We start from the raw sequence: 57671 nt of genomic DNA, 5'->3' as shown, positions 1-57671 counted from the left end.
CTGAAAAAACTTCATCCATCCCTGATACAATGCGGCTAGAAGTATCTGTACTGATTTTTGGTAAAATGACGCCGATAACTTTTGTTTGCTTCGTTCTCAATGATTTTGCTTGGTGGCTGGGAATGTAGCCGGTTTCTTTAATCACTTTTAAAACTCTTGTTCTGGCTTCATCGCTTACATAACCAGAATTATTTAACACTCGGGAAACAGTGGTTCGGGAAACATTGGCTAATTTAGCAATTTCATTGATCGTAATCAATTTGTTCATCCTTTTCTTCATTTTATTTTCAATACAAACTACCACATCGATATAAACCAGTCGTTTTGCCAATTCATTGATTGGCAAACACCTTACTATCATTCCATTTTTTTATTTTATCACATTATCTATAACATGAGAAAACAACATTTGATATGCTTCTGTATCCATTATCAGCTACATTTACTCTCCTTGTTTCTGATCCTTATTAGGCTTTGTTTTGGTACGCAAGCTCACCCACAAGGATCAGGCTCAAACGTAGTTCGTGTATCTTAAGGCACTACAAGCTCCCGTATCGGTCTTACACCTACTACTTTGCGCCCTGCGCACCCCATTAAAAAGACCATTAGCTGATATCAGTTAATGGTCTTACGTAAAAATTTTTACGTGTTATGCGGCTCCAGACCATTTTTCATTTTTATATAAATCTATCTGATTACTATTGATGATTATTGTTGTAGTCGCTTTTTTAAATACAATATTCATTTCTTTTGCAATACTTTTAAGTTCACTGGTATCTTTTGTTATAAAATTAATTCCGTTAATAGAATTATTAAATTCAGGAAAAAAACTTTTAAATTTGTGATGTTCTATAATATTATTCACATATACCTCAACACCAGGATTAGTATTATCAAAAGACACACTTAGACCATATTCGCGAGCTAAATTCAATGCCTTTTGCCTATTAATTTGTGAACTCATTTAATTATTCCTCCTTTCATAAGTACCTCGGTTTTTTCCTGTACGGTTTATTTATTTCTAATTTAACTTCATGAGCTTGAATACTATTTTGTTCAATAACTGTATTGTTACGTACACAAATTTGAGTACCTAGAAGACTTAATTCCATTTCCTTTAATCTTAAATTTTTATCGAAATGTTTTGATTCAACTTGAAATGTTCTTTGAATCACCCAAATATTTTCAGGTAATAAAGACAGAATATAACTTCTTACTTTTTTAGGTACATTATGTTCCTGATTCTCCAAATATATATTTAGTCCTTCTTTTTCAAGTTGGTCTAAGTGTTTTTCTAACCTTTCTAATCCATTTCGAGTATCTAAATTTAAAAAATTACTTTCGTTAACTTTTATATATACTTCTATTACATATGGCTTTTCACCTTTAAATCAGAAAGTGTAAATTGTCTAAATTTCCGTTCTGAATAATTCTCAAAAAAGGTTTCCTCAATTCCAAGTATCTTAGTTAAAAATTTAGTATCGACCATAAGAGTATCTAATAGTGTATTTAACGACAGATGGTCCTTCTCAAATAAAAGTTGCAAAATACTTTTAATTTTTCCTGGTTTAATAATCTTGATTTCACTATCTAACGGTTCATTAACTTTATATCCGTTTTTATTAATCATTATGTTGAAATACCTATATTGTTGATAATTTATTAATCCTAAAGAATATGCTCGATGAGCAAGTGCTTGTATAGAAACAAGCCACTTTTTTTTCAGATCTAAATAAGAATCGGGATTAGATTTCTTTGCTAAACAATTAAAATCGTTAATGAATTCCTCTTCAGGTAATAAGAATATTGAAGCAAACAAATTTGCTTCATTTTCATATTCACGATATGACATTTTATCTAGTACCCCAAACTCAACCTTATAATGTAACAATAAATGTCCTAATTCATGTGCAAGGTCAAAATTACGTCTTACAGCAGATTTTTTTATATTGCCAAGAATAATATATGGCTTTCCGTTGTCTGACCAAACACTGTATGCATCTATCTTTTCACCTATTGCTTTTTCATATACGAAAGCGCCTTTCTTTTCAAGCATAAATAGTAAACTACCATTCCCCTTATTGTTTAAATCTAGAAACTCTCTAGCATAGTTAGCTATACGTTTAATATTTTCTTTCCTTTCGAAACCATCATCATTCATTATTTCTATTGCTTTTTCTCTAAGTTGAACTATTTCATTTTTGGGATAATGTATCTTTTTTTCAACTAATCTCAAAAATGCATCAACAAATTCAACATGTTTAGCTTCAAATTGTGTTTTTTGAACACTGTTAATTGTAGTGGCTCTGTATGCAATATGGTTTTGATTAATTTTTATATCATTATTCTTACTCAATAAATCTTCGTTATAAAAATATCTACTTTTTACACTAAAAATTTTCTTTAATTCATTCACAATTTCCATTTTAGGAGACATATATCCGTTTTCATATTGCCAAACGGCCTGCTCAGTAATATTAAGTAACTCAGCAAGCTGTTTCCTTGTATAACCATGAAGAATTCGAATGTTGGATAAGGTATTACCAACAAACATATAATCTACCTCCTAAATATTGAGACAACAACATTTGTTATTTTTTATCTTCTTTAGAAAGATCATCCTCGTGGAATATATCATAATCAATTGCGTTTGTAGCTTCATTGTTAAACTCTAATTGATCATTCTCAAGTACAGATGTATCCAAATCTGTAAGGTCTACAGAACTAGTGTTAATTAAATCAGTTAAGTCTTCTACCAAGTAGGCCTTATCATTTTCAGGATTAGGGAGCCAAACCTTAATACTAGCAATCATATTAGCTTGGTCAATTTCATACGTAATAATATAAAATTTATTAAATTCCTGTTGTAATTTAGCCACATCCGAATCTAGAAGAGATTTCATAACTGCATCATCGAAGAGAGTCATGCTTTTATGAACGTCAGTTTCATCCATAAACAGAGTTGGTTCAGTTGGAAATTGTATATTTTGATTGATTTTTGATAACTTTTTTAAATAGTTCTCATTTTCCTGGTCTCTATTTCTCTCACCAGTAACTTTTCTTCCCTTTGAGAAATTTTCTTCATCAAAATACCTACTATTTCTAATGATGTACATAGAACTCTCATTTTCATCAATAAATTGTAGGTATCCCCATGTATATCCAGCTCTAGCCTTATTGAATTTAATACCAATTTCCTCACATTTAATCGCTGTTTGATCATCTATATGATTTCCCTTTACCCATGCATAAGCGCTACTTATTTTCATTTGTTGACTTTTCTCAATTCGTTCTTGAATGTAATTTTTATATCCCTGCAATATTCCATCGACAATTCTTTGGCTAACTTGCTTGCCTAATTGATATTCTTTCATTTTATCCCTCATTTCTATTTTTACTCTTCCATTTGTATTTTATACTAACTCAAATAATTTTTAAATAAAAAATGATAATTATTGATAAAAATTAAAGTGGAATTGGTTATCGGACAAACAGATGCAAATCCGTTTTTTCATTAAATGTTTTGATAGAATCGGGTAGGAGGCTGGCCATTATTTGACCAGCCGACCTCCCACAGCACCGCGTCTTTGGCTGTACGTTTTCCACTATCAGAGTATGTTAGGGACTTTCACCCATTAGATTATGCCCATGCAGGGCGAACTAAAAAAAGACGAACTGCCACCCATAGCATCGGTATGGAATAAGAAATACTGGTTGTAATCATCATCACCTGTCATATTTGACCAGCCAAGAATCATCGTTCCTTTTTACATTCGTTTTTTTCTTTACCATCGGTATTTTTTTGTCCACATTTTTAATTCAGGTGGAAGGGATTGTTCATTTATTTACTTCTAAAGAAAAGACCAATGCCATTATTGGTAACCATCCCATTTTTCTATGGGGGTCTATAATTCCAATTTTCTTTATCCTAACTTATTACTTTCAACCAACGATTCTTCCTCTTTATTTATTTTTCGGAATTATTTACGCATCTTCCCTTTTTCCTTTTTTGTGGGTAATATATACTAAAAGAACAGAAAATCAAATCATTCCTATTATTTGGATCATTAGTCTAGTCTGTGGTTATATCGCCAATATTTATTATCATGCCATTACTAGTATACTCATCAGTGTAATGGTTTCGGCAATTTTACTCATGCTTACTTACATGTTTCGAAATTTAGTTAAAAGGGCTGATAATTGTGAAAATAGATGATATTGATAAGAAAATTTTACAGCTTTTGATCGAAAATGGACGGATGTCTTACGCTGAAATTGGTAAGCTCACATTAGAAGAGGTTTTACAATCAGCCACAGATTATGCAGAACATGGCTATCCTGTTTCCCCTACTCTTGGAAAGTATTGGGCTTCGGCTTTTCAGCGCTACCAAGAATTATTCAATGGTGATAGATTTAAATCATGGTTTGATACCTTTGCCCCCAATGGCAGAGCACCAAAAATCGGTGAAATCTGGAAGTCTCCAGGGCAGTGTATAAAGCAGAATGGGTAACTCCTATTAATGTCAATTACCGTGGCTATGATGTTTGGGAAATCCCACCTAATGGTCAAGGTATTGTGACATTGATACCTACCATCACCAATTTGAAGCCATTAAGCTGGCTTTTGCTAATGGCAAGCACTATGTTACTGACCCTAAGAAAATGTCTGTTTCAGTGGATTGAAGTGAGCTTGGATTCAGGTGGCTTTGGTCGTGGTCAAGTCATTGTAACGAACCAACAAACAGGGGTACTGATGGGTGGAACTGAAGCAAGAACTGATGGATCAGTCGCTTCATGGTAGTTTTCCCAGATTTTTTTCGTAATAGTGCTGTATAGGATTTACAGATCATGATATCAGAAAGAAGTGGAATGAGATGTTACATTCAGATATATTTATCGCATTTTTTCGTGTAGGAATGTTAGGATTTGGCGGGGGACCTTCTTCAATCCCTCTCGTCCATAAAGAAGTGGTGGAGAGATTTAAATGGATGGATGATGATGAATTTGCTGACGTCTTGGCGTTAGGAAATACCTTACCAGGGCCAATTGCCACCAAAATGGCCGGCTATATCGGTTATCGAATGGCGGGGATTCCTGGGATGTTTAATGCACTATTGGCCTCTATTTTACCAACGATTCTTCTCATGATTGTATTTCTTACATCACTAAATACTTTTAAAGATCAAGCGTGGGTAAAAGGAATGACAAGAGGGGTTGTCCCCGTTGTTGCCATGATGATGATTACCTTAACATGGGACTTTGTAAAAAAGTCAAAGCAACATCTTGGGTGGTTTGCTTCTATCCTTATGATTATCGCAAGTTATCTTTTACTTGAAATACTTAACGTTCATCCCGCAATCCTTATCGTTATTTTATTATTGGCAGCTGTACTGAAACGGGATCCTAAATCTGTGAAAGAGGGAGGATCGGCTAAATGATATATTTGCAAATTTTCTTAGCTTTATTTATCCCCGGAATTCTTGGCTATGGTGGTGGTCCATCCTCGATTCCATTGATTGAAAATGAGGTCGTTGGTCGATATGGCTGGTTTACCGTAAGTGAATTTAGTGAAATCTTAGCCTTAGGCAATGCTTTACCAGGGCCTATCGCCACCAAAATGGCTGGTTACATTGGCTATTCACAAGGTGGCATTTTAGGTGCGATCATAGCTGAATTAGCTGTCGTTGCCCCTTCATTAGTTCTAATGATTCTTTTGCTGAAATTGCTTTTAAAGTATAAAGACTCACCAAGAGTGAAGCGGATGAGCCAGTATGTTCGCCCAACAATTGCTGTGTTATTAGGAGTGATTGCCTATAAATTCATTGATACCTCTATAGGTCATGTAGGTGCTATCCAAACCATGGTCCTCATTGGTATCAGTTATTTATTGATGGAGCGTTGGAAGATTCATCCTTCTTTTGTGATTTTAGGCGCATTGGTGTATGGCTCGATCTTCTTAGCATAGAAATAAAAAAGCAGTGAATCATTCATTAGTTGATTCACTGCTTTTTTCTAGTTTTAAGTTTAACAAATCAATCTTAAAGCCTGCTTCCATTAATACATCTAATCCAAGCAATCCATTTATATCTTTATAGCCAAAATCATTAAAATCTATGTCCAAGTTCTTAATAGAAAAATCACCAATTGTGATTTCATCTACCTTCTTCCTAAATGCATGTTCTTTTCCGCCAATACCATAATAAGTAACGATTCGATCATTTACCTCTACTTGTACCCCAATATCATCAACCGCATTTTGTGAAATTAAGGTTTTAGATGCTCCAGTATCAACGACTAAATTTTTAATTGTTTTTGATTTTCCATTAGTCGTTATTCTAATATCCACTAACAATAAACCATATTGATATTTTATTTTCATAAAAATCTCCTTAGTCCAATATCTTCTCTGATTTCAAGAACGATATTTTCATGAGCAGTATGATATACAAATTCATCGCCTTTGGACTTTAAAAGTTCACCTGTAGCATTTTTATCATCAATCACTTCGATTAGAGCCACTTCTTCTATCACTTCCTGCCCATCTGCAACTCTTGATGATAAAGCTTTTAATTTTACAAATTGGTTAGGATACATTTTACGAATGGAAGACCATTTCATTCCATTTTCCCCCTCTATACTAAGTATAGTATTTAAAATGATCGAAAAGATTTATATTCACTTAATCGCAAACATGATTTCGCCTTCGGCCACTAGCTTGTCTCCTACATGGGCTGTTGCTTTTCCTTTTCCCATTGGTCCTTTTACTTTAATGACTTCTACGGTTAAAGTTAATGTATCTCCAGGGACCACTTGATCACGAAAACGGAAGTTGTCAATTCCAGTAAAAAAAGCTAACTTTCCCTTATTTTCTTCCTTCACAAGCATGGCCACTGCGCCAACTTGGGCTAAAGCTTCTACAATCAAAACCCCTGGCATCACTGGATACTCCGGAAAATGGCCTTGGAAAAATGGTTCGTTTATCGTTACATTCTTAATCCCAACTGCCTTTTTGCCTTCCTCTAATTCAATCACCTTGTCCACTAAAAGAAATGGATAGCGGTGGGGTATAATTTTTTGTATATCTTTGATATCTAACATCGCTTAGTTCCCTCCAACCAAAATTTCACAGCATAATTTTCAGCTTTGCCGCTTAGAATAAATAGTGTCCCCTCTTCCGGCCCTGGTTGGATGAGGGTTCACATAAAGGAGCATGGCGCACTTGGTGCGTTGTGCTCTCTTTTAGTCATTGATTTTTTTAAACTGAAACATGTAAACAATTGAAGTTAAGAATGAAAATGCAACTACAAAGGTAAAGAATTCAACATTATAGGGTAAATCAAAAGTGATGAGCAATACAGCAAGGTAATACATAAAAGTAGTCATCTTGCCTAGGGCATTGGCTGGCACCGTTTTCTTCCCTCTAAAATGAAAAAAAGCGGAACCGATAATCATACTTGCATCTCTAAAAAAGAAGATGGCTGCTACTAACCAAGGGATTTCACCAGCAACTAACAAAGAAATAATGACTGTAATCATCATCAGCTTATCTGCCAATGGGTCTAACATGCTTCCCAATTCTGTGACTAAATGATGCTTTCTTGCCAAATACCCATCTATCACATCCGTAATCCCTGCTAGTAATAGAATTCCATAGGCGTGAATTTCGTATCCATTAAAAAATACAAGAAGGAAAACAGGAATTAAGAGAAATCGACTTACAGTAAGAATGTTTGGCACATTCACGAATTTTCCCCCTCTTCATCTGAGGTTGTAAGATTCCATTAAGCGCGTTGCAATCAAAGAAAGACATGGGTGACGGAGCCGCTTGCATATAATGATCTGTTGCAACGTCGAAATTAGCACATCCTGTGCGTCAAAAAAGCCACCTTCATAGTAACGAAGATGACTGAAAGGAAGTCTAGCCGAAAATAAGTTGGTACATATGAACCCATGTAGTCGGGTTTAATATTTCAAGAGGATTGCCTTTACCAAGCACCCCGTACCCAATGATTGAACCTACAAAAAATGAAATGATTGCAAATGCCATCAATAAGAAAGCTAAACGATTAAGGCTTTGTTTTGAACCCACTGTTTTTTTCTTTTTCTTCTCAGTGGTATGTCTTTCTGATCTTGATCTTACTTTTGCTTGTTGTGATTCCATTCTGTCTCATCCTTTTATCCTCTAAGGTTATTTACCATTCCTGCCATTTGATCAGCGATGGAAATCCCCCTTGATTGAAATTGATAAGCTCTTTGCGCTTCTGTTAATTGAACCATTTCTTTGGCTAACTCTACATTAGAGGCTTCTAAACTCCCTTGAATCACAGCGTAGAGGTTGGCATATCTAGGCTCTGCTAAATCAAAGTTCTGGTCTCTTACCTCGATTCCCTGATCAATCAGTTCAGCAGGAATCCGATATTGGCTTGCCCCATCTTGTGCTAATGCTTGAGGGGATATGATTCTTGTAAGTTTTAACGTTGCTATTTCTTCTTTCGTTCCATCCGCATATTCAATTATCACATTTCCTTGTTTATCTACCTGAAAGGTTGCTTGCTCAGGAATTTCGATTGGAAAATCATAAGTATCTAAAACATAATCGCCTTGATCTGTAACTAAATAGCCTTCTGCATCGATTTGAAAATGGCCATCTCTGGTATATCTAAGTTCTTTAGGGTCTAGTGAATTCCCATCTGCAGGGATCACTGTAAAGAAAATGTCATTACCCATCAACATCAAGTCTGTTGAAACCCCTGTTTCAATAGGTTGCCCTTGATTAAAATTGCCTAAGGTTAATGAAACTCTTGAACCGGTTGCTTGGTCCAATCCCATTGGGGTCATTCTTCCTTGTAATCGAAAGGAATCGGGTTGTTCGATTCTTGATGACAAGATGTCCTGAAAAAATATTTCCCTTCCTTTATATCCAGTTGTCTCAATATTGGCTATATTATTGGATATGGTATCTATTTTTTGTTGGGTGGCTTGCATTCCTACCAAACCATTGATCATGGAAACATTCATCTCATAACCTCTTCCTTTCCATTATACATCTATACCCTACCAATTTCATTCGCAGCTTTTTCCAAGGTGCGATCTAAAGATTGAATCACTTTTTGATTGGCTTCATATAATCTTAAAGCTGTCAGCATATCGACCATGGTTTGACTCGGGTCTACGTTTGCTCGCTCTATTTTCCCTTGTTGTATCTGATAATTGCCATTGGGATCGACCATAGGGGGATTGTTATTATCATTTAAACGATACATATTATTCCCTTGTTTCAATAGCTGTTTTGGGTCATTGATGACAGATAAACCAATTCTGATTTGTTCTCCGTCAGAGAAGGTCATCAATCCCTTTTCATCCACTTTAAAGGTACGGCCATTTACTTGGATAGGAAATCCAAGATCATCTAAAATCAGGTAGCCTTCAGGAGTGACTAATTGCCCGGCAGCATCTTCTGTAAAAACGCCACTTCTAGTATAAAATCGATTTCCTTTTCCATCAACTGCAGTAAAAAAAAGAGAGGGTTTCAGGCCTGTTGTTGGATCGATCGGTAAATCTTGATCAATAATAGCAAGATGATAGGGGTCATTTGTTTCGATTAAATCCCCTTGCGTAAAAATAGGTACACTTTCCTCAATAAAGACACCTTGATGAATCGAACCGATTTGTTTATTTGCAGCAAATGGTTCTTGAATCGCTTGAAGAAATACCTCAGGAAAAGAACGCATCATCGCTTGATCCTGTTTATATCCAGGTGTATTGATATTGGCTAAATTATTCGTTAAGATATCTTGACGTTTTTGTTGAGTTAACATTCCTGCTGCAGCAGTATACAATCCGCGGATCATTTTCCTTCACCTTCATTTATGGAATTGGATAGATACACTTATCACTTTTTTCTTTTTTTGACCTTATCTAAGTTGTCCAACATAATTCCTGTTCCCCGTACAACACAAGACATTGGATCATCTGCAATAAGAACAGGTACTTTTAATTGTTCTGTTAATAATGCATCAATTCCGTGCAGATAAGCTCCACCACCAGTTAAAATAATCCCTTTGTCAATAATATCTGCAGAAAGTTCAGGTGGAGTCTTTTCTAAAACAGATTTTGCAGCGGCAATGATCGCTGAAATCGGTTCTTGTAATGCTTTTCTAATCTCATCAGAATGGATCGTCACAGAAATCGGTAATCCAGTGACTAAATCTCTTCCTCGGATATCCATTTCTTCATTTCGACTTCCGGCAAATACTGTACCAATTTGTTTTTTTAAGTCTTCAGCTGTCCGTTCACCTATGAGTAAGTTATACTTTCTTTTTATGTACGCCATAATGGCATGATCAAACTTGTCCCCTGCAATCTTAATAGAAGAGGCGGTGACGACATCTCCCATCGATAAAACAGCTACATCTGTCGTTCCTCCGCCAATATCTACAACCATATTCCCACTAGGTTGAAAAATATCCAATCCAGCGCCTATGGCAGCAGCCTTGGGTTCATATTCTAGAAAGACTTCTCCTCCACCGCTTTTCTCTGCAGCTTCCCGTATCGCTTTTTCTTCTACTGATGTAATGTTTGTTGGTGCACAGATTAAGATTCGAGGTTTTTTAAAAAAACTTTTAACTCCAGCTTTGCTGATAAAATGTTTAAGCATTGCTTCTGTAATATCAAAATCTGCAATAACCCCATCTTTTAACGGCCTTGTTGCAATGATATTCCCTGGGGTCCTTCCAACCATTTGCCTTGCTTCTTCTCCTACTTTTAATACTTTTTTCGTTCTAGTATCGATCGCAACGACGGATGGCTCATCGATGACTACTCCGCGACCCTTTACATGAATCAATACATTGGCTGTACCAAGGTCTATTCCGATATCCTTACTCAACATGATCCATATTTCCTCCCTGCCGCATACTCTACTTTAAAAAACTTAAATTCGTGCATAATTTTCCCTTAAAAAATATTTCGATACAGATTCGGAAATCCCTTTTTATTTTTATAAAATTTTATCCTTTTTTGTCGATTTTCTTAGAATTTTTTTCCGCCACTTTTCGTTTTAGATTTGTATAGTGCGTTGGAATATACAAACTTACTTTTATTCTGCTTTTTTATATTTAATTTTTGTTGCCTCCCCTCCTCTAATGTGCCGAATAGATTTGTGATATTCTAGGATACTTTTCACTTCATTAGCTAAGTCTGGGTTTATTTCGGGTAACCGTTCTGTTAGATCTTTGTGCACCGTACTTTTTGATACACCGAATTCTTTAGCAATAGTACGAACCGTATTTCTAGTCTCTACTATGTATCGACCAATTTTCAAGGTTCGCTCTTTGATGTAATCGTGCACTACCCTCGCCTCCCCGCATTCAAATCGTCTGTACATTATATGAGGAGGTTTGGCATATATTCTTTTGTTACAAGCCTTGACAAGCTATTTTACATAAATTTTTTTCAATTTCCATTTATTAAGGTTTGTATATTCCAACACGCTCCGTTGCTCGCGGTTTTCCATGATTAAAGAAGAATGAGGGAAAAGTCGCTCACAAAAGTCGCTGCTTATGGAATATACAAACCAATAAAAAGCTACTAGGCAATCTGATATGCTTAATTTATGCAAGCAAATCTTGAATTCTCTTGAATCGTTCCAAATGCTCTCAAAGCAAGTCAAATTGTTTTTTGAAGTTTATAGTTCTTATACTTATTTTAAAGAAAATGATGTTTTGCTTGCACGGGTAACTCCCTGTTTTGAAAATGGAAAGTCCGGTATAGCAAGAGGTTTAACAAACAATATTGGATTTGGCTCAAGTGAATTTTTTGTATTAAGAGCTATAGAGAGTAAAATTTTACCCGAGTGGTTATATTATAATATTTCAAGTTTTAGCTTTATAAATAATGGAAGAAATCATATGATAGGTACTGGAGGACTACAAAGACTAACTAAGGATTATGTAATAAATTACAGAATTCCTCTCCCGCCCCTTGAAGTGCAGCAGCAAATTGTTGAACAAATAAACGAAGAACAGGCTATAGTAAACCAAAACAAGCGTCTTATTGAGATTTTTAAGCAAAAAATCAAGGACAAAATCGCAGAGGTATGGGGAGAAGAAAAAGACTCGAAAGAAAATGATGACATTGTAAAACTGTCTCAAAGCAGCGATAAGCTTACCATGAAATATGCAGCCCGCAACAGTACCGATAAGTTTATGGATGCGGTCAAAAGGCATAAAAAAGGTGATAATGGTGAACCGGAACTGGAAGAGTATCGTTAAGCTTACTGCAAGGCGAAGGTATTACACTAATCGAGCTTGATATAAACGATGATTCCTGTGGATTATATTGTGAAGAAGCTGGCGAGAAAAAGATATATATAAGAGGTTGAAGCAAACTATTTTGCAGCTTGCCTGTTGATGCCGTCAGATTTGGTTTTGAAGGTATTCAATTCATTTGCAGCGATTGTTAACCGCCGTTTGGATACTGCAATATATATAGAAGATAACCCTGTTGATATTTTGGACTTGAGATTGCTTATTCATAGCTGCCAGGAAAACTTTAAGGTATCCAGACGAGCGGCTTTTTACCGGCTTATAAACCTTAAGTTATTAAAAGTCGGTGTTAATTTTAAAATTGATTTTTTATATTAGAGTTGAGGTGATTAATCTGCCAAGGAGAATTTGTCCACGCTGTGGCTCAAAAAATACGGCAACAATACTATGGGGTATGCCTGCAATGACGCAGGAATTGCAGGATAAACTTGATAAAAAGGAAATTGTGCTTGGAGGCTGTTGCATTGAAATCCCTACCCCCTCCCACCACTGCAACACCTGCAGAAAAGACTTTAGCGGGAGTTATTTTGCCGAACCCACTTTTATTAAAGAACTATATTTCTATGTGGGCGGTTTTTTCGGTACATCCCACTGGATATATTTAAATACTGAAAAGCATGGCAAAGCACTAAAATATGCATTTTCAGGTGGATGTGGTATTGATATTAAATCCGAATCTGTCGATTGCAAAAATATTACCCTTATTCCTATAGAAGAAAAGTGGATTGAATTCAATAATGACCTGCTTCGATGCTATTTCATTGACTGGAAAAGCCGTTACATTGACAGAAATATACTGGATGGAACCCAATGGGAGCTTAATGTCACATTTGACAATGGTACTACAATTAAGCGTTATGGCAGCAACGCTTATCCGCCTCATTGGAAAAAGTTGATTACGATGTTTCATAAATATGACTTACCTATAATTAGATAGATCCGAGGTGTGAGGATAATGGAGTCAAATATTCAATCGAAAAATCAATTTGCCTGGACTTCATTTTACATAGATATAAATATTTAAGGTAAACAATCAGGGAACAGTAGTTATCCACCCTTGTGTTCAAGCCGAAAAACTCGTCTTGCCTGTCTGGACAGCTGCCAATGCATTTATTGCGTTTGAAGTTATAACAGTTAAGACAGCTGGATACCAGGCTGATGGCTTTGGCTGCACCCGCCATAAACCTGCTTTATCTTCGACCAGGTTAAACAGCTCATTATAAATAAACGGCGATATGTGTTTGATAATGCCTTGACTCAGATTTTGGCCTTTTAAATATAACCTGGCATTATTCGTGTTTTTGCTGGCATAACTTGTTGCTCTGCTTAATTGAGTTTTATTTCTGATCTTTCCGATGAATACACCGCCTAAGCCCCAAATTTGCTTTAGCTCATTAAAAGCAATATATCCGAGGTTACATACTATATGATAATGCCAGTTGCCGTTATCCTGCCTGCTCATAACCGCAACATACTTAAAGTTTTCGTATCTATTCTTCATTCTCTGTATGAACTTTTTAAATTCTCTGTTGCAGGTTTTTAAAGATGTTATCACCCTGGGTATTATCCTCATTATTTTGTTTATTCTCTTAGTGCTTTTTGGTTATATGGAGACTTACATGCAAGGATTGAATTCATTTCGAGTGCTTTTGACGGGCATGTATGGGCATATAAACATGACGCCTGCATCGCAAATAAAAAAAAGCACTACAGCTTTTTACCCATGTAGTGCCCTAAAAATTGGTTATTATCTTTTCAAATCAATCAAATATTCAATAGCCTCATGCACTGTAGTGAATGTGTGCGTTCCCTGATACAGCCAGCAGTTGCGCTCATCGCTGTCTTCAAGAGTCGGTAGGCCGTCCTCCACCAATGAAATAAGTGTCCATTTCCCGTTATCTATGGCTTTCTCATAGTGTTTGGCAATCTCGTATGTGGCCTCGTAGTCGCCCTTTTCATAATATGGCACATACCTCTTCACACGGTCTTTTATCCGCTCTTTATCAGCAGGCGATGCAATTGCAGGTGCTGTGCGCTCATAATGTAACAGCATCCAATACTCCAGGCACGCTGTAGTCATGAGAAGGCGAATCTTAATCCGGCCAGGCTTACGGAGCTTCCTCAAGTTCTTGATAATTTTATAATTTCTCTCCCAGTGGGATGCCTTCTCAAGCTCGGTGTCAAAGAAAAACCAAATCTCATCCGTCACCTCAGCTGTATTTCGATACTTCGGGTTATTTTTGAACATATTGGCTGCCTCTGCAAACAGCCCTGAATTAGACGGAAACCGTATGACAGCCACATCCTCAAAAACCAACTTAAGATATTTAGTATAAGCTTGTTCGCTTTCCCCTTCCCAAAATACATAGATCAAGGGTTTAACTTTTCGAGCCAACAGCTACACCTCCTCTGTCTCAAGTTTAGGCGTAGCGCCGTACTTGCCGACCAGGTATCCCTTGCGGATATTTTCATCAGGATGAGGTGAGAACTCGGTGATATTGTAAAGCTCGGATACGCCGGTTTTATTATCTTTATCCACAAAATAAACCTGATCCCGTCGCAGCACCTCCATGTTCAAAAGTTCTGTATTATGGGTGGTAAAAACAATTTGGGCGCCGGTCTTGTTGCTCTTTTTGCTTTGATAGCGCGCTACAATGTACTCCACAAGCAACGGGTGCATTTCTTTTTCTATCTCGTCCACGATTAAAATACCACCGGTGGACAGCGTTTTTTCTATAGCCGGAGCCAGCGCCATTAAATGCTTTGTTCCGTCCGATTCATCCGCAAGCTCTAGAGGATAGTATTTTATTTCCCCCGATTTGGAAATACCATAATGCAGCGAAGTAGCTTTTAGCTCACTGCCCCTAAGCTTGGTTTCAGCCTCATTAGGAGCACTGGCTAAGGCCTTCATAAGATTTTGCAAAGCGACTTTGATATCCTCCGGCATATTATCGGGTAACTCCTCATACTTGGAGAGCTCTTTATTGCTGATCTCAAAGGTCATATCCTGAATACCAAGGTCTGCCTTTTGAGCAGCCGTAACAATAGCCTTCAGCATACCGGGGTCTTCTGCATGCTCAATGATTTGATTGGGAATATCTGTATAGTCCCTGGAAAAGATGACGCTCTCACGAAACCATTTCATCGCAGCAATACATGGCTGATAATTCATTGTGCAGGATACTGCAAAGTAAAGCTGGTTTGGAGCAACAGCCTCGCTAATCAGCTCTTTTTTCTTCTTCTCAGTATCCACAGGGAATGAAAACTTCTGTTCCTTGCGCTCAAAAATGGTTGCTTTCTGTCCCTTAGGACTGTGATAAAGATATTCTGTCACAATCTTTGTTCTAGTAGCAGAAAAACCGTAGATATACTTTATACCGTCCTGCATGTAGGTATATTCAAATGCTGTGGGCTCATTTTGTGAGTAATCATTGAGAGAAAACGGCTGCACAGGTATAGACGCCTTTTCATGCTGTGTCCGCTGGGCATTGCGCACAAACTGTACACCTAGCCAAAAGGCACGCAGCAGGTTGCTCTTGCCGCCGCCATTCTTTCCATAAATGGCAGCCGCAGGCAGCACCTTTTTTGACCCATATGGAATCAAACTTTCTTTGTGTTCCTTGAGGCCTTTTGCCATCATGGATAAAACAGCTTCATCCCGAAACGAGCGATAGTTCGATACTTTAAATGTTATAAGCATAAAATCACCTCTTTATAATTCTAGTATACCCGTTTTTTAAATAAATACAATCAATATTTTAGAAAAATAAAAAAATTTTTTACTGATTTATTTTATTTTTCGACAAACTAAAACCTGCACCTCTTTTTTTAAGGCAGGGCAGGTTTGCTATGAACAAGAATTAATTCTCCTACTGCTTCAATGCCATCCCAATCAGTTTATCTGCATAATCGGCCATGAACATCGGGATATTCAACAGATCATCGTCCAACCGCAGATTGTTCAATGAAAAGCGGACACGCAGCTTGACCTTGTCGCCGTATTTTTCTTTAAACTTCTTCAGGCTTCTGCTTTCCACATTGGTTTCCGATTTAACTTCAACGGGCAAAATGTCGTTTTCCCTCTGGATCAGAAAATCCACTTCATACCGGGGATTGTCCATCGTCCAATACCGGGGCATGGCTTCAAACTGGTTTCTCAGCGCCTGGAGCACATAATTCTCACTAAGAGCCCCCTTAAACTCAACGAACAGGCGGTTGCCTTCGCTAAAAGCGGAAGGCGCCAAAAGCGATAAACGGCGTAATAGTCCTACATCCACCAGATAAAGCTTGAAGGCAGACAAGTCATCATAGGCAGAAATGGGCAGTCCCGGCGCGCTGCTGCGGTATATCTTATAAGTCAGGTTGGCATCGCAAAGCCACTGCAAAGCATCCTCATATTCTCTGGCCCGAGCCCCTTCCTTAACAACCTTATAAATAAATTTTTTGTTCTCCCTAGCAAGCTGGGACGGAATGGATTTCCAAATTAATGATATCTTAGGGAAGTCCTTGGGATCAGGATGCTTGGCAAAATCCCTCTCGTATGCCCCCAGGATATTGGAAAGTACCTGCTGCATCAGCTCGACGTCCCGATCTTCCGTCCAGGACCTGACAGACTCAGGCATCCCGCCGGTCACAAAATACATTTTGAGCTTTTCATAAAGTGGATTGAAGAATGCATCCGGAACAGTCTCAATCCTGTCCAAGCTGTCCATATAGGCAGCAAGATTGCCGTCGCCGTTGGCCATTAAAAATTCGGTAAAGGTCATAGGCCCTATTTCCAAAAAGTCCACCTTGCCGACAGGAAAAGAGGCCGGCTTTGACAAAGCAATGCCCAAAAGTGAACCGGCGCAGGCCACATGATAGTGCGGCGTGTTTTCACAGAAGTATTTGAGCGTATTCAAAGCATTGGGACATTCCTGAATCTCATCGAAAACAATGAGCGTATCCTCAGGCTTATCCGGCTTGATGGTTTGGCCGCTTGCCATCATCAGGTTTTGCAGGATGCGTTCTACATCCTTTGTGTTTTCAAAAAACTGCTTGTATTCCGGGTGTTCGTCAAAGTTAAAATACGCAATATTATTATAATAACGCCTGGCAAACTCCTTGAGCGCCCATGTCTTGCCCACTTGGCGCACGCCTTTCAAAATCAGTGGCTTGCGGTGCCTAGAGTTTTTCCACTTCAGCAAATCCTGCATGATCAGCCTTTCCACAGTATCACCTCCAAAATATCACATTTTTATACATATTTTGTGTCAATTAATCACATTTTTATAATTTATTATAACCATAGGCTCAGTTTTAAGTCAATAGATCACATAATTTTATGATCTTTTGTTTGTTCAATCACATTTTTATGTATAATAGTGAGCCTAATTTAAAACAAAGGAAAGAAAGGCATTCCTGAAAGCACACAAAGTGTACAAGTCACACTACACAGCTAAAGCTGCTAGTCGTGCTATGTCGCTTCTTTTGTAATATACAAACCAATAAAAAGCTACTAGGCAATCATCCTAGTAGCTTTCATTTCTTTACTCACTTTGTTCTTTTGTTTTATTTAGTTCTTCGTTTTGTTTTACATCAGGTTGTTTTGAATCTTGTGATTGAACATCCTTCGCTTCATTTGGCTTCGACTCTGGACCCTTTTCATCTTCAGTTTGGGTTGGTCGATTTTCCCCTTGAGAAAGTTGTTCTAATACTTGATTTACATCTTGTCCAAAAAAGGCATTGGGATTTAAAGGAATATCGTCTTTACGTACTTCAAAATGTAGATGTATACCATGATCTTTTTCAAAGACATTGCGATCTGCTGTACCTAAAGGAGTTCCTTGAGAGATTTTATCTCCTTTTTTCACAGTGACATCTTTTAAGCTAGAATAAGTTGTAATCAGCCCATTCTCATGTTTGAGTTCGACGACATACCCCATTACTGGATCCTTATCTGCCCGAACTACTTCCCCACTTAATGCTGCAACAGCAGTAAAGGCTTTTTTATCCTTTGCAACGATATCAATTCCATTATGTGGCCAATATTCACCTTGGAATGTAATCAGAGATTCAGCCATTGCATCTTCAGTAGATGTATCATCGAAAAATTCCATTTTAACTTGAACATTGATTGGATCCTCTGCTGGCCAAACCATTTGCTCTACTGTTTGTGTTGCAACTGCAACGGCCTCTTCCCCCATCTCATCTTGTGCTGACCCATCAACTACTTCTGGGGTAATTTCTTGAAGTCCTAATTCTTCTTGAGTTAATGGATACTCATTTGGATCTTGATACCACCACATTAATGTAAGAATAAGTGCTGCGGCAATCATATAAATGGCGGGGAAGGTCCACTTTTTACCTAAAAATTTTTTCCACTTTGAGTTTTTACTCATTTTTTGCATCACCTCAGCAACCATTTTGTCCATTATTTACCTGTTTATACCTGAGGGATACAAAATTTTATACTTGCTCTATTGTTTTTTGATCCAGATTTTATCGTCTTTCACTTCGACTCCTGTGTAATAGTATTTGACAATCTCCTCTGCTTTTTTTCCTTCTTTGGCCATTCCATTTGCTCCGTACTGGCTCATACCTACACCGTGTCCATATCCTGTTGTATTGAACACTACCTGATCGCCAATAATTTCAAAGGTGAAGCTGGAGGAGTCAAGCCCTAAGAGTTCTCTCACTTCTCTACCTGTTAATAATTTATCTCCAATCTTCAACTTCTTTACTCTTTTACTTGGCGTCCATTCTAAAACCTTGATCCATTCTTGCCCTGTTGAAGTGAATACGGCTGGGTCTACCTTCAACTTAGCTTGAATTGTTGAAAAGGGGATGGAGATTGTTCCCTGAAATCTTGGCGATTCTGTATCCCAAGGACTTGGAACACTTCTTAGGTAAGGGATCTTTTTTACATAGTAGTCTTCTGAATTGACAGTATAACCGTTACTAGTTGAAAAGAAAAGTGCTGTAATCGGTTGACCTTCATAGGTGATGACTTGTCCCATCGTTTCATTCACTGCACGGTTCAGCTTGGCGATCTTTTCAGCATATTGAAGCCCAAACTTTTTTCTTAATTCTGATTCAGAACGAAAGACTTGATGTTGGATTGTATCCGTCACCATCGCCCCACCTGGTACATCAGAGAAATCATTGGTTAAGATTCTTTTAACGATATAAGTTCTTGCTGCCATGGCTTGTGCTTTTAAGGCCTCTAATTCAAAATCGACTGGCATCTCAGCAGCAACGACTCCGCGTACATATTCTTCGATTGGATAGGTTTCTACCGTTTTGCTTGCTGTTCGATAGACGGTGATCGGAATCGAATGATCAGGATCGATTCTTAAATCTACTTTTTCTGGTATTGTCATTTCTGTAGAATGAGAGTTTCCAAAAAATGCTACAAATAGTGTAGGAATTAGGATCATGGATACTCCTAGGATAAATAAGAAGATGAAAATCATTGGTCTCATAAAAATAGCTCCTCCATTCTTGTTTGTCAGTTTGACCCTGTCCATACAAGATATGAAGGAGCGATGGAAATAGAACTTTTTCCTATTAAAATTCATTAGAAATACTAGATTTTCATCATCCCGTTTGCCAATGTCTTAATCATCTCTTCAACTGATGCTTCATCTAAACAACCTGTTTCAAATTGAATGGAAACCATGCTCCCTAGAATAATTCTAGCCGCTACTTCTGTTCTCATTGGTTTCAATTCTCCTGAAGTGATTCCTTCTTGGATTATATCTTTCAACATTTCGATAAAAACTTGGCGCTGGGATATTAAAAACTGATGAAACTCTTCAGTGACAATACCAAAGTTATGAAAAATCAATTGGGAAATGTTTTGATTTTCTCTTAAAATTTCGGCATGTCTTCTAATCATCTTTTTGATCTTTTCCCAAGGAAGAATTGGACCCTTTATACTTTCCGTTAATTCCTTCATATAGTATTTGATCCCTTCTTCAATAACCCCTCTTAGTAGATCTTCCTTGCTTGAGAAATATTCATAAACGGTTCCTTTGCCTACTTTGGCTAATTCAGCGACATCACTCACTTTGGCGGCATGATAACCTTTTTCCGTAAAGATGATAAAAGCACTTCTTAAGATTGCTTCCCGTTTGGTTAATTCAACTTGTTCTGACATGCTTTTTACTCCTTCCCCCAAACCATTTCTGTTTTACCCAGTTTTCAAAATCATCAATATATAGGTACATCACAGGTACAAGTAGTAACGTAACTAATGTGGAGAAGGATAAACCAAAGACCATTACTGTTGCTAAAGGAGCCTGGGTCTCTGCTCCTTCGCCAATCCCCAACATTAATGGAATCAAACCTAAAATGGTTGTTAAGGTTGTCATTAAAATGGGGCGGAGTCGGTTTGGACCAGCTTTAAGAATTGCTTCTTTTCTTTCCATTCCCCGCTTTCTGAGAATGTTAATATAGTCAACAAGAACGATTGCGTTGTTAACCACGATACCCGCTAACATGATTACCCCGATAAAGGCTGGAATACTTAGTGGCCATCCTGTAATAACGAGTCCGACTACAATCCCTATAAAGGTTGCAGGCATGGAAAACATAATGATAAATGGATAGGTAATTGCTTCAAACTGGACTGCCATCACCATGTAGACTAAGAAGATCGCCAAAATCAAGGCGTATTGTAAATCACCAAAGGCGTCTGCCATATCCTTCACTTGACCACCCATTTCATACATATAACCATCTGGTAGATGAAGTTGGTCTAATTTGGCTTGAATATCTTTAGTTACACTACCTAGGTCTCGGCCTACCAAGTCGCTTGTAATCGTGACTTTTCGCTTCTGATCTTCACGCTCAATCTGAGTCGGACCTTTGACTTGAACGATGCTTGCTACTTCTTTTAAAGGAATCTGTGTACCAAATGGGGTTTGCAGCAACATTTCTCCTACCTGGTTCATGTCTTTTTTATATTCCTCCGGCAATGTAACCCTTACATCGATTTCTCGTCCTTCATTGCGGAAACGAGTAGCAACTTGCCCATTAAATCCGGTCTTGACTGAGGACATGATTTGCGCAAAATTTAAACCATATAAGGAAGCCTTATCTCGATCAACAAGAATTTGCATTTCGGGACGACCTTCGTCAACGGAGCTCTCCACGTTTCTTGTTCCTTCTACTTGCATCACTTCATTCTTTACTTGTTCAGCAAGTTGTTCTAAAACGGTTAAATCATCTCCAGATATCATAATGGAGATTGGAGACCCACTACCAAACCCACCACTTTGGATTTGTGAGACTTTCACTTCGGCTCCAGGAATCTTTTTGGTTAACTGGCGAATTTCTTCCATCACTTCATCTGTACTTCGATCCCGATCAGATAGTGGGATCAATTTGACATAAAGATTACCAATATTTGAATTGCCAATTCCCATGGCGAATGCGCCACCATTTCCTGCACTGGTAAATACGGTCTTCACTTCAGGAATTCCTGACAATTTTGCTTCAATATTTGCTAGTGTTTGGTCTGTTTCTTCTAGTAATGTCCCTTGAGGTAAGGTCACATCAATATTAATTTCCCCTTGGTCCATCGTCGGAATAAACTCTGTACCTACCAATGGAACAAGTGCAAAAGTGGCCACAACGAGAGCTAAAGTTCCAAAAACAACCGTCTTTCGGTGCCCAAGTGACCATTTTAGTGCAGACTGATATTTGTCATAGACTTTATTCATCAAACGTTCAAAAGTAAATAAGACTTTGTATAACACTCCTTTAAAACCTTGAGCTATATTTGGTTCTTTTTCTCCCTTTTTTAACAAACGAGCAGAGAGCATCGGTACGATCGTTAATGAGGCGATTAAAGAAGCCAATAAGGAAAAGCTAACGGTTAAGGCTAATGGTCTAAAGAGTTCTGCTGCTAATCCTTTTACAAAGACAATCGGAATAAATACAGCAACCGTTGTTAAAGCAGAAGCGATTACTGCTGGAGCGACTTCTTTTGATCCCTGTTGGGCTGCTTCCATCATTTCATAACCTTGTTCGCGATAACGAAAGATATTTTCTAAGATAACAATCGCACTATCTACCATCATTCCAATACCAAGTGCCAAACCACCAAGGGTTAATAGGTTTAAGCTTTCACCTGTAAAATAGATGAGGTTGAAGGTTGAGATGACTGCGATTGGCATCGCTAAACCTATTACTAAGGTAGAACGTAGATTTCTTAAGAAAAGATATAAAATGATGATGGCTAATAGTCCACCCACAATTAGATTTTGTAAAACATTATCCACTGACTGGCGGATAAAGACAGATAAATCATAAACGGTGTCAAGGTGAATCCCTTGAGGAAGAACCTTTTCTATTCCTTCCATCGATTTATATAGTTCGTCACTTACTTTAATCGTGTTACCATCTGATTTTTTGGAAATATCAAAGGTTAAACTCGGTTTTCCAGAGACCTTGGTAATCTCTGTGATTTTTTTATCTACCTCTGTGATTTTTGCAATTTCCTGTAGTTTAACTGTTCCTCCTTTTGGTAAAGGAATCAGCACATTTTTGATCTGATCTATATTTTCAAATTCTCCGCTAATCCGAAGCTGTAGCTCTTGATCCCCTTTTTGCAGGGTTCCCGCTGTTGCGGAAAGGTTTTCCGATCCGAGAACCTGAATGATTTGGTTGATAGAGATCCCATAGCCATTTAAATAGACAGGTGAAACTTCAACCTTCACTTCTTTCTGTTTACTACCAAGAAGGGAAACATTGGCCACACCTGGAGTACGTTCTAATCTTGGCTTGATTACATCTTCTGCAATTTGCGTTAAACGGTTTTGATCTAAATCCCCGGATACAGATAGCCTCATAATTGGAATCGCTGTTGGGTCTAATTTTAATACAAGCGGTTTTCCTGCCTCTTCTGGCAAGAAGTTTGTTACAAGGTCTAACTTATCTCTCATGCTATTTATCTTTTCGTCCATGTTCGAACCCCAGTCAAACTGGAGGATAATCAGGGATTGGCCTGGTGCTGAAGTAGATTGTAGTTTCTTAATCCCTTCAATCGTACCTAAGCTTCCTTCAAGGGGTTTGGTTACTAACTTTTCCACCTCTTGGGGAGCAGCTCCTTCATATTCAGTCACAACAACTGAAATAGGGAGATTCAGTTTTGGATATAGGTCAATCGCTAGGTTACGAAGAGAAATCGTCCCCATCAAGATAATGGCTAGGACGATCATGATGACGCCGATTGGACGTTTGACAGAAACATCAACTAGTTTCACGATGACTTCCCTTCTTCCTTCACAATCTCAATCGGAGTACCCTCTGTTAACGCATATTGGCCTTTAATCACAACTGTATCCTTTTCAGAAACGCCTTCTGCAATTGTCGTTTCTTCTGTAGCCATTTCAATCACTTTTACTGGCCTTTTTACAGCTTTTCCATTCTGAATGATATAAACATAGGTTTGGTTCCCATTTCCTAAGATGGCTTGGGTAGGAACGATGATTTGCTGTTTTGTATCTTTAATCAATGTTACTTCTGCAAGCATTCCTGGTTTGATCTGTTGTTGTTCATTCTTGATGACAACTTCTATGGCAAATGTTAGGGTTTGGGCATTCGCCGATGGTGCAATAAAGGTTACTTCCCCAGCGAAGTCCTGATTGAGAGCTGAGACATTTACTTTGACCTGTTGTCCTAGCTTAAAGCTTTGAAGTGATGTTTCAGAAACGTTTAACTGTACAGTGACTTGATTGGCATTGACGATCTGCGCTACTGGAGATTGAGGCCCTGCCATCTCTCCCTTTTCAGTATTGATGGCAACCACCTGTCCTGCGATTGGCGCCGTAATTTTTGAATCAGCGATCGCATGTTGAGCCTGTTCTACCCCTACTTTTGCTTGCTGTACGGCAGATTCTGAAGATGCAATCCCGACATTGGAATTGGCTTTTTCAGCTGCATCCTGAGCCACTTTTAGGTTTGTTTCAGCTTGAAGATAGGTAGCCTCCGCTTGTTCTAATTGGCTTTTAGAAACTGCTTGGGTTTCATAAAGTGTCTTTATCCGTTCTAGATTTTTTTTTGCTTGTTGAAAAGCGTCTTCTGCTTGTTTTAACCTTGATTCTGCTTGAACAAGGTTAGATCCTTTTCCTTCTTTTGCTTGAGTAAGTCCATTTAGTGCTTGTTGGTAGGCCGCTTCTGCTTGGTGCAAGCGATCCTGTAAATCACGGTCATCTAATTTAATAAGAACCTGCCCTTCTTTTACTGTATCTCCTTGCTTGACGTAAACTTCTTGAACTTTTCCTGATACCTTTGGTAAAACAAGAACATCTTGGTTCGCTTTGATGGTACCTACATATCGTTCGGTATGTTCAACCGTTTTTCGCTCTACTTGTTGTACCATGACAGGTACAGGTTGGTTTTCTTTGGATTGTTCCTCTTGTTGCGATGAACATCCGATACTAACTAGCATGATAGCAAGTATGACAAACCATACTCCTATGCGACGGCTTTGCCTCATGACATGTTCCTCCTTATCCTCAGAACCGACTAGTCAGTTCTCAATCCAAATTCTATCATATTGGTTTTTACGAAAAAAATAAAGAGGAAAAATAAAAAACAGAAGGAAAAAATCCTCCTGTTTTCATCTTAGTATATCTAATTTTTTAATTCATTAAGATATCCAAAGGGGTTGCAAGCTTTGGGCTGACTTTACTTCATCGGCTACTCGCTCAATATCTGCACCTAGTGCTTGAAGCTTGCCAACAAAGTTTACATACCCACGGTCAATATGGTGTAGTTCGGTTACTTCTGTTTCACCAGTTGCAACGAGCCCCGCAATGACAAGGGCTGCTCCAGCACGTAAATCTGTGGCTTGAACCCTTGTACCAATTAGTTTAGCATTACCCTCGACCACTGCTGTTCGACCTTGGATTTTGATATTGGCATTCATTCTTTTGAATTCTTCAACATGCATAAAACGATTTTCAAAAACAGTTTCCGTGATCACACTTGTTCCGTTTGCAATTAATAATAATGCCATCATTTGCGATTGCATATCAGTAGGGAATCCAGGATGAGGTAACGTTTTTAAGTCAACTGCCTTCAATGGATGTGTTGCTTTTACACGAACACCTTGTTCCTCTTCTAGTATCTGAACGCCCATTTCTTCCAGTTTAGCAATCACGGGTTTTAGATGGTCAATGATTGCATTTTCAATGAGTACATTGCCACCAGTAATCGCAGCAGCCACCAAGAAGGTTCCTGCTTCAATTCTGTCAGGAATAACAGAATGCTGTGTCGCGGTTAGTCGTTCTACTCCTTCAATACGAATGGTTCCTGTACCTGCACCGCGAATTTTCGCTCCCATTCCATTCAAATAATTGGCTAGATCGACGATTTCTGGTTCTTGCGCAGCATTTTCAATGGTTGTAACTCCATTCGCTAATGTAGCTGCCATCATAATATTTTCCGTTGCACCTACACTTGCATAATCTAGGTAGATTCGTGCACCTGTTAATTTGCCATCAATAGAGGCGTCAATATAGCCTTGACCAATACTTATTTTTGCACCCATTGCTTCAAAACCTTTTAAGTGCTGATCTACAGGGCGGCTGCCAATGGCACATCCTCCAGGCAAAGCTATACGAGCATGCCCTTTTCTCGCAAGTAATGGTCCCATGACTAAAAAGGATGCTCTCATTTTTCTGACTAGGTCGTATGGTGCTTCTGTTCGCACAATCTTTGTCGCATTGATTCTAACGACTTCATTTTTGTAATGAACATCTAAGCCAATAAAAGATAATACATCTATAATGGTGTAGACATCATCTAAGGACGGAACATCATTAATGATGCTTTCTCCTTCTTCCCCTAGAATTGATGCAGCAAGGATCGGCAGTACTGCGTTTTTCGCACCATGTATTTTGACGCTGCCGGATAATTGCCTTCCACCGCGGACGATGATTTTTTCCAAAGTTGTTCCCTCCGCGCTCATTTTTCATTTCACATTTTCTCATACTATTAATATTCAACAATGATGATCGGCGTTCCCACTGTAAGCACTGTTCTTTGTTTTAAAACATCTAAATGGGTCGCCACTTGAATATTCATTTTCTGATTCCCTGTCCAAATCGATTGTTTAATTAAAGTTGAAAAGGCTGAGACGCTTTTGACTAGATCTGTGTCTAATTGCTCTACTTTCTTTGCCTTTAGATTATGTAGGATTTGATCAATCAGGACAAGCTGAGTACCATTATTTAGTTTATCATCGATACTTCCTTGGATACAAGAGTTAATTTTAGGAGAAATTTGGTTTTCTTGTAATGTTTGATACAATTTTTGATAATACATCGACATCTCTTCTAGCGATTGGTTCCCTTTTAGCTGGAAGATGAGATACATCTCTTTTGTTTGCGCATTTTGACGTTTTAGTTGTAATTCAACTTCTGTTTCTTTTCCCCATGTTCCTTGGCTACGATAAAACTTTTGCAATCCAATCGTTTGTAGCTGATTTTGTTCGGCTAGTTCTAAAGCTTTACTTAATTGATTCCCAAGATCTAACCATTGGTGATCATCCTGATAGATGCCATATGGAATCCCAACATGTAGCCAATATTGGTCTAATGCTGCATTTGTCTTTTTAAATGAGTTAATCACAAATTCTATATCCTCTTGCGATTCTCCTTGAACCGTAAGACCTAAAATGAAGGTCATTGACAATATAAAGATAAGGACTATTTTCCCCTTTTGATTCATTTTTTCTCCTCCCACACCATTTTCGTCTTCAAGATTGGATATTCCATAATTGGAATATACAAACTTTTTTATTTGTTAACCATTGTTCACACTTATGGGAGAAGATATACTTTTGTGGGGTTCCAAAAGGTAAGAAATGCATTCCTGAACGTCGCTTCTTTTGTAATATACATTCTCATTCATCTTAAATAAAATTTAAAACATACTCTTTACATTAAATGACCATTGTAAATAATTGATGAAAAATTGAGCCATTTGGTATCCGATGACGATGGACAAAATAATTTGCAGTGCTTTGGTTTGTGGGCTTTTGGGATTGTAGGTAAAAAGGTCAAAACGGATACTCTGTAATGCCCACCAAGATATACCGATGCTTACAAGTGTTAAAATAATCCCCATTAAACTGATATAGCCAAAATAGGTTGTCATCTTACTCACCTCGCACTTCTATTTGGTAATTCTTTGATATGATCTCTTAAATAAAATTGATACGGGTTATGGGAAAACTCTCCTTTTATTCGAAGTCGATAAGTTCCTTTTTTTAATTCTAATTGCTCTTTCCAAGATGTTTGTTTTTGATTCCAAATGATTTCGTAGTTATCATCATAAAGCGTTACATCTGCCTCTTGTTCTGCTAAAAAGTCGAAATCGAGTTGGTTAGACATTTGTTTGATTTCAAAAATGAACCAATCTACATCTTGATCATTGGATAGGATGCCTTCCATTTTTCTGTTAGAGGGAGTGGTCCTTGTCGCGTTACTAGATAAGTTATTCGGTTCATGAATATCTCCATCCATATCTTTAAATTGTAGCTGTAAGGTATATTCTCCATTCACACCATAGCCATTATAATCAGAGATTTGAATATAGTAAGTACCTGGTCTTGCAAAAATAGTTCCTTCTTCTGCTTTTCCTGAACCATGGCTGTCGATTTCAATCGCTTTTTTCCCTTCTGGTTGAATACGAATCACAGGATCCAATCTTAAGGTGTCAACAGATACTTTTGCCTTTAGCTCTCCATTACTTGGTATGTAAAGTTTATACCAATCTAAATCTTGATCCTTTTCCAATGTTCCTTTAATCGGCTCAGATAAGTGTTGAATCTGATAAGATTGCCATGGTTTATCATTGTTTTCATAATTATCCTTATAAATGGTATATTTCGTAGAAACGGAGTAAGATATCGCTTCATTCCTAAGTTGCTCATTGATCGTTTCCCTATCAGGTGTCATTTCTTTAACAGTTGTTGAAAGACTGATTTTTAAATAAGTCGTTCCCTTTGGTAGATCGATATCAATGGTTAAATTTTTGTTGATTGGATAAACCAACGGTTGTTGATTTTCTAAATTCGCTGGTTCTAAATCTAATTGAAGAGGGACGTTAGGTTCCTGCTTTAATTGAATTTTCAATTGAACTTTCCCTCGATAAGGCAATAATAACTGATACCAATCATGATCATTGACTCCAGCAATTTGGGCGTTAATTGTATCTTGCAATGGAATAGGGGTTGCTTTGTCTTTTGTTTGGTTTGGTTCATATCCGTCCTTTATGGTCGATAACGGACTTGTTAATGCTTTTGCGACATTAATTCTTCCATAACCTGTTAGGATATCCCACCCTGGCCTTCCTACATCATCAGCAGTAAATTTAATCAAATCTCTAACCTCTGCTGGAGTTAAAATAGGATATTTTTGATAAATTAAAGCAGCTAACCCCGCTACTTGTGGTGCTGCCATCGAGGTTCCCACATTCGAAGTATACCCTCCACCTAATTTGGTTGTATATATCCCTTCACCAGGCGCAACAACATCTAGCTGTTGACCGTAATTGGAATAGGTTTCGTAATCGTCCTCTAAATCTACCGCACCCACAGATAGTACATTGGCAAATGCTGATGGGTAATTTAATCGATTTCCTTCGTTTCCAGATGCTGCAACGACTAGTACATCTTTAGATTCTGCATAATCTACGGCTTCCTTCATAAAAGGTGTATAGATGGGTTCGCCTAAAGATAGAAGAACAATCTTTGCCCCATGGTCGACCGCATAACGGATCCCTTGTCCAACTAAGAAAGAGTCTCCTTCCCCTTGTTCATCTAATACTTTAATTGGCATGATTTTGGCATTCCATACTAATCCTGCTATCCCTTCATCATTATTACCAATCGCTCCAACAATTCCTGCCACATTGGTTCCATGGCCATTGTCATCTTGAGGTGGCATCTTTTTATCAATCAGATTTATCCCTTCAACCAAGTTAGCCTTTAAGTCAGGATGGTACAGATCTACCCCTGTATCAAGGATGGCAATGGTCACCTCGCTGGTGTTTATTTCCTCCCATCCTAAAGGTGCTTTAATTTGTTGTAAATAAAGTTGTTGATCAATATTTTTATCATTTGGAACATTCCCTATTAGCACTGCATTTGCTCTTAAGAATGTCATATTTACGATAAGTCCTATGATTAGAATTGCTAGCAACCGTTTCTGTTTTTTTAAAAGCTCCATTTTGCTCCACTCCATCTTTTCCGAACCTATATGAAAAGAAAGTTATGCTTTCTTGTCCCCAAAAAGAAAACGTATCACACGGAAAATTGTGAACGTGCAATACGCTATATGACTTTGTATTTCATTTTAACATATTATGGGAGATAAATCGTTAATATTTCTTGCTTTTTGTTTATTTTTAATTCTGGTAAGTGTTTGGTTAATTCTGCTAATGTAAGAAAACTCTGACCGTCCTTGATCATGAAACCAGCACTTTTACCCTTGGTTAGTACCATTTTCGTTTTACCAATGACAACGTCTAAACTTGAGGATTTGGAATTCCAAAAAATTTTACCGCCTAAGGCATGAACGAGTGGCCTTAAGGCAACATAATCTTTATTATTCTCCTGAATCCAGTTGCTACCGATTGCTGATACAAAAATATTTTTTTCACCTAAGGTTGATATGGCTGTTGAAAGTTGTTGATCGACTTCTTCTACCATGATATCTGGCTTGATTCCTATTTTATTCATTTTGTTCTTTTTCGGTGTGAAATATTCATTGGTCGTTAGCTTGAGATAGCCTCCGTTTTCTAACCGAATTAAACTTTGGACAACCCCTTTACCAAAGGAATTGGTTCCAACAATAGTTGCTTTATTATAATCTTTTAAAGCACCTGTTAAAATTTCTGAAGCACTTGCCGTCCCTTCATTGATCAGTACGACCATCGGTGAATTCCAATCTGTTCCTCCTTGAATAGCTAATTCCTCTTCTTGTTGTATATTGTCCTTGACATAAACGATTGGGCCTTCTTTAATGAAGTTTTTAGATATTTTAAGTGCAGCATCTAAATATCCACCTGGATTATCCCGCAAGTCGAGGATTAGCTTCTTCATTCCTTTTTCCTTTAATTGTTCTAAGTGTTGTTTGAATTCATCTGCTGCTCGTTCACCAAAGGCGTATAGTCGGAGATACCCAATTTCTTTGGTTAGCATTTCCGATTCTACAGAAGGTAGATATACGTCCCCACGAGTGATGGTTTTAGTCATGGTTTCTTCATCTCTTTGAATTACCATGGTAACGGAAGTTCCTTCTTCTCCTTTAATCTGGTTTGTAACCTGTTCAAGTGTTTTTCCTTCAGTTGAAATACCTTCTACTGATTTGATCAGATCGCCAACTTGAAGTCCTGCTTCTTCGGCAGGTGAGCCAGGAATGATCGTTTGAACCGTGATTCCCTCTTCATTCTTCTCTACAACAACGCCAATACCGACAAAAGAACCATTTAAACTATCTGTAAAGGATTGATACTCTTCATCTGTAAAATAGGCTGTATATGGATCCCCAAGGGTGTCAATCATTCCCCAAATCGCCCCTTGCATCAATTCATCTGGGTCTACACCTTGTAAATGATAATATTCGATCAGTTCATAGATTTCATTCATAATCGCTTTCTGTTTTTCTAGCGGATCTGGATCTTCTGCTTGTGCCACATTAGGTATAAAGCTAAACAGGGATAAGACAAGAATGATTGCGATTATTTTTTGTTGGATAGGTAACCATTTCTTTGACATTGTTTTGCCTCCTCTTTTTCTCTTGTTTATCTAATTCGGCAACAAAAGGTCAACTCCTTCATTCGATCATGACCAAATACTACATAGTTTGTATATTCCAACGCGTTCCGTTGCTCGCGGTTTTCTATGATTAAAAAATAATGAGGGAAAACTCGCTCCCAAAAGTCGCTGCTTATGGAATATACAAACCCTATGTTAATGAATGAAGGTGAGTATATTCCAACGCGCTCCGTCAAAAAAATACCCACTAAAGAGGGGGTCTCCTTAGTGGGTATTGTGTACATTAGAATCTTATTGACCAAGAGTAAGCATATTGAAAAGGTCAAAGTTTTTTGTTATAAAGTCTAGCATTACGTTTGGTACAAGACCGATGACGAAAGTTCCAATGAAGGTCAAGAGAATCACGAATTGCATGCTAAATGGAATACTAAGCTTTGCTTCGGTGTGACCCGGTCTCATGTACATTTGACGTACAATATTAAAGTAGTAGAAGTATGAGATTACACTTGTTGCTACCATGATACCAGCTAACCAGTAAGATTTAGTAGTTAAGGCACTGATGAAAATGTTGAACTTACCAATGAATCCAGCCGATATTGGAAGCCCTGCGAGTGACATCAAGAAGAAGGTCATCGCGATGGCCACAAATGGACTACGATGATATAATCCAGCAAAGGATTTCAGATCCTCTGTACCTGCATCTTTATTTACAATCGTGATGACTGTAAATACACCTAGATTCATAAACAAGTATGCCATCAAGTAGAAAATGATATTGCGAATATCAACAGAAATCAGTTGCTCACTTGCCATCGTCATGGTTGCAAGAGGAACTAAAAGATAACCAGCTTGTGCCACACTAGAATAGGCCATCATTCGTTTGACGTTGGTTTGGCGAAGTGCCAATGTATTACCAATGATCATCGTTAGTCCAGAAATGACTGCTAAGAAAAGAGTCATTTTATTGAAGAAGAAGAAAACTGGATTATTGTTTACTACTTCTACTACGATTGGTGTGAAGACGGTAATAAATAAGCGAATGATAATCGCAAAACCAGCTGCTTTAGAAATGACGGATAAGAATGCAGTAACTGGTGTTGCTGCTCCTTCATATACGTCTGGTGACCACATGTAGGAAGGAACTGCAGAAATCTTGTAGCTCAGTCCCACAAGCATCATAAAGAAGCCAAGATAAATATAGAAGTCAAATCCACCATTAAAAGCTTCCTGAATTCGTTCAGCGATGACAAAGATATTCGTACTTCCGGTTACACCATAGATAAAAGATGTTCCGTAGAGGAAGATCGCTGAGGAAACTCCACCAATAATCACATATTTATATGCCGCTTCGTTTGATTTTAGATTAAATTTGCGAATACCTGCCATAATGTAAGATGAGATACTTAATAATTCTAAGCCAATATATAGTGTAATGATATCTGCCGATGAAGCCATAAACATTGCTCCAAGTAAGGCAGTTAAAAACAAGTAGTAAAATTCACCATCATGTTTGATTTCTTTTTTCTCTACATAATTGATTGACATCACTAACACAAACAATGTTCCGACTAAGAAAATCAATTTGAAGAGACTTGCGAAACTATCCACACGATAAGAACCCTCTAGCAATTCTTGTGCTGGCTGACCGAGATCTTGGATCACAAAGTAAAGGGATAGAATGATACCAATGATGCTTAACCATCCAAATACCTTACGATCTCCTTTACGCATCACTAAGTCAGCAAAGGTTAAGATTACTGCAACAATAGCAATGGTTAGTTCAGGAGCGAGTAGCCCCCAGTTTAACTCTAATAGATTCATAGGTCTACCCTCCTATCCTAGTCAATAAGGATTGCAACGTCGTTTGTAGAGGCTCACTTAGTATGGCTGGGTATACCCCAATCAAAATGATTAGTCCAATGAGTACTACCATCGGGATCACTTCAAGAGAGCGTGCATCAGTTAATCCAACTAATTTCTCTGCCGTTGGCCCATAAGTAACCTTTAAAGTAGCTCGTAGTAAATAAGCAGAGGTTAATACGATACCAATCGTACCAAACGCAGCGATCACTGGTTTTTCACCAAATAAACCTAAGAAGGTTAGGAATTCACTGACAAATCCAGACATCCCAGGTAGACCTAATGAAGCGAGAGTTGCCGTTAATAAAATTCCACTCGTGAATGGCATCGTTTTAGCTAAACCACCCAGTTCATCCATCTTTGCGGTATGAACACGACTGTAAATCACCCCAACAAGATAGAACATCGATGCTGAGATAAATCCGTGGGATACGATTTGGAAGACAGCGCCTTGAAAACCAAATGTATTCATTGCTGCTAATCCCATCAAGATAATTCCCATGTGGCTTATACTTGAGTAAACAACAACCATTTTGTAGTCATCTTGTACGAAGGCGATAATTGCTCCATAGAAGAGGTTAATGATACCCAAGATCGCTAAAAAGGTTGAATACTTACCAATGAGGTCTGGGAAGAAGGAATACTCCATTCGAAACAGACCGTATGCACCAATCTTTAAGAGCACCCCAGAAAGAATCATACTCATTGCTGGTGGTGCTTGATAGTGTACCTTTAGGATCCATGAATGCAATGGGAACACAGGTAGTTTAATTCCAAAGGCAACTAATAAAGCAAAGAATACACCATAACGGAACCAATCGCTAAATGCTACATTTCCAGTTTGTTTTGCCATTTCAAAATATGGTGATGTTGGATCCGTTAAATTATAGATAATGGTTGGAATATCCGTCGTAAAGGTTGGTGTTTGCGTGCCTGAAACATAACCCGCATTAAGCATCAAGGCAATAAACGCAATCAGCATAATCGCTGAACCTAAACCATTGTAAAGCAAGAAGGTAAAGGCTGCATTTTCCCTTTTATCTTGACCCCAAATCCCTACTAAGAAGAACATAGTGACTAAACTGATTTCAAAGTAAATAAAGAACAAGAAGAGGTTTTGTGCCATAAATACGCCATATAATCCAATTTGCATGAGGAAGAAAATCGTAAAATATTCCTTCCAACGCTTGCTAATCATATTGGCTGCTGCAATGGCTGACATTAATGCAACGATTGACGCCAAGACAACAAGAGGCATCGATAAACCATCTACACCCATACTATAGTTAAATTCTAAAACACTTGCTCCTACATTGATGTGAATCCATGGAATATTTTCAAGAAATTGCACACCAGAATCTGCACGATCAAAACCAATAAATAAGCCAATAGCCAATACTAATGGAATCAATGTGACAAGGATACCAATCATTTTGATTGTTCCTACTCTATCTTTTGGAACAATTAATAAGAGTAGGATTCCTAGTAATGGCGAGAAGGTGATCAGTGAAAGTAAACCGAATGAGCTCATTATCCTAACAACCTCCCTGCCGTCAAGCTAATGAATAGCAATACTAATCCAATAATGGTAATTAGACCGTATGCCTGTACTTGACCATTTTGTAATCTTGCTCCAAGTTTTCCAATCGCAACGGAAATATATGCTGTTAATTGGACGAGTCCACCTACAACATAGTGATCGAAGAATTTTAAAATATACCCAAAAATAGTGTAAGGACGAATAACCCCTGCTTGATATGCCTCATCCACATAATACTTATTGTAAAGAAGCTTGTGTAATCCAACAGGTTCATCGGTTTTCACCTTATTATTACGGCCATACATTACCCATGCTAAGGCAATACCAAAGAAAGCTGCAATAATGGATAAGGCCATAATCCAACCAGGTCCATGAACTTCTTCAGCGATAGTACCCTCTGCGCCTAAATATTCACCAAATCCAGCATATACAAAGTAACCAGAAACGATCGCTAACCCAGCAAGAATCATCATTGGGAATGTCATATTAAATGGTGATTCATGGACATGATGATTATTATGACGTGGTTTACCTGTAAATGTTAAGAAATAAAGTCTAAACATATAGAATGCGGTCATTATCGCTGCAATTAAGGCTAACCAGAATAAAATTCCATTTCCGCTTTCCCAAGCAGCCATTAAAATTTCATCCTTGGAGAAGAATCCGGATAATCCAGGTACCCCAGCAATTGCTAGAGCGCCGATTAAAAATACTGCTCTTGTAATCTTCATATCCTTGCCTACTCCGCCCATTTCTTTAATATCTTGTGTTCCTACTGAATGGATTACACTACCTGCTGCTAGGAACAAAAGTGCTTTAAAGAAGGCATGTGTAAATAAGTGGAATACTCCTGCAATATATCCGAATGAGCCAAGTGCAAGCATCATGTAGCCTAATTGGCTGACAGTTGAATAAGCTAATACGCGTTTAATATCATTTTGCACCAAACCAATTGACGCAGCAAAGATGGATGTAAAGCCACCGATAATCGCTACAGTCATCATAGCAGTTTGAGAAGCTTCAAATAATGGATAAGTCCGTGCAACTAAGTATACACCGGCAGCAACCATCGTTGCCGCATGGATTAACGCTGAAACAGGTGTAGGACCTTCCATCGCATCTGGTAACCATATATGTAATGGGAATTGACCAGATTTACCTACTGCACCAAAGAATAGTAAAATCGCTACTAAAGTGATGAAGCCAGGAGCTAATGCACCAGATTCCGCAGCTTCAAACACTCCTGCATAGTCAAAGGTTCCTGTCTTCCAGAAGATTAAGGAAATCCCAATGAATATACCTAAATCCCCTATTCTTGTTGTGATAAACGCTTTCTTTGCTGCTGCTCTAGCTGATGGTTTAAAGTAATAGAATCCGATTAGTAGGAATGAGGTTGCCCCTACTAATTCCCAAAAGATATACGCTTGTAATAGATTAGGCGAAATAACAAGGCTTAACATGGAAAAGGTAAATAGCGCTAGATAGGAATAAAAGACTGGAAAACGCTCATCTCCATGCATATAACCTTTTGAATAAATATGAACCATTAAACTTACAAGGGTAACGACGAATAACATCATCGCGTTTAATTCATTGATTTCAAACCCCATGGTAAAAGTTTTGTCTCCAACTTTAAGCCAATCTATGTTGTAGAGATAGTTCTCTGCTCCACCTAACTTTTGGATAAAGACACCTAATGCCAAAGCAAATGAGGCTAATAATGAGACAATACCTACGTAGGCTGCACCTTCCTTGAGCTGACGACCAAAAGCGACTAACAGCACGAAGGAGATGAGCGGAAAAAGTGGAATTAACCATGCAATTTCAAACATTTGATCACCATTCCTTCATATTTTATCGCTTCATAATATTCATTTCGTTTACATTGATGGTCGCCTTATTACGGAAGACTGCCATCAAAATCGCAAGTCCAACCGCTGCTTCTGCAGCAGCAACTGTGATTGTAAATACGGTAAAAATTTGACCTGTAATATTCGCATATAAACCAAACCTAGAGAATGCGATTAAATTTACATTGACTGCATTAAGCATCAATTCAACTGATAATAGAACAATAATCGCATTCTTCTTTGATAATAATCCATATATACCGAGAGAGAATAATATCGCTCCAACTGCTAGATAAGCCCCCAATGGTACCATCTATTCTTCACTCTCCTTTTTTGCCAACACGATTGCCCCTACCAGTGCAACAAGTAGAAGAACGGAAGCAAGCTCGAATGGAATGACATATTTAGTGAAAACTGTTTCACCAATAGCCATCACATTGTTTGCTCCAAGATCTGAGGTTTCAGTTGGCCAATACTTATTCGTGATAAAGATTCCATATAGGAAGAACCCGCCAACCATGATCGTACTTAAAATAGAAAGGGCAGTATGCCATTTTCTCTTGATTTTAACCCCTTCATCTTTATGTTGGGTCATCATCGTACCCATTACCATCATGATTGTAATTGCGCCTGCATAAATAAGCACCTGTACAAAAGCAAGATATTCCGCTTTTAACAAGATGAATAACCCTGCTACACCCATGAAAGATAAACCGATTGAGAGGACCATATGAACAACCTTATTCAGGTTCAACATAAAGACTCCCCCGCTGATAGCCATCAGTGCGAACAGGAAGAAAGCAATATATTGACCGGTCATCAATGATTCTCCTCCCTCACATTTTGATTATTGTTGTCTAACCATTTAAGGTCTTTAAGCAAGTTATCACGGCTATACGTTGCTAATTCATAGTTATTAGACATGACAATTGCTTCAGTTGGACAAACCTCAGTACATAAATCACATAAGATACAAATTTCGAAGTTAATATCATATGTGTCAATCACTTTACCTTTTTTCTCAGGATCTGGATTTGGTTTTCCTACTAAGGTAATACAACCGGTTGGGCATATTCTTGCACATTGGTTACAGACGATACATTTATCAGGTTCAAAATGTTGGATGCCACGAAAGCGCTTGGGCATAATAACTGGCTCATCTGGATACTTATATGTTACTTTTGGCTCTTTTAGCTGCTTCAAAGTAAATCCTAATCCTTTAAAAAATCCTGTACCCCACACGTGAATTTCACCCCGCTTTAAAATATCGTTTTAAACAATGCTGTAACCATCACGTTTAATAGTGCTAATGGAATTAACACTTTCCAGGCAAACCCCATCAATTGGTCTGTCTTGACACGTGGGAAGGTTGATCGAGCCCAGAATAGATAGAAAACGAGCATTAAGAACTTAAGAATAAACCATACAATTCCAGGTATAAAATCTAAACCAAATGGAGCATCCCAGCCTCCAAAGAATAGAACGGTCATTAAGCTGGATAAAGCAAATATATAAACATACTCAGATAACATAAAGAATGCGAAACGGAAACCACTATATTCAACATGGTATCCAGCAACTAATTCGTTTTCTGCTTCTGGTAAGTCAAATGGTGTACGGTTTAATTCAGCATTCCCCGCAATCAAGAAGATAATAAATCCTAAGAATTGTGGGAAAATGAACCAAACGCCATTTTCTTGTTGTGCTTTTACGATATCTATTAAGTTTAGACTACCTGTCATTAAAACAATGCCTAAAAAGGACATAATCAATGGAACTTCATAACTAATCATTTGTGCGACAGAACGCATTCCACCCATGATTGAGTACTTATTGTTAGAAGCCCAACCACCTAGTAAAATACCCGTAATCGTTAAGCTAGATAAAGCTCCATAATATAGGAGTCCGACATTTACATCGGCAAAATATAATTTCTCAGTATATGGAATGACAGCGATAATGGCAAATGCTGGTGTATAAGCAATAATTGGTGCGATCAAGAAAAGGATTCGATCTGCTTTTGCAGGAACAACGTCCTCTTTAATCATAAGCTTTAACACGTCCGCCACCGTCTGAAATAATCCATATGGTCCTACACGGTTAGGGCCTTTACGTAGTTGCATCCAACCGATTATTTTACGTTCAAAGTAAATCGCATACATAACAAATAATAGAACGACTAATAGAACAGCAACTGCTAGTAAAATCATCAGGAATAAATTAAGCCATGAAAAAGGTTGAGATAAAAGAGCCTCCATTAAGCGTCAACCTCCCCTAATACAATATCGATCGCCCCTAGAACGGCAGGAATATCGGCCATCGTCCTGCCAATCAATAACTTAGGCAAGAGCTGTAGATTTACAAAGGAAGGTCTTCTAAGTTTTAAACGGTATGGTTTGTCTTTTCCTTTGCTCACAAGATATACACCTAATTCTCCTTTAGAGGATTCCATTCTTGTGTAAACTTCTCCTTCAGGTGCTCTGAGTACCTTTGGCACTTTACCCATAATTTCGCCGGATTCTGGAAATTGCTCTACTGCTTGTTCAAGAATTCGCAAAGACTGAATCATTTCTTCCATACGTACCATATAACGATCATAAACATCACCTGTTGTACCTACAGGTACGTCAAACTCAAATCGATCATAGATTGAGTAAGTTTGGTTTTTACGAATATCAAATTTTACATTGGAACCACGTAACACTGGGCCTGATAAACCATAGTTAATCGCAGTTTCTCCATCATATACCGCAATATTTTTAACACGTGCTAAGAAAATTTCATTCCCTGTTACAAGTGTGTGATATTCTTTGATCTTTTCTCTCATATATGGCACGAATTTGCCAACCTTTTCAATCCATCCTTCAGGCGCATCCCATTTTACCCCGCCAACTCTCATATAGTTGAAGGTTAGGCGTGCACCGGAAAGTTCATTTAGCATATCAATAATCATTTCGCGATCACGGAATGCAAATAAGAATGGAGAAATCGCTCCTAAATCTAAAAGGTTAGTTCCCCACCATACCAAGTGACTTGCAATCCGACTTAATTCCATCGCAATAACCCTTAAGTATTCGGCACGCTCTGGGACTTGAACTCCCATCAGGGTTTCAACGGCCTGTACTAGAGCATAGTTATTAGTCATGGAGGATAAGTAGTCTAAGCGGTCTGTATAGGGAATAATTTGAGTATAGTTAAGATCTTCTGCTAATTTTTCTGTTCCTCGATGTAAGTAACCGATAACCGGAATGGCTTCTTTTATGATTTCACCATCTACTTTAACCACAAGACGGAATACTCCGTGTGTACTAGGATGTTGTGGTCCAACGTTAAGTAGCATTTCTTCAGTACGAAGTTCTGCCATTTCTTTTACACCTCCTCATCGTATGGCTTGTAATCTTTCCTTAATGGGTGTCCTACCCAATCATCTGGAAGTAAGATACGAGAGATTTGGCGTCCGGTAAATCCTATTCCTAACAAGTCATAGGCTTCTCTTTCATGCCAATCTGCTGTTGCCCAAATATCCATTACTGTCGGCACACTCCCACCATCGCGCTCTGTTTGTACTTTTACTGTTAAGTATTCATCGCGAGAATAAGAATAAAAGTGATAGACTACTTCCATATATTTTTCATAGTCAACACCTGCTAGATTCATAAGATAGTCAAACTTCATCTGGTCATGACTATGTAGAAGCTTTGCAACATCATGCCAGTATTCTTTATCGATCACCAATACAGGCATATGAGCGTTTGGCTCATTGATAAATGATTCTTTTATCGCTTCCTCGCCTACTTGCTCTGTAATGATGTTTATATACGCATCAAGCTTTGGCTGATTAGGTGAAGGTACTTTAACTTCATCAGACATTTTCGATTGGCACCTTCTTTCCAGTCTTCGCTTCATAACGAATTTTTTCTTGTAATTTGTTTACACCATAGATAATGGCTGCAGGACTTGGAGGACAACCAGGAATGTATACATCAACTGGGACAATTTGGTCAACCCCTTTGACCACTGAATATGAGTTGACATATGGACCACCTGCTGTTGCACATACCCCAATTGCTACGACCCACTTTGGTTCTGGCATTTGTTCATATAAGCGGCGGACAAGTGGAGCCATTTTCTTTGTTACTGTTCCAGCTACCATCATGACATCTGATTGACGTGGTGATGCACGGAAAATAACACCAAAACGGTCAAAATCATAGTGTGAACCACCTGTTCCCATCATTTCAATCGCGCAACAAGCAAGACCGAATGTTAATGGCCATAGTGAATTACTACGCGCCCATCCTTTTACTTGTTCTAATGTGGTTAATAACACATTACGCTCTAATTCTTGTTGTTCTTCTGGTGTGATACCTTCAAGATTTATTCCCATGTTAACACCTTCTTCTTCCAAGCGTATGCAAGGCCAACCACAAGCATAAAGATAAAGATCGTCATTTCAATCAATGAAAATAGACCTAGTTTATCAAATGCGACGGCCCAAGGATAAAGGAATACGGTTTCAACATCAAACACTACGAACAATAATGCAAAAAGATAGTATCTGACATTGAACTGGACCATGGCGTCTCCTGTAGGGATAATACCACTTTCATACGTTGATGTCTTTCCTTTAGTAGGATTATGTGGTCTTAAAAACGGACCAATGACCCAAATCGTAGCAAATGGCAAGAAGATCCCTAAAAGAAGGAAGATAGCCATCATTAGATAACTGTTGCCATAAATCTGCTCCATCTACACTTCCCCTCCACAAAAAATTTTAATATCTTAACCTTTGTCCACCATGACAAATTAGTGAACAAATTGCTTTTCCATCTTCTATAATACTAAATTCCACTATTTTTTCATAGAAATTTTTCTAATTTATTTGTGTATTGCCTCACAATGTGCTTAACTTAACGTTACATACTTATGTTGTACAAAAAAAAATTATGATCGGTATTGTATATTCCAACGCGCTCCGTTGTCCGTGCATTTCTTTAAATAAAATATGCGGTGAAAAAGCAGTCCTCGAACGAGAACTGCTTTTGATGTTTATTTTCTTTCTGATACACGGATACGGTTTAACGCACGCTGTAAAGCGGCTTGAGCACGTTTAAAGTCCCAGTCCTCTTTTCCTGTTGTGGCTAAACGACTCTCCGCTCTTTCCTTTGCAGCGATTGCCCGATTCACGTCAATTTCCTCAGGAAGCTCCGCTGTTTCTGCGAGAATAATTACTTTGTTCTCATTTACTTCCAAAAATCCTCCACTGATCGCTATGAGCTGTTCTTTGCCATCTTTCTTAATGCGAACAGGAGAAATGACAAGAGGTGTTACAAAAGGAGCATGTTTCGGAAGAATTCCTAGTTCACCCATTTCCCCTCTTACAATCACCATGTTGACATCATCACTATACACCTTACGCTCAGGCGTCACGATTTCTAATCGAATCGTACTCATTTATTCATCCTTCCCTTCATCAGGGGTCCTGTTACATTTTCTTCGCTTTTTCCACAGCTTCTTCAATGGTTCCCACATAAAGAAAAGCTGCTTCTGGAAGATCATCGTGTTTGCCTTCTAAGATTTCCTTGAATCCACGAACCGTTTCTTTTACAGGTACATATTTCCCAGAGATTCCTGTAAATTGTTCAGCTACGTGGAATGGCTGTGATAAGAAACGTTGAATTTTACGAGCACGAGCTACGGTTAGTTTATCTTCATCGGATAATTCATCCATACCTAAAATCGCAATGATATCTTGAAGTTCTTTATAACGTGCTAAGATCTTTTGCACGCCACGAGCCACTTCATAATGTTCTTGTCCAACGATTGCAGGTGAAAGCATACGTGATGTAGAAGCTAATGGATCCACCGCGGGATAAATTCCAAGCTCAGCAATTTTACGATCCAAGTTGGTGGTCGCATCTAAGTGAGCGAACGTGGTCGCTGGCGCTGGGTCAGTATAATCGTCCGCAGGCACATAAATCGCTTGAATCGATGTAACAGATCCTTTCTTTGTGGACGTAATTCTTTCTTGTAATTGACCCATCTCTGTTGCTAATGTGGGTTGATAACCAACGGCAGATGGCATACGCCCCAATAGTGCTGACACTTCAGAACCTGCTTGGGTAAAGCGGAAGATATTATCAATGAATAATAAAACGTCCTGACCTTCATAATCACGGAAATATTCAGCCATGGTAAGACCAGTTAATGCTACACGCAAACGTGCCCCAGGTGGCTCATTCATCTGACCGAATACCATCGATGTTTTACTGATAACGCCAGAGTCCTTCATTTCATGGTATAAGTCGTTCCCTTCACGAGTCCGTTCACCAACCCCTGCGAAGACGGATAGACCACCATGTTCTTGAGCGATATTGTTAATTAACTCCTGAATTAAAACGGTTTTTCCTACTCCTGCACCACCAAAGAGTCCAATCTTACCTCCCTTTGCATAAGGTGCAAGTAGGTCAACCACTTTAATCCCTGTTTCAAGGATTTCTTCTTGTGTAGATAATTCTTCAAATGCGGGTGCCTTGCGATGAATTGGATGATATACTTCAGCGTTGACTTCGCCAGCTTCATCTACAGGCTGCCCTAACACATTAAATACACGCCCTAATGTTGCCCGTCCAACAGGAACATTGACAGGTTTTCCTGTATCTACCGCTTCCAATCCACGGACTAGTCCATCCGTGGATGCCATAGCAACGCAACGAACCACATTATCTCCTAAGTGAAGAGCTGCTTCAACGACAAGGTCAATGTCTTTTTCACCAGAAGATTGCGCTTTATGTTTAATAGTAATCGCATTATAAATTTCAGGTAATGAGCCACGTTCAAATTCTATGTCTACAACTGGACCCATTACTGCTACGATGCGCCCTGTGTTCATCGATGTACCTCCTTACGATTATAAAAATTAGGATAAAGCGTTGGCACCACCAACGATCTCAGAGATCTCTTGTGTAATCGATGCCTGTCTAGCACGGTTATAGTTCAGTGTTAAGGTTTGAATCATTTCTTCTGCGTTATCTGTTGCATTGCCCATTGCTGTCATCCTTGCACCATGTTCACTTGCTTTTGCATTCAAATAGGCACTATAGATTAGTGTTTCAGCATAACGTGGCAATAAACTTCCTAGCACTTGTTTGGCAGAAGGCTCAAAATCATATTGAGTCGCTGATCCTTCCTTTGTTTCCTCTAAATCCACCAAAGGAAGTAATTTCTTTTCCGTAGGAACCTGTTGAATCGCACTTATAAACTCGTTATAAACGAGGTATAATTCATCAAATAAACCCTCCGCATACATATTCACTGCTGTTCTAGCAATGTTTTTGATGTCAGCAAAAGTTGGCGAGTCAGAAAGTCCTACGATTTCACCAATTATTGGATAGTTACGCTTCTTAAAGAAGTCTCGTCCTTTACGACCAATTACGAAGATAACATATTCATCTACGGATTTGTGTCTTTCTTTGATCGCCATGGTTACTTTACGTAAAATATTTGCATTATAACCACCTGCTAATCCACGATCAGAAGTAATGACTAAATAGCCTGTTTTCTTTACTTCGCGAACTTCTAGTAAAGGGTGGTCAACTTGATCTGTTCCTGCGGCAAGTGCAGCGATTACTTCTTTCATTTTCTCTGCATAAGGGCGTGAACTTTCTGCCCTTTCTTGCGCACGGCGTAATTTCGCCGCATCGACCATCTTCATCGCCTTAGTAATCTGTTTCGTACTTTGGACACTTCTGATTCTACGCTTTATTTCACGAATTCCTTGCATTTTTTAGTTCACCACCTTAACAAACAATTTTGCCGATGCAAAGTTGTTCAGGAAGTCGAAATTGGAATTATGATTTTGAAGGAACAAAAGTCTTTTTAAACTCATCAATGGCACGAGAAAGCTTTTCTTCTGTATCACTTGCTAAGTCTTTTGTTTCACGGATCGTTGCTAAAATTTCTGGATGCGAAGTATCCATAAAGGTTAACAATTCTTTTTCAAAACGTTTTACATCTTCTAAAAGAACGTCATCTAAAAATCCTTTAATGGCTGAGAAAATAGAAACAACTTGTTTTTCAACAGGCATTGGTTGATATTGGTCTTGCTTCAAGATTTCCATTGTACGCTCGCCTCGTGTCAAACGAGCTTGTGTTGCTTTATCTAAATCTGACCCAAATTGAGCAAATGCTGCTAATTCGCGGTATTGTGCAAGGTCAAGACGCAATGTACCTGCTACCTTTTTCATCGCCTTAATCTGAGCGCTTCCTCCTACACGAGATACAGATAAACCAACACTAACTGCTGGTCGCATACCTGCATAGAAAAGATCAGACTCAAGGAAAATTTGGCCATCTGTGATCGAAATCACGTTTGTTGGAATATAAGCAGAAACATCTCCTGCTTGTGTTTCGATAAATGGAAGGGCTGTTAATGATCCTCCACCTAATGCATCACTTAATTTTGCAGCACGTTCAAGTAAGCGTGAATGAAGATAGAATACGTCTCCAGGATAAGCTTCACGACCTGGTGGACGGCGTAATAATAGTGATAGCTCACGATAAGCGGCTGCTTGTTTTGATAAGTCATCATATACAACGAGTACATGTTGCCCCTTATACATAAAGTATTCTCCCATTGAGACTCCTGCATAAGGTGCCAAGTACAAGAGTGGTGCTGGTTCAGAGGCATTAGCAGTAACTACAATCGTATAATCCATTGCACCGTGTTTACGTAGTGTTTCCACTACGCCTGCCACAGTAGATTGCTTTTGACCAATTGCAACATAGATACAAATCATATTTTGGCCTTTTTGGTTGATAATCGTATCAATCGCAATGGCTGTTTTACCTGTTTGGCGGTCTCCGATGATTAACTCCCGCTGTCCACGACCAATTGGTACCATGGAATCAATCGCCTTAATTCCTGTTTGCATTGGCTCATGAACAGATTTACGATGAATAACACCAGGTGCTGGTGATTCAATTGGACGATACTCTGTTGTTTGGATTGGGCCAAGTCCATCTACTGGCTGTCCAAGTGGATTCACAACGCGGCCAAGTAATGCCTCTCCAACAGGCACTTCCATAATACGTCCTGTACGTTTTACTTGATCTCCTTCGCGGATCTCTGTATATGGACCGAGGATAATGACACCCACGTTATGTTCTTCAAGGTTAAGAGCCATTCCCATGACACCATTAGCAAACTCTAATAGTTCACCGGCCATTACCTGTTCAAGACCATGAATACGGGCGATTCCATCCCCTACCTGAATCACAGTACCAACGTCTGCAACTTCAATTTCTGATCGGTATGATTCAATCTGCTGTCTAATAAGCGAGCTGATTTCTTCAGGTCTGATACTCATTTTTCCACCCCTATCTTTAAACTCGCGATGCCACAAGGCTTCTTTTTATCTCATGTAATTTCTTTTTAAGGCTTCCATCATATAGACGGTCTCCTATTCGGATGATCATTCCGCCTACAATCGTTGGATCAACGATATTATGTAAGCGAATAGTTTTCCCAAATTTTCTCTGAAGTGAGTGTTCGATTTCTTCTCTTTCAGTTCTCGCAAGTTGTACGGCGGTGATTGCAGTGACGTCTGCTATCCCGCGTACCTCATTTGCTAGTTTAATATATTCTTGTAAGACGCCTTCAAGATATTCTTCTCGTCCACTGTCTACAAGCTGAAAAAGGAAATTTTTTGTAATCAGATCAATCGATTCACCAAAAGCATTGTCGATGATCTGTTTTTTCTTTTCTCCTTCAACTAAAGGATGGCGCAAAAAGGAGAGAAAACCCTCTGTCTCATTGAATACTTTTGAAATGAGTTTTAAATTTTCTTCTACTTGATCTAATAACCCCTTTGAATTTGCTACTTCAAATAACGCTTTCGCATAACGTTTTGCAACAAGGCTATTCATCATAGGCTTTCCCCTACTTGTTTCATAAACTCATCAATCAATTTAGATTGTTCTTTTGTGTCAAGTTCTTTTTCAATAATTTTGGATGCTAGCAATACGGATAAGGAGCCTACTTGCTCACGTAAAGCTGCTACGGCCTTTTCTTGTTCAAGTTGAATCTCTTGAATCGCTTGATCTTTCATCCGCTCTGCTTCGCGTTTTGCAGTTTCCATAATTTCATCTGCTTGTTTTATACTAGAAACTCGAGCACGCTCAATTATTTCTTGAGCTTCAATTCTTGCCTTTTGGATGGCTTCGTTTTGCTCTTTAATCAATTGTTCAGCTTCTTGGCGATTTTTTTCTGCCATTTTGATTTCATTTTGGATGCGTTCTTGTCGTTGGACCATCACTTTAACCAATGGACCAAATGCATATCTCTTTAACAGGAGATATAATAAGGCAAAGGCTATAATCTGGATGAAAAAACTGCCTAAAGCAATTTCCACAAAAGTCACTCCCTTCACAAATAAGTAAAAACGGGATACGAAAAAGGAAGGCGGGGACTTATCCCCCCCTACCAACTTATCTAAATGTCACATTATCTTGTGAATAGAATAATAAATGCAAATACAGCTACGATAATAGGTAATGCCTCGATTAGACCTACACCGATAAACATTGTGGTTTGTAAGAAACCTCTAGATTCAGGCTGACGAGCAATCCCTTCTACTGTACGTTGAATAACCCATGCGTTTCCAAGACTTGCTCCTAAAGCCGCCAAACCAATAGCTATTGCTGCTGCTAATATTTCCATGAAAAATTTCCTCCTTAAAAATTAATTTTTATTTTTATAAATTTTTTAAAACTTTTTTTATTAAAGAAACGTTGTTAATAGTAACCTTTGTGAGCATCTGTTGAATTAATGGTGAATTTTTTGGGAAATATACACCATGCTTAAGATCGTAAAGACGTAGGCTTGGATCGCACCAACAAAGACACTAAATCCTTGCCATATCACCAAAGGAACAACTCCAGCAAAACCCATCATGAGAATAACCCCAATTAGAACTTCACCAGCAAAAATGTTTCCAAATAGACGGAAACCTAAGGTTAGTGTTTTTGCAAACTCTTCAATGATATGAAGTGGGAAAAATAAAAAATGGGGCTCAAAATAATGTTTGATGTAATTTTTGATTCCAACAAATTTTACACTGATAATGTGAGTTAAAATAATGATTGAGAGTGACATCGCTAAGGTGACACTTGCATCCGCAGTAGGGGATTTCCACCATGCTAGTTCAACCTCGTGATGCGCTGATTCTTTGATCATCTCTTCAGTTACGATATCCATACCAAAGAGACTAAATGGTTGATCATGAATTGTAATGAAATTTAGCGGCAAACCTAGCAAGTTTCCTATAAAAATAAATAGGATTAGTGTAAGCCCTAAATAAATAAAGCCTGCACCTTTTTTCAGGTCCATCGTACTTCCAATGATGCCATGTACAAAGTCTACGATCCATTCAAGAACATTTTGTAGTCCTGAAGGCGTATCAGACGTTAAACGTCTTGTCCCTGCAATGGCAAGTACCAGAACAATAATAAAGGTCACAATGGTCATCAATGATGTCGATAGATTAAATGTTAACCAAGGTAGCGACTCAGGCGCCCACAATGGTTGTTCATGACCCATATTCTCACCCCTTTCCTGTGGATATTTTGTTTTTCTCTCTTATGCTATTTATTATTCCATCCACGATTGTGACGATTTGTATAAGGAACAAACCGATGACCGTGGAAACTAGATGCAACTGTTCAGGATATTGAAAAACTAGCATGATCGCTAAAATCGAGGTTGCAAATCTTGTAAACATCCCTACAAACATTGGTCTTTTTCTTGTTTGTGCTTTTACTTTAATTGCAATTTCGCCAATTCGATTCACTTTCCAAGCAGTATGTAACAGATTTAATAAGCCTACTGCTAATCCTAGCGCTAATCCTAAGAAAATAGCTGAATAAGGCGTAATCACACCAATCATAAATAAACTTAGTAGAATGAGAGTATAGCGAACAATTCTAATGATTCTTGCCTTAAAATCACTCATAGAAGGATGTCCCATTGCTAGTCTCCTAAAAAGGGCTTAATTAAACCAATGACAGACCAGATTCCAAATATGATCCCCACAATCATACCAATGATTAAAAAAACCGGAGATGTATGTAAATATAGGTCAACTTTTTTACCAATCCATAGTCCGACAAGAAGAAATATGGCAGCGTTAACACCAATCACACTAACAACGGCTAATGCCCGCCAAGGATTTTGATTTTTTGGATCTTGGTTCTGTGTCATTGTGCTACCACTCACAAACCTTTCAAAAAAAAAGAGATTTTTGTATGTATCCATTGTTAAAATCATTCGCCTTAAACAGTATACCAAAGACTTTTTTAAATGTTCAAGAAATTTTTACAATGAATAATAATCTCTAAATTTTGTGAAGTTTTATTTAAAGATCTAAATGGATATTAACAAGGTTATCGTACAATATGGCCCTTTCTTTGTCAATCATAACAATGATAGGGAAATCTTGGATCGATGTATATTTGTTGGAATGGGATGGGACGGTCTTTTTGTTGACCAAAGTGGTATAGAATCGCTTCAGCTATCCTTTCTGAAGCTTGTCCATCACCATATGGATTTGCTGCCCTTGACATTTGCTCATATGCCTCTTTGTTAGATAATAGCTGATGGGCTTGAGCATAAATCTCCTCTTCTTCTGTCCCTACTAATTTTAACGTTCCTGCTTCAATTCCTTCAGGCCGTTCTGTGGTATCACGCAAAACCAATACGGGTACACCGAAAGAGGGTGCCTCTTCTTGAACTCCCCCTGAATCTGAAAGGATGAGGTGTGCTCGCGCCTCAAAATTATGAAAGTCGATGACATCAAGTGGATCGATTAAATGAATTCGATCGTGATGCCCTAATATCTTGATTGCCAACTCTTTTACAACAGGATTAAGGTGTACAGGGTAAACAACCGCTATCTCTGGATGGGTATCAACCAAGCGACGAATCGCTCTAAAAATTCGTTCCATCGGTTCTCCAAGGTTTTCTCGACGATGCGCTGTTATGAGTACCATTTTCTTACTGCCTATTTTCTCTAAAACAGGATGTTGATATTCTTTTTGAACCGTTGTTTTAAAGGCATCAATAACGGTATTTCCTGTGATATAGATGTTATTCTCTATTTTATTTTCTCTTCGCAAATTCTCTGCAGACCAATCTGTTGGTGCAAAATGGAGATCTGCCAACACCCCTGTAAGTTGTCGATTCATTTCTTCTGGGAATGGAGAGTATTTATTCCCTGTCCTTAAACCTGCCTCCACATGGCCAACAGGTATTTGTTGGTAGAAAGCAGCTAAACTGCCAACAAAGGTCGTGCTTGTATCCCCATGTACTAGAACGAGATCTGGCTTTTCTTTCATCATCACTTCTTCCAAACCTTGTAATGCCCTTACTGTAATGCCTGTCAAGGTTTGCCTTTGTTGCATGATGTTCAAGTCGTAATCAGGAGCGATTTGGAAAACGTCTAATACCTGATCTAACATTTGTCGATGTTGGGCTGTTACAGTGACAATACATTCGAATTGCTCTTTTTTTTGTTGCAATGTTTTGACTAAAGGCGCCATTTTAATCGCCTCTGGCCTTGTCCCAAATATGGTCATTACTTTTACTTTTTTCACGATTGAAATCCCCTTTTACTTTGCAAAGCTTCTACTTTGTTCCAAAAAGTCGATCCCCTGCATCTCCTAATCCTGGAACGATATAGCCATGGTCATTTAATTTCTCATCAACGGCTGCTACATAGATATCTACATCATCATGGTCTTGTTGAACCTGATTAATTCCTTCTGGAGCAGCAATTAAACACATCAATTTAATATTTTGTGCACCTTTTTCTTTAAGCAATTGAATGGCTGCTGATGCAGAACCACCAGTTGCCAACATGGGGTCGATCACAATAAGGTCGCGTTCAGCAATATCTGAAGGTAATTTTAAATAATATTCCACAGGCTTTAATGTTTCTGGATCACGATAAAGGCCAACATGACCTACTTTTGCAGCAGGGATAATTTTTAAGATGCCATCTACCATTCCTAATCCAGCACGCAAGATAGGTACAAGCCCAATTTTTTTCCCTGCAACTACCTTTGTTTTTGCAAGGCTTACAGGCGTTTCGATCGTAACTTCTTCTAATGGTAGATTACGGGTAATTTCGTAAGCCATCAGTGTGGCCACTTCATCTACTAACTCCCTAAATTCCTTTGTTCCAGTATTTTTATCACGTATGTAAGTCAATTTATGTTGAATTAAGGGATGATCAAAAACATATAATTTGGACATGTTACTACTCCTTTGATTTTCTTCTTTTTTATAGATCTTTGTATAGAGGGAATCGTTTCACTAATTCGACAACTTTCTCTTTTGCTTGTTGATGGACTGCTTCATCTGTTGGATTCTTTAATGTCATGCTGATAATCTCAGCGATTTCCTCCATTGCTGCTTTATCCATTCCCCTAGTCGTGACAGCAGCTGTGCCAATGCGAATTCCACTGGTAATAAATGGACTGGTAGAATCGAAAGGAATGGCATTTTTATTACATGTAATTCCAATCTCATCAAGAAGATGTTCTGCTTCTTTTCCAGTAATATCCATTTCGGTTAGATTGACAAGGATCAGATGGTTGTCAGTCCCGCCAGATACTAATTTAAATCCTCGATCAATTAAACTTTGGGCTAAATGTTTGCTGTTTTCGACGACTTTTGTTGCATACTCTTTAAATTCAGGTTGTAAAGCTTCACCTAATGCAACAGCCTTTGCCGCAATCACGTGCATCAAAGGACCACCTTGCATACCTGGGAAGACCGTTTTATCTAAAACTTTTGCATATTCTGCTTTACATAAAACCATTCCACCCCTTGGGCCTCTTAAGGTTTTATGTGTCGTTGTCGTTACAAAATCAGCATATGGTACAGGATTTGGATGCAAACCCGTTGCTACCAATCCAGCGATATGCGCCATATCTACCATCAAAAGCGCTCCTACCTCATCTGCAATCTCCCTCATTTTGGCAAAATCGATGATCCTTGGGTAGGCACTAGCACCAGCAACAATCAATTTAGGTTGATGTTCCTTAGCCAGCTTACGCACTTCTTCATAATCGATTTGTTCTGTTTCAGGATCGACACCATAGGAAACAAAATGATAAAGGATTCCAGAAAAATTAACAGGACTACCATGTGTTAAATGACCACCATGGCTTAAATTCATTCCTAAAACAGTATCTCCAGGATTTAAAACAGAAAAATAAACAGCCATATTCGCTTGAGCACCAGAATGGGGTTGGACGTTAGCATGTTCTGCTGCAAACAATTGCTTTGCTCGCTCTCTAGCTAAATCCTCAACAATATCTACATATTCACAACCGCCATAATAGCGTTTGTTAGGATATCCTTCAGCATACTTGTTAGTCATGACAGAACCTAACGCCTCTAAAACTGCCTCACTTACGAAGTTTTCCGACGCAATCAATTCTATTTTAGACCTTTGACGATTGATTTCTAATTGTATAGCTTCTGCTATTTGTGGATCTTGCACTTTTAACCTTTCCATAACTGTCTCCCCTCTTTCAATTCTCACTTCTCACATCTCATATCTATATTGTATTGTGCCCTTGCCCCACCGATTAGTTTTGGTCTTGTTTTGGCCATATTCACATGTGCTTCACCAATTTTCTTTACTTTGGAACGGACAGGGACAGCGACATGTTTTAGATGCATACCAATCAAAGTATCACCAATATCTATCCCTGCATCTGCTTTTATAAATTCTACTACAACAGGATCCTTCATTTGCTGAAAGGCATAGGTTGCCATTGCACCTCCTGCTTTTCGCACTGGAACTACTGTAACGACTTCTAAGCCAAACTGTTCAGCTGTTTCTTTTTCAACGACTAATGCCCGATTGATATGTTCGCATCCTTGGAAAGCTAGATGAAAACCATGTTGTTCTTTTGCTTTAGCTACTTCTGTATAAATAGCCTTTGCTACTTCTTCACTACCTGCTGAACCAATATGCTGACCCAATACCTCACTTGTACTGACACCTAACACTAGAATTTGTTTGTGGTTTAAAGGGAAAGATTGGATCAAATCCTCTAAAACTGCTCTAACTTGGGATTGAATCTCAATGGTATCCATCCAAAATCACTCCTTTAAGCGATTCTCAATTTGCATGATCTTCTGCACTCTTCTCTCGTGGCGACCGCCTTCAAATTGTTCTTGTAACCAAATTCGTGCAATATCTTCTGCAACATTGAAACCAGTGGTTCGACCCCCTAAACACAATATGTTTGAATCATTATGTTGCCTTGTAACTCTTGCTGAATAGCAATCATGGACTAAAGCTGCACGAATGCCTTCTACTTTGTTTGCGGCGATCGACATGCCAATCCCTGTTCCGCAAATTAAAATACCCCGATCCACTTCTCCTTTCGCCACTTTGTGGGCTACTGGCAATGCATAGTCTGGATAATCTACAGATTCAACACTGTCTGTACCCAGATCTTCATACTCAATACCCATATCATCCATGATCATTTTGATATGTTCTTTTAATTCGTACCCACCATGGTCTGATGCGATTGCCACCTTCATTTCTTTTCCCTCCATCTTCATCATTCTCCATATTATTACCCAAACAATTTTAACATATTGCAGAAGAAGACTCCATCTTCTCCATTAAAAAAAGGTTTGTATATTCCAACGGAATATACAATCCCTTAAATGAAAAGTGGAAGAAAGTTATACTTTCTTATTTTAAAAAAGAGTGGGTTTAAACCCCTCTCTTAGACACGAAACTTTTCTATTAATTCTTTTAAATGATATGCGGAATCTCTTAATTGTTGAACTGTTGCAGCGATTTCTTCCATTGCCGCCGTTTGCTCTTCGGTTGTCGCTGCCACTTGCTGTGCTCCTGCCGAAGTTTCTTCTGCAACCGCTGCCATATTTTGAGCCTCTGACAATGTTTCCTGAATATGTTGGAATTGTTTTTCGATCAGTTTAGTAATCTCTTCAATAGAGAACACTACTTGGTTCACAGATTCACCAATGCTAGCAAGAGATTGTTTTGTTTTTTCTCCCCGATTCGATTCTGAGGTTGCTAGCTCTACTTGTTCAGAGATTTTCCTTACCACGTTATGTACTTCTTGTTGCATTTGTCCAATAATAGAACTAATATTTTGAACAGCTTTTGTACTTTGGTCTGCTAGTTTCCTTACCTCATTGGCTACAACAGCAAATCCCCGTCCATGTTCACCGGCTCTTGCCGCTTCTATGGAGGCATTTAAGGCTAACAGATTGGTTTGCTCCGCTATATTTCCTACCACTTCGGTAATGGTACTAATTTCTCCAGCGTTTTTTTCTAGCCTTTTTACTAAATCAATCGATTCTTGGTTGGCGTTTGCAATATGATGTAGTCCTTCTACTAATGAATGGACGACTTCAATGCTTTCTTTGATGACTTGTTCCATGTAGTGGGAATGGTTTTTAGTTTGGTTGGCTTTTTGCTTGACTTCTTCTGATAAGCGATTGATTTGAGTCAATGATTCTACTGTCGCATTGGTTGCAATTGCTTGCCGCTCTGCTCCTTTAGCAATCTCTTCAATCGTTCGAGAAATATTTTCTGCTGAGTTGGCCGATTGTTCAGATGCAAGGATTAATTCATCTACATTATTATTGGTAAGTTCAAAATTTCCATTGATATCACGTACCATCATTCGTAGATTTGTTAACATTTGGTTAAAGGCAATTCCCAATGCTCTTAATTCATCATCAGATTTAACGACCTTCACATCTCTACTTAAATCACCTGTTGCTGCAATTCTTGCTGATTGTTCCAGTTCGATCAACGGTTTCGTTAGAATTCTAGAAGCGACATAGCCAAAAAAGATTGTCCATACTACACCTAAAATCAAAGTAAGAATAACAAAAAGTTCAAATGTTAAAAAAGGCATTCGATTAAGAATCGCGTCTTTTAAAACAATGATGAAAAATGCACTTGTCCCATATGTAATGAAAGATAGCATCGAAATGCCTGTAACAAATTTTTTGGTTAAACTAAATTTAAACTTATTTTCCCCTTTTTCCATTTCCTCACCAACCTTTTGATTAAAAGTCTTTTTTATTGCCAAATTCCACTAGCTAAGTAAGTATTCGCTAAGAAGGTGGCTACTCCTTCATATTCCCTAATTTTTTTTGTGATTATAGGATTTTTCTTCTATCCAAAAATGTTCGAATGGCTGCTTCAATCTCTTTGGCTGTTTCTCGGTAAACTTCCAAATCGTTCCCAAATGGATCGGAAATATCTCCGGATTCTTTAAGCATTTTTATTTTTTCGATAAACTCAGGGTATTGCTCTACTAATACCTGTTTATGTCCTTCTGTCATGGTAAACACAAGGTCTGCCCATTTTAATAATTTCCTTGTTACTTTTTTTGCACTGTGGTCGTCTTCTACACCATATTCCTGCATGACGGTTCTTGCATGCTCAGATGCAGGGAGATCTTCAATCGCCAAAATTCCAGCTGATTTTACAGCTAGTTCCAACCCTTCATCTGTAGCTATTTTTTTTAAAATTTTCTCTGCCATTGGGCTTCGACATGTGTTGCCTGTACATACAAATAATACATTCATGACTAAAACCATCCTTCTCTTCAATGATTTAATTGATAGACAATATACATAATGAGAATCCCGATCCCCATTCCAAATTGCCCCAATAAACGATGTAACTTCATGCTTTCTGGTCCTATATCTTTAACGACTAAATACCCCATTGCACCAGCAGCCACACTAAGTCCAATAGAAATCCAATAGGGTACCATCTCGCCGATGAGGATACTGATCCATGTACCTAAAGGAATAAATAAACCTGTTGAAAGTGGAATTAAAAAAATAGTCAATGAGCGAAGTTTACTTAACATCAGGGTTGAAGCTACTCCTAACCCTTCGGGAATATTGTGCAAAGCGATGACTAGGGCGACGCGAATGCCTAACTTTTCTTGTGTTTCAAATCCCGCCCCAATTGCTACACCTTCAGGTAAATTATGCAAAGCAATCGCAAGGGTGAAAAAAATGGCCAGCTGTCGATAATATCGTTCTTCTGCTATTTGATTTAGATGATTGGACAAGGGTAGAAATTTGGCAATAAACCAATCAACTAAAGACATAATAAGAATGCCAATCAAAAGACCAATCCAGGTATATTTTATGTTCCCATAAGTGAATGAGGCTGGAAGTAAATCAACAAAAACAACCATTCCCATCATGCCGGCAGAAATACCTAGATAAAATCCCAACACTCTTGAATCAGGACGTCCAAACCAAAGAACCATTAAACCACCTATTCCGGTGGCAAGACCTGACAATAGGCTAATCAAAATGATTTGTTCCATGGCTACACCAAAAATTTAATGCCAAAGACGAGCAGAATGATACCACCAAGTGCTTCTCCATAATCCCCGAGCCAATCGCCAATCTTATCCCCTAATGTTAAGCCTAAGGCAGTCATTGCTCCACCTATGATACCAAACAATAAAACAACAAATAAAAAATCTGCAGAAAAAAGCCCTAAGGATAGACCGACAGATAAAGCATCAATACTAACACTAAAAGCGAGTAAAAATAACCCGATTCCTACTGTTTGGTCTAAAACATGCGCTTTATTGCTTAAAAATGACGACCAAAGCATATTCGCACCAAGCATCACTAAAATGATTCCTCCAACCCAAGTAGCAATGTCCCCTATAAAGGTGGAAAGAAAGTGCCCGATCACCATTCCAATGAGTGGCATCAATATATGAAAAATACCTATGGTGATACTAATCTTGCTGATTTGAGCCCAAGATAATTTTTGCATTCCAATACCGATTCCTAAAGAAAAGGCATCCATTCCTAGAGCAATGCCTATCATAAGAAGTGCCATAATTTGCCCTAGGTTTGTCATCCATTCCATAGCAACATCCCCTCCATAACCTTGTCTATCCAACATTATGCAAGGGGTTGTCTCTTTATACGTCAATCATTTTTCCACCTGCTGCTTTTTTTATTCGATTCATAATAGCTAGACCAATTCCCGCTTCCCCCACACCCTCAACTAATATATAATCGATCTTTTGTTGATCAAATGTTCGCAACGCATCATATAGATGTACTGCTAATGGGTGTAGATTATTTTTGGAACCATAACCTAAAACCAAGTCAGCTTTTAAAATCTCCTTTTCATGCTCGCGGAGCGTTAATACGCCTACTTTTTTCCCTTCATTAGTCATTTGATTAGCCAGTTGATTGATTTTATCTATAACCGCTTGTTCCTTCCCACGAACGATCCACATCTCTCCTGTTGGAGCATAATGGGTATATTTCATTCCCGGTGATTTTGGTTTTTCTTCTTCTTTAATAAGTGCAGGGTCTAAGGACACAACACCAAGAACGGCTTCTAATTCTTCGATGGTTATACCACCAGGCCTTAAGACTGTTGGAATTTCCTCAGTTAGATCAATGACTGTAGATTCTAAGCCTACACCTGTTGGCCCACCATCGACAATTCCTTCGATTCTATCCTGTAAATCATGCCAAACATGATCTGCAGTCGTCGGACTAGGTTTTCCAGAGCGATTAGCACTAGGCGCTGCAATCGGTAGATCTGCTGCCTTAATAACTGCAAGGGCTACAGGATGATTAGGCATTCTAACCGCCACAGTGGGAAGTCCAGCTGTAACTAATGGGGATATTCCATCTTTTCGTTTAAAAATAATGGTTAAAGGTCCTGGCCAAAACTGATCCATTAGTCTTTTGCTACGTTTATCCACATCTTCAACAAGCTGCTCTAGCTGTTTATAGCTGGCAATATGGACGATTAGTGGATTATCACTAGGACGCCCTTTTGCTGCAAAGATTTTTTTTACTGCTTCTGTATCTAAAGCATTTGCGCCAAGGCCATATACTGTTTCTGTAGGAAAAGCGATCACTTCCCCTTCCCTTAAACGCTTGGCTACTTCTATGATATCAGGATGACATTCATCCACAAATTTATCCACATTCCAAATCTTCGTTTTTGTTTCAAGCATCCTATTTGCTCCTAACCTGTTTCGTTGTGAACTACCCGCCACCTACGCTTGCTTAGAGGTGGGGGTTTCTAAGGTAATCGCACCTAACGGTACGAAATTTACTTAGCTATCGAGCCTGTTCCATGCTCTATTTATGATTATACTAACAGTCGCAATCCTTCACGCTTGATATTGATAGAAGCGTTCCAATCTCTATCTGCCATAAAACCACAATCACAATG

63 protein-coding genes and 2 pseudogenes (1 of these 65 running past the window's edge) are annotated in these 57671 nt (G+C 38.4%); 6 read left to right on the top strand and 59 right to left on the bottom strand.

Features of this window, described 5'->3' with window-relative positions; translation table 11 throughout:
• The 5 genes from BEN26_RS09525 to BEN26_RS09505 all read right to left on the bottom strand — a co-directional run.
• Positions 1 to 259, bottom strand: partial view of a LacI family DNA-binding transcriptional regulator gene (locus BEN26_RS09525; RefSeq protein WP_069798428.1) — the 5' end (the start) only. The gene continues 731 nt to the left of window position 1, outside the view; 259 of the gene's 990 nt are visible here — the first part of the coding sequence; it begins with the start codon at positions 257 to 259; its stop codon lies beyond the left edge, outside the window.
• A gap of 390 nt (positions 260 to 649) precedes the next feature.
• Positions 650 to 964 (bottom strand): hypothetical protein, encoded by a 315-nt coding sequence (locus tag BEN26_RS09520; RefSeq protein WP_069798407.1) that lies wholly within the window; start codon positions 962 to 964, stop codon positions 650 to 652.
• A 16-nt stretch (positions 965 to 980) separates the two neighbouring features.
• Entirely contained in the window at positions 981 to 1250 is a 270-nt protein-coding gene (locus tag BEN26_RS09515) for a hypothetical protein (RefSeq protein WP_069798405.1), read from the bottom strand.
• Between the two features lie 116 nt (positions 1251 to 1366).
• Positions 1367 to 2554 carry a spr1629 family repressor/antitoxin gene (locus tag BEN26_RS09510; protein WP_069798404.1) on the bottom strand — a complete coding sequence of 396 codons (1188 nt, stop codon included), beginning with the start codon at positions 2552 to 2554 and terminating at the stop codon, positions 1367 to 1369.
• A 37-nt stretch (positions 2555 to 2591) separates the two neighbouring features.
• On the bottom strand, positions 2592 to 3386 hold the full coding sequence (locus BEN26_RS09505) for a spr1630 family ClpXP-sensitive toxin (protein WP_255421882.1): 795 nt from the start codon (positions 3384 to 3386) through the stop codon (positions 2592 to 2594).
• 816 nt (positions 3387 to 4202) lie between these two features.
• Here BEN26_RS09505 and BEN26_RS14120 point away from each other — a divergent pair.
• The 4 genes and pseudogenes from BEN26_RS14120 to BEN26_RS09485 form a co-directional block, all read left to right on the top strand.
• Positions 4203 to 4250, top strand: a pseudogene (locus BEN26_RS14120) (hypothetical protein); the annotation flags it as partial.
• A gap of 27 nt (positions 4251 to 4277) precedes the next feature.
• A pseudogene (locus BEN26_RS09495) lies at positions 4278 to 4680 on the top strand (gamma-glutamyltransferase); the annotation flags it as partial.
• Positions 4681 to 4874: 194 nt separating this feature from the next.
• Entirely contained in the window at positions 4875 to 5438 is a 564-nt protein-coding gene (locus tag BEN26_RS09490; RefSeq protein WP_069798393.1) for a chromate transporter, read from the top strand.
• Positions 5435 to 5965 carry a chromate transporter gene (locus BEN26_RS09485; protein ID WP_069798391.1) on the top strand — a complete coding sequence of 177 codons (531 nt, stop codon included), beginning with the start codon at positions 5435 to 5437 and terminating at the stop codon, positions 5963 to 5965. The genes BEN26_RS09490 and BEN26_RS09485 overlap by 4 nt, the downstream gene beginning before the upstream one ends.
• Positions 5966 to 5983: 18 nt before the next feature.
• Here BEN26_RS09485 and BEN26_RS09480 read toward each other — a convergent pair whose 3' ends face one another.
• The 9 genes from BEN26_RS09480 to spoIIID all read right to left on the bottom strand — a co-directional run bounded on the left by BEN26_RS09480 (position 5984) and on the right by spoIIID (position 11350).
• Entirely contained in the window at positions 5984 to 6379 is a 396-nt protein-coding gene (locus BEN26_RS09480) for a retropepsin-like aspartic protease (RefSeq protein ID WP_068726548.1), read from the bottom strand.
• The gene (locus BEN26_RS09475) at positions 6376 to 6618 is read right to left on the bottom strand and encodes a hypothetical protein (RefSeq protein ID WP_068726550.1); all 243 of its coding nucleotides are present in this window, start codon (positions 6616 to 6618) and stop codon (positions 6376 to 6378) included. The genes BEN26_RS09480 and BEN26_RS09475 overlap by 4 nt, the downstream gene beginning before the upstream one ends.
• A 57-nt stretch (positions 6619 to 6675) precedes the next feature.
• A complete protein-coding gene (gene fabZ / locus BEN26_RS09470; protein ID WP_069798389.1) occupies positions 6676 to 7098 on the bottom strand; it encodes a 3-hydroxyacyl-ACP dehydratase FabZ in 423 nt (140 codons plus the stop codon).
• A 141-nt stretch (positions 7099 to 7239) separates the two neighbouring features.
• Positions 7240 to 7743, bottom strand: coding sequence for a CDP-alcohol phosphatidyltransferase family protein (locus BEN26_RS09465; protein ID WP_068726554.1), 504 nt, complete (start codon positions 7741 to 7743; stop codon positions 7240 to 7242).
• 175 nt (positions 7744 to 7918) lie between these two features.
• Positions 7919 to 8161, bottom strand: coding sequence for a DNA-directed RNA polymerase subunit beta (locus BEN26_RS13950; RefSeq protein WP_068726556.1), 243 nt, complete (start codon positions 8159 to 8161; stop codon positions 7919 to 7921).
• Positions 8162 to 8175: 14 nt separating this feature from the next.
• Positions 8176 to 9018 (bottom strand): flagellar hook-basal body protein, encoded by an 843-nt coding sequence (locus BEN26_RS09455; protein WP_069798387.1) that lies wholly within the window; start codon positions 9016 to 9018, stop codon positions 8176 to 8178.
• 29 nt (positions 9019 to 9047) lie between these two features.
• The gene (locus tag BEN26_RS09450) at positions 9048 to 9851 is read right to left on the bottom strand and encodes a flagellar hook-basal body protein (protein ID WP_068726561.1); all 804 of its coding nucleotides are present in this window, start codon (positions 9849 to 9851) and stop codon (positions 9048 to 9050) included.
• A 41-nt stretch (positions 9852 to 9892) separates the two neighbouring features.
• A complete protein-coding gene (gene mreB / locus BEN26_RS09445) occupies positions 9893 to 10891 on the bottom strand; it encodes a rod shape-determining protein (protein WP_069798385.1) in 999 nt (332 codons plus the stop codon).
• Positions 10892 to 11098: 207 nt separating this feature from the next.
• Positions 11099 to 11350, bottom strand: coding sequence for a sporulation transcriptional regulator SpoIIID (spoIIID, locus tag BEN26_RS09440; RefSeq protein WP_069798383.1), 252 nt, complete (start codon positions 11348 to 11350; stop codon positions 11099 to 11101).
• A gap of 322 nt (positions 11351 to 11672) precedes the next feature.
• On the opposite strand from spoIIID, the gene BEN26_RS09435 reads away from it, so the two are divergent.
• Positions 11673 to 12272: a restriction endonuclease subunit S gene (locus BEN26_RS09435; protein ID WP_181482260.1), complete on the top strand. Its 600-nt coding sequence runs from the start codon at positions 11673 to 11675 to the stop codon at positions 12270 to 12272.
• A 448-nt stretch (positions 12273 to 12720) separates the two neighbouring features.
• Positions 12721 to 13263, top strand: a complete 543-nt coding sequence (locus BEN26_RS13945; protein WP_220126423.1) for a hypothetical protein — start codon at positions 12721 to 12723, stop codon at positions 13261 to 13263.
• Between the two features lie 126 nt (positions 13264 to 13389).
• Here the strand turns inward: BEN26_RS13945 and BEN26_RS09420 are convergent, their stop codons facing one another.
• From BEN26_RS09420 to BEN26_RS09200, 45 genes are all read right to left on the bottom strand, one after another.
• On the bottom strand, positions 13390 to 13881 hold the full coding sequence (locus tag BEN26_RS09420) for a rolling circle replication-associated protein (RefSeq protein WP_069798377.1): 492 nt from the start codon (positions 13879 to 13881) through the stop codon (positions 13390 to 13392).
• A gap of 192 nt (positions 13882 to 14073) precedes the next feature.
• A complete protein-coding gene (locus BEN26_RS09415) occupies positions 14074 to 14721 on the bottom strand; it encodes an RloB domain-containing protein (RefSeq protein ID WP_069798375.1) in 648 nt (215 codons plus the stop codon).
• A gap of 3 nt (positions 14722 to 14724) precedes the next feature.
• On the bottom strand, positions 14725 to 16026 hold the full coding sequence (locus BEN26_RS09410; RefSeq protein WP_069798373.1) for an AAA family ATPase: 1302 nt from the start codon (positions 16024 to 16026) through the stop codon (positions 14725 to 14727).
• A gap of 169 nt (positions 16027 to 16195) precedes the next feature.
• The gene (locus BEN26_RS09405) at positions 16196 to 17536 is read right to left on the bottom strand and encodes an ATP-binding protein (protein WP_069798369.1); all 1341 of its coding nucleotides are present in this window, start codon (positions 17534 to 17536) and stop codon (positions 16196 to 16198) included.
• A 318-nt stretch (positions 17537 to 17854) separates the two neighbouring features.
• Entirely contained in the window at positions 17855 to 18706 is an 852-nt protein-coding gene (locus BEN26_RS09400; RefSeq protein WP_069798367.1) for a M23 family metallopeptidase, read from the bottom strand.
• Positions 18707 to 18784: 78 nt separating this feature from the next.
• Positions 18785 to 19789, bottom strand: coding sequence for a stage II sporulation protein D (spoIID, locus tag BEN26_RS09395; protein WP_069798365.1), 1005 nt, complete (start codon positions 19787 to 19789; stop codon positions 18785 to 18787).
• A 104-nt stretch (positions 19790 to 19893) separates the two neighbouring features.
• Positions 19894 to 20466 (bottom strand): TetR/AcrR family transcriptional regulator, encoded by a 573-nt coding sequence (locus tag BEN26_RS09390; RefSeq protein WP_069798364.1) that lies wholly within the window; start codon positions 20464 to 20466, stop codon positions 19894 to 19896.
• Positions 20450 to 23578: an efflux RND transporter permease subunit gene (locus BEN26_RS09385; protein ID WP_069798361.1), complete on the bottom strand. Its 3129-nt coding sequence runs from the start codon at positions 23576 to 23578 to the stop codon at positions 20450 to 20452. The genes BEN26_RS09390 and BEN26_RS09385 overlap by 17 nt, the downstream gene beginning before the upstream one ends.
• On the bottom strand, positions 23575 to 24813 hold the full coding sequence (locus BEN26_RS09380; RefSeq protein ID WP_069798359.1) for an efflux RND transporter periplasmic adaptor subunit: 1239 nt from the start codon (positions 24811 to 24813) through the stop codon (positions 23575 to 23577). The genes BEN26_RS09385 and BEN26_RS09380 overlap by 4 nt, the downstream gene beginning before the upstream one ends.
• A gap of 153 nt (positions 24814 to 24966) precedes the next feature.
• Complete coding sequence (gene murA, locus BEN26_RS09375) at positions 24967 to 26268, bottom strand: UDP-N-acetylglucosamine 1-carboxyvinyltransferase (RefSeq protein WP_068726585.1); 1302 nt, start codon at positions 26266 to 26268, stop codon at positions 24967 to 24969.
• Between the two features lie 47 nt (positions 26269 to 26315).
• A complete protein-coding gene (locus BEN26_RS09370) occupies positions 26316 to 27050 on the bottom strand; it encodes a YwmB family TATA-box binding protein (protein ID WP_069798357.1) in 735 nt (244 codons plus the stop codon).
• A gap of 195 nt (positions 27051 to 27245) precedes the next feature.
• Positions 27246 to 27479, bottom strand: a complete 234-nt coding sequence (locus BEN26_RS09365) for a DUF1146 family protein (RefSeq protein ID WP_068726589.1) — start codon at positions 27477 to 27479, stop codon at positions 27246 to 27248.
• Between the two features lie 5 nt (positions 27480 to 27484).
• Positions 27485 to 29554: a S8 family peptidase gene (locus tag BEN26_RS09360; RefSeq protein ID WP_069798355.1), complete on the bottom strand. Its 2070-nt coding sequence runs from the start codon at positions 29552 to 29554 to the stop codon at positions 27485 to 27487.
• A 134-nt stretch (positions 29555 to 29688) separates the two neighbouring features.
• Positions 29689 to 31104 (bottom strand): S41 family peptidase, encoded by a 1416-nt coding sequence (locus tag BEN26_RS09355; RefSeq protein ID WP_069798353.1) that lies wholly within the window; start codon positions 31102 to 31104, stop codon positions 29689 to 29691.
• 291 nt (positions 31105 to 31395) lie between these two features.
• Entirely contained in the window at positions 31396 to 32925 is a 1530-nt protein-coding gene (nuoN, locus tag BEN26_RS09350) for an NADH-quinone oxidoreductase subunit NuoN (RefSeq protein ID WP_068726596.1), read from the bottom strand.
• Between the two features lie 4 nt (positions 32926 to 32929).
• Complete coding sequence (locus tag BEN26_RS09345) at positions 32930 to 34495, bottom strand: complex I subunit 4 family protein (RefSeq protein ID WP_069798351.1); 1566 nt, start codon at positions 34493 to 34495, stop codon at positions 32930 to 32932.
• The gene (gene nuoL / locus BEN26_RS09340) at positions 34495 to 36336 is read right to left on the bottom strand and encodes an NADH-quinone oxidoreductase subunit L (protein WP_069798349.1); all 1842 of its coding nucleotides are present in this window, start codon (positions 36334 to 36336) and stop codon (positions 34495 to 34497) included. The genes BEN26_RS09345 and nuoL overlap by 1 nt, the downstream gene beginning before the upstream one ends.
• A 22-nt stretch (positions 36337 to 36358) precedes the next feature.
• Positions 36359 to 36667: an NADH-quinone oxidoreductase subunit NuoK gene (nuoK, locus tag BEN26_RS09335; RefSeq protein ID WP_069798347.1), complete on the bottom strand. Its 309-nt coding sequence runs from the start codon at positions 36665 to 36667 to the stop codon at positions 36359 to 36361.
• Positions 36668 to 37174, bottom strand: coding sequence for an NADH-quinone oxidoreductase subunit J (locus BEN26_RS09330; protein WP_068726605.1), 507 nt, complete (start codon positions 37172 to 37174; stop codon positions 36668 to 36670).
• Positions 37174 to 37596, bottom strand: coding sequence for an NADH-quinone oxidoreductase subunit NuoI (gene nuoI / locus BEN26_RS09325; RefSeq protein ID WP_068726608.1), 423 nt, complete (start codon positions 37594 to 37596; stop codon positions 37174 to 37176). Before nuoI ends, BEN26_RS09330 begins: the two co-directional genes overlap by 1 nt.
• A gap of 17 nt (positions 37597 to 37613) precedes the next feature.
• The gene (gene nuoH / locus BEN26_RS09320) at positions 37614 to 38612 is read right to left on the bottom strand and encodes an NADH-quinone oxidoreductase subunit NuoH (protein ID WP_069798345.1); all 999 of its coding nucleotides are present in this window, start codon (positions 38610 to 38612) and stop codon (positions 37614 to 37616) included.
• Positions 38612 to 39718, bottom strand: a complete 1107-nt coding sequence (locus BEN26_RS09315) for an NADH-quinone oxidoreductase subunit D (protein ID WP_069798343.1) — start codon at positions 39716 to 39718, stop codon at positions 38612 to 38614. Before BEN26_RS09315 ends, nuoH begins: the two co-directional genes overlap by 1 nt.
• Positions 39719 to 39723: 5 nt before the next feature.
• Positions 39724 to 40224 carry an NADH-quinone oxidoreductase subunit C gene (locus BEN26_RS09310; RefSeq protein WP_069798341.1) on the bottom strand — a complete coding sequence of 167 codons (501 nt, stop codon included), beginning with the start codon at positions 40222 to 40224 and terminating at the stop codon, positions 39724 to 39726.
• Positions 40217 to 40741 (bottom strand): NuoB/complex I 20 kDa subunit family protein, encoded by a 525-nt coding sequence (locus BEN26_RS09305; RefSeq protein ID WP_069798339.1) that lies wholly within the window; start codon positions 40739 to 40741, stop codon positions 40217 to 40219. The genes BEN26_RS09310 and BEN26_RS09305 overlap by 8 nt, the downstream gene beginning before the upstream one ends.
• Complete coding sequence (locus BEN26_RS09300) at positions 40732 to 41103, bottom strand: NADH-quinone oxidoreductase subunit A (protein WP_068726620.1); 372 nt, start codon at positions 41101 to 41103, stop codon at positions 40732 to 40734. Before BEN26_RS09300 ends, BEN26_RS09305 begins: the two co-directional genes overlap by 10 nt.
• 300 nt (positions 41104 to 41403) lie before the next feature.
• Positions 41404 to 41808, bottom strand: coding sequence for a F0F1 ATP synthase subunit epsilon (locus tag BEN26_RS09295; RefSeq protein ID WP_068726622.1), 405 nt, complete (start codon positions 41806 to 41808; stop codon positions 41404 to 41406).
• 31 nt (positions 41809 to 41839) lie between these two features.
• Complete coding sequence (gene atpD, locus BEN26_RS09290; protein WP_068726624.1) at positions 41840 to 43246, bottom strand: F0F1 ATP synthase subunit beta; 1407 nt, start codon at positions 43244 to 43246, stop codon at positions 41840 to 41842.
• A 27-nt stretch (positions 43247 to 43273) separates the two neighbouring features.
• Positions 43274 to 44137: an ATP synthase F1 subunit gamma gene (atpG, locus tag BEN26_RS09285; protein WP_068726627.1), complete on the bottom strand. Its 864-nt coding sequence runs from the start codon at positions 44135 to 44137 to the stop codon at positions 43274 to 43276.
• A 67-nt stretch (positions 44138 to 44204) separates the two neighbouring features.
• Complete coding sequence (gene atpA, locus BEN26_RS09280; protein ID WP_069798337.1) at positions 44205 to 45722, bottom strand: F0F1 ATP synthase subunit alpha; 1518 nt, start codon at positions 45720 to 45722, stop codon at positions 44205 to 44207.
• A gap of 16 nt (positions 45723 to 45738) precedes the next feature.
• Positions 45739 to 46284, bottom strand: coding sequence for a F0F1 ATP synthase subunit delta (locus BEN26_RS09275; RefSeq protein ID WP_069798335.1), 546 nt, complete (start codon positions 46282 to 46284; stop codon positions 45739 to 45741).
• Positions 46281 to 46766 carry a F0F1 ATP synthase subunit B gene (gene atpF / locus BEN26_RS09270; RefSeq protein WP_069798333.1) on the bottom strand — a complete coding sequence of 162 codons (486 nt, stop codon included), beginning with the start codon at positions 46764 to 46766 and terminating at the stop codon, positions 46281 to 46283. The genes BEN26_RS09275 and atpF overlap by 4 nt, the downstream gene beginning before the upstream one ends.
• Positions 46767 to 46858: 92 nt before the next feature.
• Positions 46859 to 47074 (bottom strand): F0F1 ATP synthase subunit C, encoded by a 216-nt coding sequence (gene atpE / locus BEN26_RS09265; protein ID WP_069798331.1) that lies wholly within the window; start codon positions 47072 to 47074, stop codon positions 46859 to 46861.
• Between the two features lie 105 nt (positions 47075 to 47179).
• Positions 47180 to 47953, bottom strand: coding sequence for a F0F1 ATP synthase subunit A (atpB, locus tag BEN26_RS09260; RefSeq protein ID WP_069798329.1), 774 nt, complete (start codon positions 47951 to 47953; stop codon positions 47180 to 47182).
• 4 nt (positions 47954 to 47957) lie between these two features.
• Entirely contained in the window at positions 47958 to 48380 is a 423-nt protein-coding gene (locus tag BEN26_RS09255) for an ATP synthase subunit I (protein ID WP_068726641.1), read from the bottom strand.
• Between the two features lie 2 nt (positions 48381 to 48382).
• On the bottom strand, positions 48383 to 48613 hold the full coding sequence (locus BEN26_RS09250) for an AtpZ/AtpI family protein (protein ID WP_069798327.1): 231 nt from the start codon (positions 48611 to 48613) through the stop codon (positions 48383 to 48385).
• A gap of 209 nt (positions 48614 to 48822) precedes the next feature.
• Positions 48823 to 50004 (bottom strand): non-hydrolyzing UDP-N-acetylglucosamine 2-epimerase, encoded by a 1182-nt coding sequence (gene wecB, locus BEN26_RS09245; RefSeq protein WP_069798320.1) that lies wholly within the window; start codon positions 50002 to 50004, stop codon positions 48823 to 48825.
• A 31-nt stretch (positions 50005 to 50035) separates the two neighbouring features.
• The gene (gene upp / locus BEN26_RS09240) at positions 50036 to 50665 is read right to left on the bottom strand and encodes a uracil phosphoribosyltransferase (RefSeq protein WP_069798318.1); all 630 of its coding nucleotides are present in this window, start codon (positions 50663 to 50665) and stop codon (positions 50036 to 50038) included.
• Positions 50666 to 50693: 28 nt separating this feature from the next.
• Entirely contained in the window at positions 50694 to 51935 is a 1242-nt protein-coding gene (locus BEN26_RS09235; protein WP_069798316.1) for a serine hydroxymethyltransferase, read from the bottom strand.
• A gap of 23 nt (positions 51936 to 51958) precedes the next feature.
• Positions 51959 to 52522, bottom strand: a complete 564-nt coding sequence (locus tag BEN26_RS09230) for a TIGR01440 family protein (RefSeq protein WP_069798314.1) — start codon at positions 52520 to 52522, stop codon at positions 51959 to 51961.
• A gap of 6 nt (positions 52523 to 52528) precedes the next feature.
• Positions 52529 to 52978 (bottom strand): ribose 5-phosphate isomerase B, encoded by a 450-nt coding sequence (rpiB, locus tag BEN26_RS09225; protein ID WP_069798426.1) that lies wholly within the window; start codon positions 52976 to 52978, stop codon positions 52529 to 52531.
• A gap of 191 nt (positions 52979 to 53169) precedes the next feature.
• A complete protein-coding gene (locus tag BEN26_RS09220) occupies positions 53170 to 54471 on the bottom strand; it encodes a methyl-accepting chemotaxis protein (protein ID WP_069798312.1) in 1302 nt (433 codons plus the stop codon).
• Between the two features lie 112 nt (positions 54472 to 54583).
• Entirely contained in the window at positions 54584 to 55015 is a 432-nt protein-coding gene (locus BEN26_RS09215; protein ID WP_068726657.1) for a low molecular weight protein arginine phosphatase, read from the bottom strand.
• Between the two features lie 20 nt (positions 55016 to 55035).
• On the bottom strand, positions 55036 to 55776 hold the full coding sequence (locus BEN26_RS09210; RefSeq protein ID WP_069798310.1) for a ZIP family metal transporter: 741 nt from the start codon (positions 55774 to 55776) through the stop codon (positions 55036 to 55038).
• Between the two features lie 2 nt (positions 55777 to 55778).
• Positions 55779 to 56336 (bottom strand): manganese efflux pump MntP, encoded by a 558-nt coding sequence (locus BEN26_RS09205; RefSeq protein ID WP_069798424.1) that lies wholly within the window; start codon positions 56334 to 56336, stop codon positions 55779 to 55781.
• Between the two features lie 55 nt (positions 56337 to 56391).
• Complete coding sequence (locus BEN26_RS09200) at positions 56392 to 57450, bottom strand: L-threonylcarbamoyladenylate synthase (protein ID WP_069798308.1); 1059 nt, start codon at positions 57448 to 57450, stop codon at positions 56392 to 56394.
• Between the last annotated feature and the right edge of the window lie 221 nt (positions 57451 to 57671).

The sequence above is a fragment of the Tepidibacillus sp. HK-1 genome, assembly GCF_001748485.2.
Classification (GTDB): Bacteria; Bacillota; Bacilli; order Tepidibacillales; family Tepidibacillaceae; genus Tepidibacillus_B; species Tepidibacillus_B infernus.
The sequence above is the reverse complement of the archived record's forward strand: the minus strand, read 5'-3'. Positions and strand labels throughout refer to the sequence as shown.

Coding starts and splice junctions, on each gene's coding strand:
- BEN26_RS09520 (WP_069798407.1), bottom strand. CDS start 964: ATGAGTTCACAAATTAATAGGCAAAAGGCATTGAATTTAGCTCGCGAA.
- BEN26_RS09510 (WP_069798404.1), bottom strand. CDS start 2,554: ATGTTTGTTGGTAATACCTTATCCAACATTCGAATTCTTCATGGTTAT.
- BEN26_RS09505 (WP_255421882.1), bottom strand. CDS start 3,386: ATGAGGGATAAAATGAAAGAATATCAATTAGGCAAGCAAGTTAGCCAA.
- BEN26_RS09490 (WP_069798393.1), top strand. CDS start 4,875: ATGTTACATTCAGATATATTTATCGCATTTTTTCGTGTAGGAATGTTA.
- BEN26_RS09485 (WP_069798391.1), top strand. CDS start 5,435: ATGATATATTTGCAAATTTTCTTAGCTTTATTTATCCCCGGAATTCTT.
- BEN26_RS09480 (WP_068726548.1), bottom strand. CDS start 6,379: ATGAAAATAAAATATCAATATGGTTTATTGTTAGTGGATATTAGAATA.
- BEN26_RS09475 (WP_068726550.1), bottom strand. CDS start 6,618: ATGAAATGGTCTTCCATTCGTAAAATGTATCCTAACCAATTTGTAAAA.
- fabZ (WP_069798389.1), bottom strand. CDS start 7,098: ATGTTAGATATCAAAGATATACAAAAAATTATACCCCACCGCTATCCA.
- BEN26_RS13950 (WP_068726556.1), bottom strand. CDS start 8,161: ATGGAATCACAACAAGCAAAAGTAAGATCAAGATCAGAAAGACATACC.
- BEN26_RS09455 (WP_069798387.1), bottom strand. CDS start 9,018: ATGAATGTTTCCATGATCAATGGTTTGGTAGGAATGCAAGCCACCCAA.
- BEN26_RS09450 (WP_068726561.1), bottom strand. CDS start 9,851: ATGATCCGCGGATTGTATACTGCTGCAGCAGGAATGTTAACTCAACAA.
- mreB (WP_069798385.1), bottom strand. CDS start 10,891: ATGTTGAGTAAGGATATCGGAATAGACCTTGGTACAGCCAATGTATTG.
- BEN26_RS13945 (WP_220126423.1), top strand. CDS start 12,721: ATGCCTGCAATGACGCAGGAATTGCAGGATAAACTTGATAAAAAGGAA.
- BEN26_RS09410 (WP_069798373.1), bottom strand. CDS start 16,026: ATGCTTATAACATTTAAAGTATCGAACTATCGCTCGTTTCGGGATGAA.
- BEN26_RS09400 (WP_069798367.1), bottom strand. CDS start 18,706: ATGAGTAAAAACTCAAAGTGGAAAAAATTTTTAGGTAAAAAGTGGACC.
- spoIID (WP_069798365.1), bottom strand. CDS start 19,789: ATGAGACCAATGATTTTCATCTTCTTATTTATCCTAGGAGTATCCATG.
- BEN26_RS09390 (WP_069798364.1), bottom strand. CDS start 20,466: ATGTCAGAACAAGTTGAATTAACCAAACGGGAAGCAATCTTAAGAAGT.
- BEN26_RS09380 (WP_069798359.1), bottom strand. CDS start 24,813: ATGAGGCAAAGCCGTCGCATAGGAGTATGGTTTGTCATACTTGCTATC.
- BEN26_RS09370 (WP_069798357.1), bottom strand. CDS start 27,050: ATGAATCAAAAGGGGAAAATAGTCCTTATCTTTATATTGTCAATGACC.
- BEN26_RS09365 (WP_068726589.1), bottom strand. CDS start 27,479: ATGACAACCTATTTTGGCTATATCAGTTTAATGGGGATTATTTTAACA.
- BEN26_RS09360 (WP_069798355.1), bottom strand. CDS start 29,554: ATGGAGCTTTTAAAAAAACAGAAACGGTTGCTAGCAATTCTAATCATA.
- BEN26_RS09355 (WP_069798353.1), bottom strand. CDS start 31,104: ATGTCAAAGAAATGGTTACCTATCCAACAAAAAATAATCGCAATCATT.
- nuoN (WP_068726596.1), bottom strand. CDS start 32,925: ATGAATCTATTAGAGTTAAACTGGGGGCTACTCGCTCCTGAACTAACC.
- BEN26_RS09345 (WP_069798351.1), bottom strand. CDS start 34,495: ATGAGCTCATTCGGTTTACTTTCACTGATCACCTTCTCGCCATTACTA.
- nuoL (WP_069798349.1), bottom strand. CDS start 36,336: ATGTTTGAAATTGCATGGTTAATTCCACTTTTTCCGCTCATCTCCTTC.
- nuoK (WP_069798347.1), bottom strand. CDS start 36,667: ATGGTACCATTGGGGGCTTATCTAGCAGTTGGAGCGATATTATTCTCT.
- BEN26_RS09330 (WP_068726605.1), bottom strand. CDS start 37,174: ATGACCGGTCAATATATTGCTTTCTTCCTGTTCGCACTGATGGCTATC.
- nuoH (WP_069798345.1), bottom strand. CDS start 38,612: ATGGAGGCTCTTTTATCTCAACCTTTTTCATGGCTTAATTTATTCCTG.
- BEN26_RS09315 (WP_069798343.1), bottom strand. CDS start 39,718: ATGGCAGAACTTCGTACTGAAGAAATGCTACTTAACGTTGGACCACAA.
- BEN26_RS09310 (WP_069798341.1), bottom strand. CDS start 40,224: ATGTCTGATGAAGTTAAAGTACCTTCACCTAATCAGCCAAAGCTTGAT.
- BEN26_RS09305 (WP_069798339.1), bottom strand. CDS start 40,741: ATGGGAATAAATCTTGAAGGTATCACACCAGAAGAACAACAAGAATTA.
- BEN26_RS09300 (WP_068726620.1), bottom strand. CDS start 41,103: ATGGAGCAGATTTATGGCAACAGTTATCTAATGATGGCTATCTTCCTT.
- BEN26_RS09295 (WP_068726622.1), bottom strand. CDS start 41,808: ATGAGTACGATTCGATTAGAAATCGTGACGCCTGAGCGTAAGGTGTAT.
- atpD (WP_068726624.1), bottom strand. CDS start 43,246: ATGAACACAGGGCGCATCGTAGCAGTAATGGGTCCAGTTGTAGACATA.
- atpG (WP_068726627.1), bottom strand. CDS start 44,137: ATGCAAGGAATTCGTGAAATAAAGCGTAGAATCAGAAGTGTCCAAAGT.
- atpA (WP_069798337.1), bottom strand. CDS start 45,722: ATGAGTATCAGACCTGAAGAAATCAGCTCGCTTATTAGACAGCAGATT.
- BEN26_RS09275 (WP_069798335.1), bottom strand. CDS start 46,284: ATGATGAATAGCCTTGTTGCAAAACGTTATGCGAAAGCGTTATTTGAA.
- atpE (WP_069798331.1), bottom strand. CDS start 47,074: ATGGAAATATTAGCAGCAGCAATAGCTATTGGTTTGGCGGCTTTAGGA.
- atpB (WP_069798329.1), bottom strand. CDS start 47,953: ATGGGTCATGAACAACCATTGTGGGCGCCTGAGTCGCTACCTTGGTTA.
- BEN26_RS09255 (WP_068726641.1), bottom strand. CDS start 48,380: ATGGGACATCCTTCTATGAGTGATTTTAAGGCAAGAATCATTAGAATT.
- BEN26_RS09250 (WP_069798327.1), bottom strand. CDS start 48,613: ATGACACAGAACCAAGATCCAAAAAATCAAAATCCTTGGCGGGCATTA.
- upp (WP_069798318.1), bottom strand. CDS start 50,665: ATGTCCAAATTATATGTTTTTGATCATCCCTTAATTCAACATAAATTG.
- BEN26_RS09235 (WP_069798316.1), bottom strand. CDS start 51,935: ATGGAAAGGTTAAAAGTGCAAGATCCACAAATAGCAGAAGCTATACAA.
- BEN26_RS09230 (WP_069798314.1), bottom strand. CDS start 52,522: ATGGATACCATTGAGATTCAATCCCAAGTTAGAGCAGTTTTAGAGGAT.
- rpiB (WP_069798426.1), bottom strand. CDS start 52,978: ATGAAGGTGGCAATCGCATCAGACCATGGTGGGTACGAATTAAAAGAA.
- BEN26_RS09220 (WP_069798312.1), bottom strand. CDS start 54,471: ATGGAAAAAGGGGAAAATAAGTTTAAATTTAGTTTAACCAAAAAATTT.
- BEN26_RS09215 (WP_068726657.1), bottom strand. CDS start 55,015: ATGAATGTATTATTTGTATGTACAGGCAACACATGTCGAAGCCCAATG.
- BEN26_RS09210 (WP_069798310.1), bottom strand. CDS start 55,776: ATGGAACAAATCATTTTGATTAGCCTATTGTCAGGTCTTGCCACCGGA.
- BEN26_RS09205 (WP_069798424.1), bottom strand. CDS start 56,336: ATGGAATGGATGACAAACCTAGGGCAAATTATGGCACTTCTTATGATA.
- BEN26_RS09200 (WP_069798308.1), bottom strand. CDS start 57,450: ATGCTTGAAACAAAAACGAAGATTTGGAATGTGGATAAATTTGTGGAT.